General features: G+C 69.1%; 42 protein-coding genes. 15 read left to right on the forward strand and 27 right to left on the reverse strand.

From position 1 onward, the window contains the following. Positions 1-428 precede the first annotated feature (428 nt). The gene (locus tag NA8_RS17440) at positions 429-1151 is read left to right on the forward strand and encodes an HNH endonuclease family protein (RefSeq protein ID WP_040865213.1); all 723 of its coding nucleotides are present in this window, start codon (positions 429-431) and stop codon (positions 1149-1151) included. Position 1152: 1 nt separating this feature from the next. Here the strand turns inward: NA8_RS17440 and NA8_RS17445 are convergent, their stop codons facing one another. Continuing rightward, positions 1153-2172: a zinc-dependent alcohol dehydrogenase family protein gene (locus NA8_RS17445; protein WP_245663886.1), complete on the reverse strand. Its 1020-nt coding sequence runs from the start codon at positions 2170-2172 to the stop codon at positions 1153-1155. Then, positions 2169-2612, reverse strand: coding sequence for a hypothetical protein (locus NA8_RS17450; RefSeq protein ID WP_063051444.1), 444 nt, complete (start codon positions 2610-2612; stop codon positions 2169-2171). Before NA8_RS17450 ends, NA8_RS17445 begins: the two co-directional genes overlap by 4 nt. Positions 2613-2698: 86 nt before the next feature. Here NA8_RS17450 and NA8_RS17455 point away from each other — a divergent pair, with 86 nt between their 5' ends. Then, entirely contained in the window at positions 2699-3490 is a 792-nt protein-coding gene (locus NA8_RS17455) for a helix-turn-helix domain-containing protein (protein WP_063051445.1), read from the forward strand. Between the two features lie 169 nt (positions 3491-3659). On the opposite strand, the gene NA8_RS17460 is transcribed toward NA8_RS17455, so the two are convergent. The 4 genes from NA8_RS17460 to NA8_RS17475 form a co-directional block, all read right to left on the reverse strand. Then, a complete protein-coding gene (locus NA8_RS17460; RefSeq protein WP_063051446.1) occupies positions 3660-4862 on the reverse strand; it encodes an FAD-dependent oxidoreductase in 1203 nt (400 codons plus the stop codon). A 179-nt stretch (positions 4863-5041) separates the two neighbouring features. After that, positions 5042-5686 (reverse strand): PadR family transcriptional regulator, encoded by a 645-nt coding sequence (locus NA8_RS17465; protein ID WP_063051447.1) that lies wholly within the window; start codon positions 5684-5686, stop codon positions 5042-5044. Between the two features lie 62 nt (positions 5687-5748). Beyond that, entirely contained in the window at positions 5749-5988 is a 240-nt protein-coding gene (locus NA8_RS35175) for a hypothetical protein (protein WP_063051448.1), read from the reverse strand. Between the two features lie 331 nt (positions 5989-6319). After that, complete coding sequence (locus tag NA8_RS17475; RefSeq protein WP_063051449.1) at positions 6320-6982, reverse strand: TetR/AcrR family transcriptional regulator; 663 nt, start codon at positions 6980-6982, stop codon at positions 6320-6322. A 212-nt stretch (positions 6983-7194) separates the two neighbouring features. Between NA8_RS17475 and NA8_RS17480 the strand changes: the two genes are divergently transcribed. The 4 genes from NA8_RS17480 to NA8_RS17495 all read left to right on the forward strand — a co-directional run bounded on the left by NA8_RS17480 (position 7195) and on the right by NA8_RS17495 (position 10624). Then, positions 7195-8556, forward strand: coding sequence for a lipase family protein (locus NA8_RS17480; protein ID WP_084466889.1), 1362 nt, complete (start codon positions 7195-7197; stop codon positions 8554-8556). Between the two features lie 114 nt (positions 8557-8670). Further along, the gene (locus NA8_RS17485) at positions 8671-9546 is read left to right on the forward strand and encodes an oxidoreductase (RefSeq protein ID WP_062971698.1); all 876 of its coding nucleotides are present in this window, start codon (positions 8671-8673) and stop codon (positions 9544-9546) included. A 248-nt stretch (positions 9547-9794) separates the two neighbouring features. Then, complete coding sequence (locus NA8_RS17490) at positions 9795-10262, forward strand: hypothetical protein (RefSeq protein ID WP_063051451.1); 468 nt, start codon at positions 9795-9797, stop codon at positions 10260-10262. After that, complete coding sequence (locus NA8_RS17495; protein ID WP_063051452.1) at positions 10259-10624, forward strand: DUF3817 domain-containing protein; 366 nt, start codon at positions 10259-10261, stop codon at positions 10622-10624. The genes NA8_RS17490 and NA8_RS17495 overlap by 4 nt, the downstream gene beginning before the upstream one ends. Positions 10625-10645: 21 nt before the next feature. Here the strand turns inward: NA8_RS17495 and rdgB are convergent, their stop codons facing one another. The 10 genes from rdgB to clpS all read right to left on the reverse strand — a co-directional run bounded on the left by rdgB (position 10646) and on the right by clpS (position 17735). Further along, complete coding sequence (rdgB, locus tag NA8_RS17500; RefSeq protein WP_063051453.1) at positions 10646-11257, reverse strand: RdgB/HAM1 family non-canonical purine NTP pyrophosphatase; 612 nt, start codon at positions 11255-11257, stop codon at positions 10646-10648. Further along, entirely contained in the window at positions 11257-12027 is a 771-nt protein-coding gene (gene rph / locus NA8_RS17505; protein WP_063051491.1) for a ribonuclease PH, read from the reverse strand. The genes rdgB and rph overlap by 1 nt, the downstream gene beginning before the upstream one ends. Positions 12028-12245: 218 nt before the next feature. Beyond that, complete coding sequence (locus NA8_RS17510; protein WP_063051454.1) at positions 12246-13010, reverse strand: cyclic nucleotide-degrading phosphodiesterase; 765 nt, start codon at positions 13008-13010, stop codon at positions 12246-12248. Positions 13011-13079: 69 nt separating this feature from the next. Further along, positions 13080-13802, reverse strand: coding sequence for a rhomboid family intramembrane serine protease (locus NA8_RS17515; protein WP_084466890.1), 723 nt, complete (start codon positions 13800-13802; stop codon positions 13080-13082). A gap of 58 nt (positions 13803-13860) precedes the next feature. Further along, positions 13861-14823, reverse strand: a complete 963-nt coding sequence (locus tag NA8_RS17520; RefSeq protein ID WP_063051455.1) for a cysteine synthase — start codon at positions 14821-14823, stop codon at positions 13861-13863. Between the two features lie 8 nt (positions 14824-14831). Next, on the reverse strand, positions 14832-15104 hold the full coding sequence (locus tag NA8_RS17525; protein ID WP_063051456.1) for a MoaD/ThiS family protein: 273 nt from the start codon (positions 15102-15104) through the stop codon (positions 14832-14834). 33 nt (positions 15105-15137) lie between these two features. Beyond that, positions 15138-15557, reverse strand: a complete 420-nt coding sequence (locus tag NA8_RS17530; RefSeq protein ID WP_062971793.1) for a M67 family metallopeptidase — start codon at positions 15555-15557, stop codon at positions 15138-15140. 109 nt (positions 15558-15666) lie between these two features. Next, a complete protein-coding gene (locus tag NA8_RS17535) occupies positions 15667-16731 on the reverse strand; it encodes a P1 family peptidase (protein WP_063051457.1) in 1065 nt (354 codons plus the stop codon). Between the two features lie 61 nt (positions 16732-16792). After that, a complete protein-coding gene (gene aosR / locus NA8_RS17540; protein WP_062971711.1) occupies positions 16793-17362 on the reverse strand; it encodes an oxidative stress transcriptional regulator AosR in 570 nt (189 codons plus the stop codon). A 22-nt stretch (positions 17363-17384) separates the two neighbouring features. Continuing rightward, entirely contained in the window at positions 17385-17735 is a 351-nt protein-coding gene (gene clpS, locus NA8_RS17545; RefSeq protein ID WP_039796380.1) for an ATP-dependent Clp protease adapter ClpS, read from the reverse strand. Positions 17736-17858: 123 nt separating this feature from the next. Between clpS and NA8_RS17550 the strand changes: the two genes are divergently transcribed. After that, positions 17859-19169 (forward strand): nicotinate phosphoribosyltransferase, encoded by a 1311-nt coding sequence (locus NA8_RS17550; RefSeq protein WP_063051458.1) that lies wholly within the window; start codon positions 17859-17861, stop codon positions 19167-19169. Positions 19170-19171: 2 nt separating this feature from the next. On the opposite strand, the gene NA8_RS17555 is transcribed toward NA8_RS17550, so the two are convergent. Further along, on the reverse strand, positions 19172-19363 hold the full coding sequence (locus tag NA8_RS17555) for a hypothetical protein (RefSeq protein WP_063051459.1): 192 nt from the start codon (positions 19361-19363) through the stop codon (positions 19172-19174). Positions 19364-19546: 183 nt separating this feature from the next. Here NA8_RS17555 and NA8_RS17560 point away from each other — a divergent pair, with 183 nt between their 5' ends. Together NA8_RS17560 and NA8_RS17565 are read left to right on the forward strand one after the other, a co-directional pair. Beyond that, positions 19547-20113: an isochorismatase family protein gene (locus NA8_RS17560; protein WP_063051460.1), complete on the forward strand. Its 567-nt coding sequence runs from the start codon at positions 19547-19549 to the stop codon at positions 20111-20113. A 57-nt stretch (positions 20114-20170) separates the two neighbouring features. After that, positions 20171-22219, forward strand: coding sequence for an ATP-dependent DNA helicase (locus tag NA8_RS17565; RefSeq protein ID WP_063051461.1), 2049 nt, complete (start codon positions 20171-20173; stop codon positions 22217-22219). A gap of 74 nt (positions 22220-22293) precedes the next feature. On the opposite strand, the gene NA8_RS17570 is transcribed toward NA8_RS17565, so the two are convergent. From NA8_RS17570 to glgP, 4 genes are all read right to left on the reverse strand, one after another. Continuing rightward, entirely contained in the window at positions 22294-22686 is a 393-nt protein-coding gene (locus tag NA8_RS17570) for a RidA family protein (protein WP_063051462.1), read from the reverse strand. A gap of 132 nt (positions 22687-22818) precedes the next feature. Beyond that, complete coding sequence (locus tag NA8_RS17575; protein WP_084466884.1) at positions 22819-23352, reverse strand: DoxX family protein; 534 nt, start codon at positions 23350-23352, stop codon at positions 22819-22821. 161 nt (positions 23353-23513) lie between these two features. Then, the gene (locus NA8_RS17580) at positions 23514-24875 is read right to left on the reverse strand and encodes an NCS2 family permease (RefSeq protein ID WP_063051463.1); all 1362 of its coding nucleotides are present in this window, start codon (positions 24873-24875) and stop codon (positions 23514-23516) included. Between the two features lie 109 nt (positions 24876-24984). Further along, positions 24985-27558 carry an alpha-glucan family phosphorylase gene (gene glgP / locus NA8_RS17585; RefSeq protein WP_063051464.1) on the reverse strand — a complete coding sequence of 858 codons (2574 nt, stop codon included), beginning with the start codon at positions 27556-27558 and terminating at the stop codon, positions 24985-24987. Between the two features lie 292 nt (positions 27559-27850). On the opposite strand from glgP, the gene NA8_RS17590 reads away from it, so the two are divergent. From NA8_RS17590 to glgB, 4 genes are all read left to right on the forward strand, one after another. Next, a complete protein-coding gene (locus tag NA8_RS17590; protein ID WP_157106755.1) occupies positions 27851-28294 on the forward strand; it encodes a hypothetical protein in 444 nt (147 codons plus the stop codon). Positions 28295-28447: 153 nt separating this feature from the next. Then, a complete protein-coding gene (locus NA8_RS17595; protein ID WP_063051466.1) occupies positions 28448-29089 on the forward strand; it encodes a LysE family translocator in 642 nt (213 codons plus the stop codon). Positions 29090-29188: 99 nt separating this feature from the next. Then, on the forward strand, positions 29189-31192 hold the full coding sequence (locus tag NA8_RS17600; RefSeq protein ID WP_063051467.1) for an alpha-1,4-glucan--maltose-1-phosphate maltosyltransferase: 2004 nt from the start codon (positions 29189-29191) through the stop codon (positions 31190-31192). Then, complete coding sequence (gene glgB, locus NA8_RS17605; protein ID WP_063051468.1) at positions 31189-33342, forward strand: 1,4-alpha-glucan branching protein GlgB; 2154 nt, start codon at positions 31189-31191, stop codon at positions 33340-33342. The genes NA8_RS17600 and glgB overlap by 4 nt, the downstream gene beginning before the upstream one ends. 211 nt (positions 33343-33553) lie before the next feature. Here the strand turns inward: glgB and NA8_RS17610 are convergent, their stop codons facing one another. The 3 genes from NA8_RS17610 to NA8_RS17620 all read right to left on the reverse strand — a co-directional run bounded on the left by NA8_RS17610 (position 33554) and on the right by NA8_RS17620 (position 36441). Further along, positions 33554-34402, reverse strand: a complete 849-nt coding sequence (locus NA8_RS17610) for a tetratricopeptide repeat protein (RefSeq protein WP_063051469.1) — start codon at positions 34400-34402, stop codon at positions 33554-33556. Between the two features lie 61 nt (positions 34403-34463). Continuing rightward, on the reverse strand, positions 34464-34832 hold the full coding sequence (locus NA8_RS17615) for a DUF3817 domain-containing protein (RefSeq protein WP_063051470.1): 369 nt from the start codon (positions 34830-34832) through the stop codon (positions 34464-34466). A gap of 430 nt (positions 34833-35262) precedes the next feature. Continuing rightward, entirely contained in the window at positions 35263-36441 is a 1179-nt protein-coding gene (locus tag NA8_RS17620) for an acetyl-CoA C-acetyltransferase (RefSeq protein WP_063051471.1), read from the reverse strand. Between the two features lie 128 nt (positions 36442-36569). Between NA8_RS17620 and mce the strand changes: the two genes are divergently transcribed. Beyond that, positions 36570-37043 (forward strand): methylmalonyl-CoA epimerase, encoded by a 474-nt coding sequence (mce, locus tag NA8_RS17625; protein ID WP_439957392.1) that lies wholly within the window; start codon positions 36570-36572, stop codon positions 37041-37043. A gap of 86 nt (positions 37044-37129) precedes the next feature. Then, positions 37130-38131, forward strand: a complete 1002-nt coding sequence (locus NA8_RS17630) for a coiled-coil domain-containing protein (RefSeq protein WP_062971743.1) — start codon at positions 37130-37132, stop codon at positions 38129-38131. A 401-nt stretch (positions 38132-38532) separates the two neighbouring features. Here the strand turns inward: NA8_RS17630 and NA8_RS32935 are convergent, their stop codons facing one another. Genes NA8_RS32935 through NA8_RS17640 form a run of 3 tightly spaced genes read right to left on the reverse strand, consistent with a single transcriptional unit; the run spans position 38533 to position 40347 of the window. Beyond that, positions 38533-38841 (reverse strand): Rv1322 family protein, encoded by a 309-nt coding sequence (locus NA8_RS32935; protein ID WP_084466885.1) that lies wholly within the window; start codon positions 38839-38841, stop codon positions 38533-38535. A 47-nt stretch (positions 38842-38888) separates the two neighbouring features. Continuing rightward, positions 38889-39578: an endonuclease NucS gene (nucS, locus tag NA8_RS17635; RefSeq protein ID WP_063051473.1), complete on the reverse strand. Its 690-nt coding sequence runs from the start codon at positions 39576-39578 to the stop codon at positions 38889-38891. A 37-nt stretch (positions 39579-39615) separates the two neighbouring features. After that, entirely contained in the window at positions 39616-40347 is a 732-nt protein-coding gene (locus NA8_RS17640; RefSeq protein WP_063051474.1) for a rhomboid-like protein, read from the reverse strand. Positions 40348-40458: the final 111 nt, after the last annotated feature.

Below are 40458 nucleotides of genomic sequence, written 5' to 3' on the forward strand. Positions count from 1 at the left end.
AGGACCAAGTGAGATCGAGATGGAGCGGATGCGTGCTGGCGCCCTACCCGGTAGGGACTTCCCTGGTCACCCCCCTGATCCCGATCACCCCTGATCGTCACGAGTGAGTCCGGAGCAGGCGCGGCTCGACACCTCGGGACCTCCCCCTCATCAGCCCCGTGGTGTCGTACCAGTGCGGTTTTCGGAGTGGACAACCATCCGCACAACCGCGCGGCTCCCCAGGTCTCCTCGTGATAGACCGCCCCCGAATCGGCGCCGGCACGGCGATTCGGGGGCGGGCCCACTCTCCTGTCCGAGCGCTCTGGCGCATCGCCCGTTAACGGCCTGCTGTGCCGAATCTCATACGCGCCGTTGGGTTACGCGAACCCCGCCACTGGATACCTTGTCGCCGGTTACAGTTTCAAGTGGGTTCGGCGTTAGGAAGTTCGATGAAGTCCACAACGCGGCGGCTGGCTCTGATCGGCATCATGGTGGCGACTTCCATCGGACTGATCTCCTGCTCCTCGGTTCACCCCAGCCAGTCGACGGCGGCGGGATGCGGTTCGGGCGGCCGGGCGTGCGCCGATGCCGCCGCCCCGATTCCCGGCCGCGACGCACTCGCTCTGCTGAACTCCCTGCGCGTGGCGGAGCGCGCGCCCAAAACCGGCTACAGCCGGGACGAATTCGGGCCGCCCTGGTCCGACAACGTCTCGGTGCCCGGCGGCGGCAACGGCTGCGACACCCGCAACGACATCCTCCAGCGCGACATGACCGACGTGACCTTCAAGTCGGGCAAGTGCATCGTCGCCACCGGAACGCTCGCCGACCCTTACACCGGTAAGACCATCGCCTTCAAGCGCGGCACGAAGTCCTCCGACGACGTGCAGATCGATCACGTCGTCGCGCTCTCGGACGCCTGGCAGAAAGGCGCACAGCAGCTTTCCGCCGAACGCCGCCGCGACCTCGCCAACGACCCGCTGAACCTGCAGGCCGTCGACGGCCCGACCAATCAGTCCAAGAGCGACTCCGACGCGGCCGAATGGCTGCCGCCGAGCAAGGGCTACCACTGTGCCTACCTGACCAGGCAGATCCAGGTGAAGGCGGCCTACCAGCTCTGGGTCACCCCGGCCGAGAAGGACGCCATGGTGCGGATCCTGACCGCCTGCCCCTGAGTTAGGGAAACTCGATCACCACCTTTCCGAACGGGTCACCGGTGCGGAGATACCGGTAGGCCGCTTCGGCTTCCTCGAACGCGAACACCCGGTCGATGACGGGACGCATCCGATGGACGGCGATCGCTCGGTTCATAGCCTCGAAATCCGTTCGGCTGCCCACCGCGATGCGGCGAATCGACAGATACGACGCCCCGAATGGATTGTCCGCGGGCGGGTCGGTGGCGGGCATCGCGCCGATCATCGTGATCCGCGCGTTGTACGCGCCCGACCGCACGGATTTCGCCAGTGTCGGCATGCCCACCGCGTCGAGGACGTGATCCGCGCCGTCGCCGCCGGTGCGATCCAGCACGGCGAGCTCCCAATCGGGGGTCCGGCTGCGATCGATCACCTCGTCGGCTCCCAGTGCGCGTAACCGCTCCGCTTTGCGATCGTTCGAGGTGATCGAGATGATCCGGGCGCCGTGCATTTTCGCGTGCTGTACGCCGAAAAGCGCCACCGACCCACTGCCGACGGTCAATACGGTCTCGCCCGGCCGCACCGGCAACGGCGTGCTCAGCGCGGTCCACGCCACCACCCCGGCGCAGGTCAACGTCGCGGCTTCCGCGTCCGTGAGGTGACCGGGCACGTGCACCACCGAATCCTCCTCCAGCAGGGCATAAGTGGCGAGCATGCCGGGATAGGTGGCGCCGTACTGCTCGACGACGTGCGACCGACGCTGCGGACCGCCGACCCAGCGGACGAAATAGGTGGCGGTCACCCGGTCGCCCATCGCGGCGCGGGTTACGTCGTCACCCACCGCGATCACCTCGCCGACACCGTCGCTGAGCGGGACGACGCCAGGGGTGGCGGGCAGTGGGTACGTACCGTCCATCAGCATCAGATCGCGACGATTCAGCGACGCCGCCCGCACCCGGATCACCACCTGCCGTGGGCCGGGCTCGGGCATCTCCTGCGGCGCGGCGGTCAGCGCGTCCGCGCCGCGGGAGGGGTCGAGACGGTAGGCGACGGCTTGCCTCACGCGACGCCGATGTACTGGTGATCCCACCGGATCCGGCCGTCGGCGTCGAGGGCGATGACGTCGTATCCGCCGCCGACGACGGCGCCGTCGGCCTTCGTCACCAACTGCCAGGTCAGGCCGATCAGGTTCACCGAGAGGCGCACCGCCTGTCCCTCGGGCACGAACACGTGCTCGCCGGGAGCGACGAACTCGTCGTACGCGCGGTCGACGCGGCGGTCCAGCGCTTCATAGCCGCGGATCTCCACGGTCGGGATCGGGAAGGACAGCGCGGCCAACGCTTCCCGCATACCCTGCGGCGGATCCACCAGGACCTGGGCGCCGTCCTCGGCCCACAGCTGCCTGATCCGCTTGCGCCTGGCTTCGGCATCGGGCTCGTTCCACAACGCGATGTACCGTTCGGCGAATCGCGAAAGTTCCTGCTCATCGAATCTGTTGCTCATGCGGCAGAGTTTTGCCGCCGCTGGAAGTCGGTGCGATTCCCCGCAGGGTATGGCGAGCCGACTGCCCGCCCGCCGATACTGCTGCTATGACGACGGCGATCGAGTCCACCGGGTTCGCCCGGCAGCTCATGCATTGGCGGACGCTGCGCCGGGTCAGCCAGCTCGACCTCGCGATCCGCGCCGACACCACGCAGCGTCATCTGAGCTTCCTGGAGCAGGGCCGCTCGCGCCCCGGCCGGACCATGGTGGTGCGGCTGGCCGAATCACTGGAGCTGTCGCTGCGTGAACGCAACGGACTGCTGCTGGCCGCGGGATACGCGCCGATCTTCCCCGAATCGGAACTCGACACCGTGGAATTGGCGCCGGTGCTGGAGGCGTTACGCGCCATTCTGGACGGCCATCTGCCCTACCCGGCGCTGGTCGTGCGGCCCTACGGCATCCTGCTCGCCGCCAACGCCGCCTTCGACGTGCTCACCGAGGGCGCCGCGCCGTGGCTGCTGGAACCACCGGTCAACGTGCTGCGGCTCGCGCTGCATCCGGACGGCTTGGCCGCCCGCGTGGTCAACCTGCCCGAATGGGGAAGGCACGTCACCGAAGCGCTGCGCAACCGGATGGCCCGCAGCCCCGATCCCGTCCTGGACGAGCTGATCGACGAGCTGGAGACCTATCTGCCCCTCACCGAGCCGGGGCCGGGGCATCTGGGTTTCGCGGTGCCATTGCGGCTGCGCTGCGCCGAAGGGGAATTGCGTTTGATCACCACGCTCACCTCGTTCGCCACCGCGGTGGACGTCACGCTCGCCGAGCTGCAACTGGAGGCGTTTCTGCCCGGCGACGAGCAGACCGCGCGAATTCTGCGTGACCGCGCGGCACGACGCTGATCGGGCTCCCGCCCCGCCACAACCAGCCGATGCTGGACCGGTTCGACATCCGGCGGCGCCCAGGAACTGTGTCGATCCAGCGGCTCGCCGGGTTCCGATTCGCGCCGCCGGATGCCACTCACCCGAGGATCAGTCCCGCAGGTCGGCCCTGCGGGACGTCACCGTCGACTCACACCGCCGCGAGTTCGCGCTCGGCCGGTGCTTCCCAATCGATCCGGTAGCGCTGTTCGGGTCCCATGGTCTTCTCCGGTTTCATCACGGTCTTGGCCATCAGCGGCATGAGCAGCTGCATGAACTTGCGTCCCACCGGTCCCGGCGTCTTGCTGTGGTTGATCTTCGCCGCGCGGGCCGCGACGCCTTCCACACGCTCGCGCCGCAGCCGCTCGTAGACCGCGAACGCCTCCGGAGCGGGCAGATCGCGCAGGCACCTGGCCAGCTGCACACCGCTCTCGATCGCCAGCGACGCGCCCTGGCCGGAACTGTTGGACGGGGCGTGCACGGCATCGCCCACCAGCACCATTCGCCCGCGATGCCAGTGCGGCACCGGCGGCATGATGTGCAGCGCACCCACCACCTCCAGCTGGTCCTCGGTGGTGCGGCGAGCGAGTTCGCCGCCGGGGCTGTCGTCGCGGTAGGTCTCGCGCAGGATCTCCAACCAGTGCGCGTTCGGTACCGCCCGCGCCGCGGTGAGCGACAGATACTCCTTGTGCGGGAGGTTCGCACCCCAGGCCACCCGCCCGTCGCCGAGCGGCCAGTACAGGTAGTACGCCCGCTTGCCGAACGCGAAGGTCATGGTGTCGGCCGGGATCTCGGCGTCGCACTCGGTGGTCGCGCCGAAGCCGAGCATGCCGGTGTAGCCGGGGCCGGGCGCGTCCGGGTCGATCAGCGTGCGCACCCGCGAGCGGATGCCGTCCGCGCCGATCAGCACGTCGGCGGTGGCCGTGCTGCCGTCGGCGAAGCGGGCGGTGATGCCGGATTCGTCGTCGTGCACGTCGACCAGGCGCTTGTCGTACTCGAACGGCACCCCCGCCGCGGTCGCGTGCCGGTGCAGCGCTCGATGCAACTCGCTGCGGTCGACCAATTGCAGCGGCGGCACATCGGAGAGGCCGGGCAGGGCCAGCACCTTGTCTCCGACGGCCATGTTCATCTTGGTGACCGGCAGCGCGATCTCGCGGACCGGATCGCCCGCTCCGACGATGTCGAGGGCGGCGATGCCGTTGGGCGCCAGCGCGAGTCCGCTGCCGATGCCGTAGGAAGGCCCCGGGTATGCCTCGTAGACGCGGGCTTCGATGCCCGCCTTGCGCAGGGCCGTCGCGACGACGGGGCCGGCGATGCCGCCACCGATCACCAGGGCGGTACGTGTTGTGGACATGGGTGTCTCCAGGATTCGTGCGATACGGGTCTCGGTTCCCGGACCGACCCACGCGCCACCCACCCGGTTATCCTGTGGTTGCCAGCCTTGTAGCCGGGTGCGCGTTCGCGGGCGCGGTTCGAGACTGTTCGATCGGGCCCGGCGGCGGTGTTGCCGCACCACGCCGGGTCCGGTTTCGGCTAGTTCTCGGCCATCCCCCTCTCCACCAGCTCGGCGACCTCCGACGGCAGCGCGCCGCGCTCGTGCCACTCACGCCATTGCGCCAGTCCCGGGAAGGTGCCCTCGGTCAGCTCGTCACGCAGCGAACGTGTCCACGCCGCCTCGGCTTCCAGCATCGCCAGCCCGAACTCGGACTCGATGATGAACAGCCGCGGCAGCGCCCCCGCGAGTTCGCCGAGTTCGCGGCGAACCGTCCCGATGGTCCGTTCCAGCGCTTCGAGCCGGGTACCGAGCAGTTCGACCACCTCGGCGGGCGGAAGCACCGCGAGAATGGACAGACCCGCGACGAACCGGTGATGTTCCGGTTCCGGAGTCGACAGCAGCTCCCTGGTCCAATCGGCCATCTCGGCGCGGCCCGCGTCGGTGATCCGGTAGATCACCCGCTCCGGTCGCGCGCCCGCCCGCTCACTGCCGACCACCTCGAGGAAGCCGACCTTGGCCATGTTCTGCACGACCGTGTAGAGCGAACCCCACTTGATCGCCATGTCGTGGTCTTTGCCCCGGTCGCGCAGGGTCTGCGCGATCTCGTACCGGTGCATCGGGCGTTCGATGATCACGGACAGCACCGCGAGCGCCAGCAGGTTGTCGACCTTGCGTTTCTTCATCGCGGCACCTCCTCATTACTCGTGTACGAATATACGTCTACGAGTAGTAAGCCGCAAGTGGTTCAGGCGGCCACCGTCCGCTGCTCCCGCGCCTTCTCTTCGAGCAACTTCGTGGCGATGTTCGTCAGCGCCTGGTCCAGCAGCGCGCGTGAGGTCGCTGTCCGCGTCGGCGAGGATGCGCGGGCCATCCCCTCGCCGACATCGCCCGCGCCCGCCCGCGCGCTGTGCCGCAGCGGCACCTCGGGCAAGAACCACGCGATGACGAATCCGGCCAGCGCGACCGGCACCACCCAGAAGAACACGTGGTCGATGGAGTCCGCGTACGCGTCGATGATGGGCGCCGATGTTCGGCGGGCAGCGCGCGCAGCGACTGCGGGTCCGCCGCCACCACACCCACGCGGGCCGGCGCGGCGGTGAGGTTGGGGCAGATCTCGTTGCCGTAGAGCGTGCCGAAGATCGCTGTACCGAAGGCGCTGCCGAGCGTGCGGAAGAATGTGACGCCGGAGGTCGCCGTGCCCAGCCGCGCGTAGGGCACGGTGTTCTGCACGACGATGGTGAGCACCTGCATGGCCGGCCCGATGCCAGGGATGGGACTTCGCCGCTTCGATGGAAATCCGGCGACACGGCAGCGAATCAGCCGGGCAGGTCCTCGGACGCCGTCTCGTCCGCCCGCTCGATCAGCGACATCGCGATCGGGACCAGCAGATCGACGAGTTCGGCCACCGTCGGACGCGGGTCGGCGAGCACCCACTCGTGCGCGAGCCCGTTGATCGCGCCGATCAATGCGCTCGCACCCCACCCCGGCGCGCCACGCACGCGCGAACCCGGAGCGACCACCGGCACCACGTGCGACTCCAGCATGGACGCCCACACGTGTCGTCGTTCGCGACGGTGCCGCTCCATCCGGTCGCTCACCCCGACCACTTCGATGAACGCGACCTTCGCGCGGTAGGGATCGGAGCCGATCGAGGCGAGGTATGCCGTCACCACGGCGGTCATGGCGGCGGGCAGGTCGAAGCGGGGGTCGAGGTCCGCGAGCCGCCCCAGCACGGCGGCGGCGGCCTCGTCCTGGATCCGGTCGTAGGCGGCGACCAGCACGTCCTCTCTGGCCTGGAACTCCTCGTAGAACTGCCGCTTGGACAAGCCCGCCGCGGCGCACACATCGGCCAGCGAGCAATCCGCGTAGCCGCGCTCGGCGAAGATCCGGGTGGCCGCGTCGAGGAACCGCTGACGCCGCTCGGCTTTCCGCTCCACGACGGCACGCCCGCCGTATTGCCTGCCCACTGTCGCCGTCACATCTCACACCGTAGCGAAATCGCGGCGACCGCGAACCGCGCTTTCCCACCGGGGCCGGAGATATCCGTTCTTGTGATCCGCGACATGACATCGCATACTCGTGCACAGTCTGAAACCGATGGGGCTCACATATGTGGCTCACCGAACGAAGAGGTTCTCGCGTGGTCCTTTCCCCCAAGCACGCACCGAAGCTGCTCGCGGCGCTCGCCGCGATGGCCGTGGGGCTACCCTTCCTGACGGCCGGGCCCGCGGCCGCGGAGCCGCCGCCCGACGACCAGGTGATCCAGCCCGCGCTGCCGTTTCCGGTTCCGCCGCTGCCCCCGGGTTTCGACCCGGGGTTCTATCGGCCGCCCGTGGAGACCTACGCCGATCTGGCTCCCGGTCGGATCATCGCCGCGCGCCAGGTCAATCTGGCCAACCTGTCGCTGATCCCGCTGAACGTGGACGCCTGGCAACTGTCCTACCGCTCCACCAACTCCCGCGGCGAGGCCATCCCCGCCGTGGCCACGGTGATCAAGCCGCGCGGCTACGTCGCCGACCGGCCGCTGTTGTCCTATCAGATCGCCGAGGACTCGACCGGCAACTACTGCATGCCGTCGTATCAGCTCCAGATGGGTTCCATCCCCGCGACCTTGACCGGATCCACCCTGGTGGCCGCGCAGTTCCTCGAGGTGCAGGCGGCGCTGGCCCAAGGCTGGGCCGCGGTGATCCCGGATCATCAGGGACCGGACTCGGCGTACGCCGCAGGGCCTTTGGCGGGCCGCATCACTCTCGACGGCATCCGCGCCGCGGAGAACTTCGCGCCGATGCAACTGTCCGGGACCCGAACCAGGGTCGGGATGATGGGCTACTCCGGCGGCGCGATCGCCACAGGCTGGGCCGCCGAGCTGAAGCGCGGCTACGCGCCCGAGCTGAACGTGGTGGGCGTCGCCGAGGGCGGCATCCCCGCCGACCTGTCGGCCGCACTGCGGATGGCCAACGGCAATCTCTCCTCGGGGCTGATCTTCGCGGGCGCGCTCGGCGTCTCGCGCGAGTATCCGCAGCTGCGGAAATTCCTCGACGACAACGCGAACGGCCTGGGCAGACTCATGATCGCGGGCAAGGACCAACTCTGCGCGAGCTACCAGGCCGCGCTGTTCCCGTTCGCGGACAACCTGGGGATGCTGGCGAAGAACCCGTTCACCGACCCCGCCGTCGCCGAAGTGTTGAACGAGACGAAGCTGGGCCGAGCCGTCCCGGACATGCCGATGCTGATGTACCAAGCCAACGCCGACTGGCTGATCCCGGTCGGGCCCGTCAACGAGCTGGTCGGAACCTACGCCCGGGACCCGGGCGCACGGGTCGAGTACATCCGCGACCATTTCAGTGAGCACCTCACCCTCGACCCGATCGCCGCGCCGCGCGCGCTGCTGTGGCTGAAGGACCGGTTTGCGGGTGCGCCGGTGGCCGAGGGGGTCACGATCACCGATGTGGGCTCGATGACGCTGGATCCCGCCACCTGGCAGGTGTGGGGCGATACGGTGGGCACCGTCCTCGCGGCCGCCTTCCAGCAGCCCATCGGCAGTGGCCGCTGAACGAACCGGGTGAGAGCTCGTGTCGCGGCTGCGTTCCGCGACATGAGCACCTGCGTCTGAGACGATCGATCGGAAACCCTTCCCCCGGAACTTACTCCAAAGTAAGGTTGACCCATGGCGTGGAAACCAACTGAGATCCCGGACCAGACGGGACGCACCTTTGTCATCACCGGCGCGAACGGCGGTCTCGGCGCCGTCGCCACGAAGGTCTTGGCGGCCAAGGGCGCGACCGTGATCATGGCCTGCCGCAACGCGGTCAAGGCGAAAGAGGTCGCCGGCGGCATCGACGGCGACGTCCGCGTGGCCGAACTCGACCTCGCCGATCTGGCCTCGGTGCGCAAGTTCGCCGACGCCGGTGGCGAGTTCGACGTCCTGGTCAACAACGCGGGCCTGATGAACATCCCGTTCTCGCGAACCAAGGACGGGTTCGAAACCCAGTGGGGCGTCAACCACCTCGGACACTTCGCGCTCACCGGCCTGCTGCTGGACCGGATCAAGGATCGGGTGGTCACCCTCTCCAGCATCGCGCACAAGCAGACCCCGAAGCTGTGGATCGACGACCTCGACTACGAGAACCGTCGCTACCAGCGCAATCTCGCCTACGCGCAGTCCAAGCTCTGCAATCTGATGTTCGCCCGCGAATTGCAGCGCAGGCTGCGGGAATCCGGCTCGGACAAGCGCTCCTACGGTGTGCACCCCGGTGTCTCGGCCACCGACCTCTTCGCCCACACCGAGACGCCGCTCGATTACGTCTCGAAGCCGTTCATCCGCTTGATCGGGCACTCACCCGCCAAGGCCGCGCACTCGACTCTGTTCGCCGCGACCATGCCCGACGCCGATCCCGAGATCTACTGGGGACCGACCCGGCTCTTCGGTAGCCAGGGACCGGTGCGCCCCTCCTCGTCCACCCGTTTGTCGCAGAACCGGGAGCTGTGGCAGCGGCTGTGGGCCGAGTCCGAGCGCAAGACCGGCGTCATCTACCCGTTCTGAGCCGGGCCCGGTCCGGGCACCTGTGACGCGCGAGGCGGGCGGCTCATCCCGGGGGCACCGGCGGACCGCTCGCTCGCGACGGATCATCGGTGAGCGCCCGTGCATGCCCAAGAGCCGCCCGCTCGGGTGAGCGGTCCCCGCACCCGGCCGACAGCCGCCCCAGCGTTGGACCAGAGCACGTCCCAGCCTGCGCAGGACGGCGCACCTGGGTCTACGGCCCGCGTAGTAGAACGGGTACCGTAGAAGCCGTGTCCGCCTCTCCCCGCCGCTCGGCACACAACCGCCCGGCCCTGATCGCGCTGGTGATCGTCGCCGCGCTGGGCTGCCTGGCGCTGGCCTGGTGGCAGTGGGAGCGGTACGAGTCCGCGAGCGGCACCGCCCAGAATCTCGGATACGCGCTGCAGTGGCCCCTGTTCGCGGGGTTCGCCGTCTTCGCCTACTTCCGGTTCGTCCGGCTCGAGCGCGAGGCCGGCGCGGAGAAGGACGAGTCCACGAGTCCGCCGCAGCGCGCTTCCACCGCAGCAGGACGCGCCGCGAAACCGGTCGCGCCCACGGAGCTGCCGGCCGGTCTGCTACCCGAGCGCCCGAAGGCCGTCCGGGACGAGGACCCGGTGCTCGCCGAGTACAACCGGTACCTCGCCGCGCTGCACGCCCACGACATCGATGAACAGGTCCGCGCGGCAGGCCTGCACACCCGCGAGAGGAGCGCCGGTTGACCACCAGCGAGAATTCCACCGAGACCACCACCGCCCCGGCCCCGGCCGACAACACCGCCAAGGTCCGTCCGGCGCTGCTGCGCTACCGGGCGCTGGCCTGGATCACCGGTCTCTGGCTGCTGCTGCTCACCGGTGAGATGATCGCCAAGTACGGCTTCGACGTGCACACCCCCAGTTGGATCGCCGTCGTGCACGGCTGGGTGTACTTCGTCTACCTGCTGGTCACCGCCGACCTCGCGGTCAAGGTCCGCTGGCCGGTCCTGCGCACCGTCGGCACCCTGCTCGCAGGCACCATCCCGCTGCTGTCGTTCTTCGTCGAGCACGTCAACGCCAAGCAGGTCAAGCAGAACTTCGGCGTCTGAACCGACGGATCGCCGCTCGCGTCAGCCTTCGGCGAGCGCCGCCAAGGCGGGCGTCAACTGAGCCAGCGCCCGCCCGCGATGCGACACCGCGTCCTTTTGGGCGGGCGTCAACTGAGCGGCCGTGACATCGCCGCCCGTCGGGATGAACAGTGGGTCATAGCCGAAACCGCCGTCGCCGACCGGCTTGCGCCCGATCGAGCCGGGCCATTCGCCGCGCACCACAGTCTCCGCGCCGCCGGGCACCACCAGCGCGCAGGTCGACACGAACCGGCCGCCGCGACGCTCCTCCGGCACGTCCGACAGTTGCGCCAGCAACAGCGCGTTGTTGGCCGCGTCGTCACCGTGCGTGCCGGACCAGCGCGCCGACAGCACACCCGGCATCCCGTTCAACGCGTCCACCTCGATGCCCGAATCGTCGGCGACGCAGGCCAACCCGGTGGCAGCGGCGCCGTCGCGGGCCTTGGCCAGCGCGTTCTCCTCGAATGTCGCGCCGGTCTCGGGCGCCTCGTCGTACGGGGGAACGTCGTCCAATCCGAGGATCTCGATGCCGGCGATACCCGCCTCATCGAGGATGCGGCGCAGTTCGTTCAGCTTCTTTGCGTTGCGGCTGGCCACCAGCAGACGGCGGGTCATCACTTCTTCTTCGCCTCGGCGGGCTCCGGCAGCACGCCGGGATACGGCAGCGCCAGCGCCTCCTTCTGCACGACGAACAACTGCTCGCAGCCCGCCAGCGCGGCGTCCAGCAGCTTGTCCAGCGTCGAGCGGGGAAAAGTGGCGCCCTCGCCGGTGCCTTGGATCTCCACCAGCGTTCCGGTGTCGGTGGCCACGACGTTCATGTCCACCTCGGCGCGCGAATCCTCCTCGTACGGCAGATCCAGGCGCACCCGGCCGTCCACCACGCCGACGCTCACCGCGGCGATCGCGCACGAGATCGGCTGCGGGTCGGCCAGCGCGCCCGCCGCGCCGAGGTAGGTCACGGCATCCGACAGCGCCACATAGGCGCCGGTGATGGCGGCCGTCCTGGTACCGCCGTCGGCCTGGAGCACATCGCAGTCGATCGCGATGGTGTTCTCGCCGATCGCGGCCAGGTCGATGCAGGCGCGCAGCGACCGGCCGATCAAGCGGCTGATCTCCTGGGTCCGTCCGCCGACCCTGCCCTTCACCGATTCCCGCCCACTGCGGGTGTGCGTCGCGGCGGGCAGCATCGCGTATTCGGCGGTGAGCCAGCCCAATCCGGAGTCGCGTCGCCACGGCGGCACCCCCTCGGTGACGCTCGCGGTGCACATCACCCGCGTCTGCCCGAACTCCACCAGCACCGAACCAGCTGGGTGCGTGGTGAAACCACGGGTGATCCGGACCTCGCGGAGCTCATCGTCCGCCCTGCCATCGGCTCGTCTCGACACGGCCACAGCCTACTGTGTTCAATTTGCCGCGACTTCGTCGCGGCGTGTTCGCGGCCCCTTTGTGGCTGCTTGTTGTGTTCGTGGATGGTTTCGGGACTGCTACGGGCACACTCCGATGCGGGCTTATCATCCGCATAGCCGAGCGGATCTACGGCCTTCGGCGGCAGCTATGTGCGTCGAGGAGACCTGCTGGTCTGCCCCGCCTGACTCGGGTTCGGTCAGATATCGAAGGTTTCGCCGGGGGCGACCGCGTGTACGGGGCCGGTGAACTGGGCTTTCGCCTCGGCGATTACGTCCTCGCGGGAGGTCCACGGGGGAATGTGGGTGAGCAGGAGTTCCTTTACGCCTGCCTCGGCGGCGATCTGGCCTGCCTCGGTGCCCGAAAGGTGAATGCCGGGGGGCCGATTCGCCGGGTCGTGGGTCCAGGAGGCCTCCGCCATCAGAACGTCGGCGCCCTGCGCGAGTTCGTGGACCTGGGGGCACAGTGCGGTGTCGCCGGTGTAGACGAAGGTGCGTCCGCTCGCGGTGACGATCCGCAGGCCGTAGGACTCCGGAGGGTGGTACATGCGGCGCGCGGTCACGGTGTGGCCAGGCCCGAACGAGATCGGCTCGCCTTCAACCCAGGGCCGCATGTCGATCACATCGGACCAATCATCGCATTCGCCGCCGACCTCGGCGGAGGCGTTGCCGATGCGTACCGAGGTGTCCGACGGACCGCGCACGATCGCCTTCCCCTCCGGCGGGGTGGGATGGTAACGACGCCACACCAGCAAACCGGGCAGGTCCAGGCAGTGGTCGGCGTGCAGATGGGTCAGGAAGATGTCGACCTCACCGGGATCGGCGTGGCGCTGCAACGCGCCGAGCACTCCCGGACCGAAATCGATGACCGTCGGCGGCATGTCCGGGCCGGTCAGCAGGTAACCCGACGCAGGAGAGTCCGGGCCGGACACACTGCCCGAGCACCCGAGGACGGTAAGGCGCATTCCCCCATGCTGCCACGCGGAATTCTCACTCAAGAAAGGATCCCCCACATTCTCCGGCGGGCCACGCGCTCACCGCGGCGGCGCGCCGATTCCGGCTCGGGCTCCGCGGCGGCTTCGTCGTGCATCTCCAGAGAGTACCCAGCCGGCCAGCAATCCACTCAACGCGCCGAATAGATGCCCCTGCCAAGAGATTCCGGGCTGTCCGGGCAGCACGCCCCACAGCAGCGACCCGTAGAGGACCAGCACAACGAGACCGAGCACGATCTGCCCTACATTGCGGGCGAACCAGCCGCGCGAGATGAGGAAGGTCAACCAGCCGAATACCAGCGAGGACGCGCCGAGATGCACACTGCCGGAGGCTCCGGTGAGCCAGACGCCGAACCCGGCCGACAGCCAGATGATCGCGGTGGCGGCCAGCCCGCGCCCGAGGCCCGCGAGCAACACGAGGAAGCCGAGCACCAGCACCGGAAGCGTGTTGCCGATCAGGTGCGGCCAGCCATGGTGCAGCAACGGGGCGAACAGGACGCCGGTCAGCCCGTCGGCACGGCGCGGCTCGATACCCGCGGAGTCGAGCCGCCCACCGAGGGCGGTGTCGACGCCCTCGATCCCGTAGAGAACCCCCACGAATCCGGCGATCAGCACACCGGCCCGCAGCCACAACTGTTTGATCGCGCCGATGCCGCCGTTCGGCGGCGCGGACGGCCCCGGCGCACCGACGGGCTCACCCAGTCGCGCGCGGATCGCCGCGATCCGATCCGGGTCGAACGACGCCCCGAGTCCTGCGCCGGCCATGGCCACCTCCTCGCCGTAGCGGGGACGTGGCCCCGCCACATCGAGGGTACCGGGGGAATCAGGCCCAGAGCTGCCCGTCGAGCCGCTCTTCCGCCTCTTCGAGCGTGCCGTCGTACGCCCCGGTCGACAGGTACTTCCACCCGCCGTCGGCGACCACGAAGGCGATGTCGGCGCGGGCACCCGCCTTCGCCGCCTTACGGGCGACGCCGAGCGCCGCGTGCAGGATGGCGCCGGTGGAGATTCCGGCGAAGATGCCTTCTTCGAGCACCAGTTCGCGGGTGCGTTTCACCGCGTCGTACGGGCCGACCGAGAAACGGGTGGTCAGCACGCTCTCGTCGTACAACTCCGGAATGAATCCCTCATCGATGTTGCGCAGACCGTAGACCAGTTCGCCGTAACGCGGCTCGGCGGCCACGATCTCGATGCCCGGCACCCTTTCCCGCAGGAAGCGGCCGGTCCCCATCAGCGTGCCCGTGGTGCCGAGACCCGCGACGAAGTGGGTGATCTCGGGCAGGTCGGCCAGGATCTCCGGGCCGGTCGTCTCGTAGTGCGCCAACGCGTTGGCCGGATTGCCGTACTGGTAGAGCATCACCCAGTCCGGGTTCTCCGCCGCGATCTGCTTGGCCAGTGCCACGGCCTGGTTGGAGCCGCCCGCCGCGGGGGAATCGATGATCCGCGCCCCGAACATGGTGAGCAGCTGGCGCCGCTCCACCGAGGTGTTCTCCGGCATCACACAGATCAGCTGGTAGCCCTTGAGCTTCGCGGCCATGGCCAGCGAAATGCCGGTGTTGCCGCTGGTGGGCTCGAGAATCGTGCACCCGGGTCGCAGCAGACCGTCCGCCTCGGCCTGCTCGATCATCCGCAGGGCGGGCCGATCCTTGATCGAGCCGGTGGGGTTGCGATCCTCCAGCTTGGCCCACAGTCGCACATGGTTGTCACCATCCCATCGGGGAGACAGTGTGCGCAGGCCGACCAGCGGTGTGTTGCCGAGGGTCGCGATCAGCGATTCGTAACGCGCCACGGGACGGGTCAGCCTCCGGCCACGGCGGGCAGGATCGTGACGCTGGCGTCCTGCGGCACCTCCGCCGCGAGCCCGCCCGCGAAGCGCACGTCCTCGTCGTCGACGTAGATGTTGACGTAGCGGTTGAGCTTGCCGTCCTTGAGCAGGCGCTCGGCGAGGCCGGGGTGGTTGGCCTCGAGATCATCGATGAGCGCCGACAGCGTGGCGCCTTCGGCCTGCACGCGCTTCTCACCTCCGGTGAGGCCGCGCATGATGGTCGGAATGGACACGGTTACCGGCATGGGTACTCCTCGGTTTCGCGAACAGGCATCGGTCTAGTTCTCGTACGCGTCGACGATCCGCACCGGCTCCTCGGTGACCTCGCCGTCGACGATCCGGTAGCTGCGCAGCTCGTGCCGCTCGGGGTCGCGGGTGGAGATCAGCACGTAGTGCGCGAACGGCTCGGAGGCGTAGGACACGTCGGTCCGGCTCGGATAGGCCTCGGTGGCGGTGTGCGAGTGGTAGATGACCACCGGCGTCTCGTCGGCGTCGTCCATCGCGCGCCACACCTTCAACTGCTCGCCGGAGTCGAAGCGGTAGAACGTGGGCGAACGCTCGGCGTTGACCATGGCGATGAAGCGCTCGGGACGATCCGAACCCTCCGGCCCCGCGATGACACCGCAGGCCTCGTCCGGGTGATCGGCGCGCGCGTGCGCCACCATCGCCTCCACGAGGTCGGCCCTGATCACCAGCACGAGTCGCACACCTTTCCACCACGCCGACCCATCGCAGTCGACAACGAGCCAGGATATTCGGGTATTCCCCCGGCGACGTCGCCGGTCCCCGGTTCGAGGCATCGCCTGTTCAGACCCCTAACAGATCACGGTAGGCCGGGATGCCCGCCACCGAACGCGCCGAGCGGATCGCATCGACGACGGCGCGCTCGACGCAGACGGCGGCGGCCGTGCAGATCTCGTCCAGGACGAGCAGATCAGCGGGGAAGGCCGGCGGCAGCGGCAGGTCCGTGCCCTCCTCCGCGGTCCCGGTGGCGATCGCGAAGAGGGTGTCGCCGTCCAGCGGCGAGTGCGCCGGACGGATCGCCCTGGCCAGCCCGTCGTGCGCGGTGGCCGCGACCCGCTTGCATCCCGCTGGATCGAGCGGGGCGTCCGTGGCCACGACGCCGATCGTGGTGTTGAGCACGGTTCCCTTCACCGGCAGCGCGTTCGCCGCCGCCAACTGTTCCGCGCTCGGTGGCCGCAGCTCGAAGAAGTCGGGTCCGTCGGTGCCGCACCCCCACGGCAAGCCGGTACGTGGGTCGAACACCGAGCCGACGGGATTCGCCACGATCAGCGCGGCGACGGTGATTCCCGCGGCGGCGCCTTCGCCCAGCGCGACGCTCGCGGAGCCCACCCCGCCTTTGATCGATCCCGCGCGCGCCCCGACGCCCGCGCCGACCGAACCCCGGGCGAAGTCGATGCCCGCCGCAGCCGCCGCCCGATAGCCGAATTCTGGGGTCGGACGAATGTCCCACGCGCCGACCGGAAGATCGAAGATCACCGCGCCGGGGACGATCGGCACCACCCGGCTCGGGTCGGTCGGGTCCATCACGATGCCCGCGCCGTTCTCCTCCAGCCAGCGCATCACCCCGTCGGCCGCGGCGAGGCCGAAAGCGCTGCCGCCGGTGAGCAGGATCGCGTCGATCTGGCGAACGGTGTTCATCGGATCGAGCAGATCGGTCTCGCGGGTGCCCGGCCCGCCGCCGCGCACGTCGACCGACGCCACCGCGCCGCCCGGCACCCGCACGACCGTGCAGCCCGTCGCCGCACCGGAGCCGAGCGTCGCGTCCGGGTCGAGGACGTGGTAGTGCCCGACCAGAACTCCGGGCACGTCGGTGATCGAATTACGTTCTCCCGGTGCGGCGTTCACCATCTCTACTCCTCACGGCGCGGGACTTCCGGTCGCCTCGCGCCGATCTTCGCAGCACAGCCGGTCAGGGAGCCAGCGCTTGCAGCAGCGAGTCCTGCATCCAGGTCAGCCAGTGGTACACGTCCAGATGCGGCGCGCGCGGATCGTCGGGGTCGAGATGGTCGGGCGTGTCGGCGTCGATGTCCAGCACCGTGCCGAGCGCCAGCCGGACGTCGGTGAGCGCGGTCAACCACGCGTCGGCCTGCTCGGGGGTGAGGACGATCTTGCCGCCCGCGCTCGGCACGGTGTCCAGCACGACCGACCCGGCCGCCAGTTTGGCGTCGATGATGTCGGGCTCGTGCAATCCGCGCAGGGCGCTGTTGAGGTCGGCGCGTTCGGCGTCCGGCGAGCCGGGCTCGCTGCGATGGAAGTCGGGGAGGAGTCTGCGCAGCCGCGGATCCTCCGGCGGGATGGTGTTGCCGGATCGCAGTCCGGTGAGGGCGGCCAAGTCGTCGTCGGGCGCGGACTCGGCGCGCTCGTTCAGCAGCCCGGAGACCGCACCGACCAGCGACCGAAGCACATCGGCCTCACGTGCGTCCATCTCGGATCGCAGTTTGAGACCGCTCAGCGAGTTCTTCCTGCTCCACTTGCGCACGGCGTCAGGGTAGTCGTCCAGGTCAGTCGTCCCGTTGCATGGTGGCCCAGAGCCCCGCGGCGTGCAGCCGCTGGACATCGTGCTCCATCTTGTCCCGGGAACCGGACGAGACCACCGCCTTGCCCTCGTTGTGGACCTTCAGCATCAATTCGGTCGCTTTCGCTTTGCTGTAGCCGAACAGCTTCTGGAAGATGTAGGTCACATAGTGCATGAGATTGACCGGGTCGTCCCAGACGACGGTCACCCAGGGGCGGTCCTCCGCCTCCAGGATCTCGGTGTATTCGACCGCTTCGGGTGTCGCCTGTGCCGCCGACAATGTCGCGTTCGCGGCGTCCACAACGACGTCACCCCGGACTGTGTTGCACAAGGCCATACGGTCAAGGGTACGACTCGACCCCTAATAAACAACACCCACGCAGCCCCGATTCACGTTTCCGCCGGTTCACCGAGCCGATGCCGGACACCGTGAGCCGACCGTTCTGTCTACAGTGACGGCGTGGACCTGCCTGACGGCGTCGCCAGCACGGCGCTGCTGACCGACCAGTACGAACTGACCATGCTCGCCGCCGCGCTCGCCGATGGTTCAGCGCATCGGCAGTGCACCTTCGAGGTGTTTGCTAGACGTTTGCCAAACGGTCGTCGCTATGGCGTCGTCGGTGGTACCGGCCGGGTGCTCGACGCGCTGCGGCAGTTCCGCTTCGGCGAGGCGGAGCTGGCCGTCGCCGCCTCGTTCTCCGACCGGCGGACGCTCGATTGGCTGCGCGACTACCGGTTCACCGGCGACATCGACGGTTACGCCGAGGGCGAGCTCTACTTCCCCGGCTCCCCGATCCTGTCGGTGCGCGGCAGCTTCGCCGAATGCGTCGTCCTGGAGACGCTGATCCTGGCGATTCTCAATCACGACAGCGCGATCGCGGCCGCGGGCGCGCGGATGGTCAGCGCCGCGGGCGGCCGCAGGATGATCGAAATGGGTTCCCGGCGCGCCCACGAGCTGGCCGCCCCGGACTGCGCGCGCGCCGCGTATCTGGCCGGGTTCGACGCCACCTCCAATCTGGAGGCGGTGCGTCGCTACGGGATTCCGGGCGCCGGCACCAGCGCGCACGCGTTCGTCCTGCTGCACAGCGGCCCCGACGGGGCGCACGAGGCCGAAGCGTTCCGCAGCCAGGTGCAGACGCTCGGGGTCGGGACGACACTGCTGGTGGACACCTTCGACATCACGCGGGGCGTCGCGACCGCCATCGAGGTCGCGGGCACCGAGCTGGGCGGCGTGCGGATCGACTCCGGCGACCTCGGCGTCCTGGCCAGGCAGGTGCGCGACCAACTCGACGCGCTCGGGGCCACCAAGACCCGCATCGTGGTCTCCGGCGACCTCGACGAATACGCCATCGCGGCGCTGCGCGCCGAGCCGGTCGACGTCTACGGCGTCGGCACCGCGCTGGTCACCGGCTCCGGCGCGCCGACCGCAGGCATGGTCTACAAGCTGGTCGAGGTCGAAGGTGTGCCGGTCGCCAAACGCAGCAGCCACAAGCAATCCCGCGGTGGCACCAAGAAGGTGATCCGCTTGGCCCGCGACACCGGAACGATCGTCGAGGAGATCGTCTACCCGGCGGCCGGACCGGTGCCACCTGCCAACGGCTTCGAAGCCAGGCAGCCGCTCGTCCCGCTGGTGCGCGGCGGTGAGCAGGTCGAGGACCTGCCCACCCTCGCCGAGAGCCGGGATCTGGTCGCGCGGGGCCTGATCAGCCTGCCGTGGGAGGGACTCAAGCTCTCGGCGGGCGAACCCGCCGTGGTGACCACCTTCGCCTGAGGTCAGCGCCTGCGCGGGTCGACGCGGGAGACCAGCAGCAGTCCGGCGGCGAAGAGCAGCGCGAACACCACGCCGGTGATCCCGAACCACACCCATGCCGACGGATCGGCGGGACGGGAGCCAAGCAAGAAGACGACCGCGAGAAAAACGGTGGTGCCGATGATCACGCTGCGGAACAGTTTGGCAGGACTCATGGGATGGTCTCCGAATAGAAAGGCGGCGAACCCCGCCGCCGACGAAAGGTGCACTCGGTAATCACCCCGGGCGGTGGTCGCGTTTACATCGCGAGCCGCAGAATTCCCGCGAGTCGGGCGAACGAGCGGGCGACCGCGCGGCAGAATCTGAAACAGCCATTCAGCACACCGCGGGAGGTCGCCATGACCCGGGCACTGATCATCGTCGACGTCCAGAACGATTTCTGCGAGGGCGGTTCACTCGCGGTCACCGGCGGAGCCGCCGTGGCCGCCCGGATCAGCGAGTACCTCACGGCGGCGAAGTACGGCGCGATCGTCGCGACCCGGGACTATCACGTCGATCCCGGCGCGCACTTCTCCGACGCGCCCGACTACATCGACACCTGGCCGCCGCACTGCCTGGTCGGCACGCCGGGCGCCGATTTCCACCCGGCGCTGGCCACCGGAGTCGTCCAGGCGATCTTCTCCAAGGGCGAGTACTCGGCGGCCTACTCCGGATTCGAGGGCACGACCGAGGACGGCACCGGGCTGGCCGACTGGCTGCGCGAGCGCGGCGTCGACGCCGTCGACGTGGTCGGCATCGCGACCGACCACTGCGTGCGCGCCACCGCGCTGGACGCGCGCATCGAGGGTTTCGACACCCGCGTCCTGCTCGACCTCACCGCCGGTGTCGCCCCCGATACGGTCGCCGTCGCGCTGGACCGCATGCGCGGGGCGGGCGTCGACCTGGAGGGGAGCGTCAACCGGTAGACCGCTCGGTCTCGGCGACCGTCCCGCCCTGTCGGAGGCGACGAGTAGGCTGCTCGCGTGCCCGAACTCCCGCCCGTTTCCGACCTTTTGGCCACCGCCGTACAGGCGCTCGGCGGCAAGGAGCGCGCCGGGCAGACGACGATGGCCGCGGCGGTCGACCACGCCATCGACACCAAGGAACACCTCGCGGTGCAGGCCGGGACGGGCACTGGCAAGTCGCTGGCGTATCTGGTGCCGAGCCTGCGCCACGCCGTGCGCACCGGCCGCACGGTGGTGGTCTCCACCGCGACGATCGCGCTGCAGCGTCAGCTGGTCGACCGCGACCTGCCCCGGCTGGCCGACGCGCTGAGCGCGCCGCTGGGGCGCACGCCGAAGTTCGCGATCCTCAAGGGGCGCAACAACTATCTGTGCTTGAACAAGATCAACAGCGCGATTCCGGACGAGCCCGCCGAGGCGGAGCTGTTCGACGCGTTCGCGATCTCCCGCCTCGGCCGCGAAGTGCAACGGCTCAACGAGTGGACCTCCGACACGGAAACCGGTGACCGCGACGAACTCGCCCCTGGAGTCAGCGATCGCGCTTGGCGGCAGGTCAGCGTGTCGTCGCGGGAGTGCCTCGGCAAGTCCCGCTGCTCCTTCGGCCAGGATTGCTTCGCCGAGCGCGCCAGGACCGAGTCGGCGCAGGCCGACGTGGTGGTGACCAACCACGCGCTGCTGGCCATCGACGCGATCAGCGGCATCCAGGTGCTGCCCGAGCACGATGTGGTGGTCATCGACGAGGCGCACGAGCTGGTCGACCGGGTCACCGGCGTGGCCACCGCCGAACTGGCCTCCGCCGCGATCAGCGCGGCGGCCCGGCGCTGCGCCAAGCTCATCGATGAGCAGGAGGTGGACCGCCTGGAGGGCGCCGCCGAGGCCTGGCACACCGTGCTGGACGAGCTACCCGCCGCCCGGTGGGACACCCTGCCCGACGGCGTCGCCCCGGTGCTGGCCCTGATCCGCGATGCCGCCTGGAACGCGCGCACCGCGCTCGCGCCACCGGGCAGCACCACCGCGCAGGGCGACCCGGAGACCTCCGCCGCCCGCACCATGGCGGTGGCCGCGCTGGACGAGGTGCACGACAGCGCGGTCCGCGCGCTGACGGCGTTCGACGAGCCCGATCCCGCCGCACGCCGGGACGTCATCTGGCTGGCCGCCGACGATATCCGCGGAGTGGTGCGCCGCTCGTTGCGGATGGCGCCGCTGTCGGTGGGCGGGCTGCTGCGCAGCAGGCTCTTCGGCACCGCGACCGTCGTGCTGACCTCCGCCACATTGCAGATCGGCGGTTCCTTCGACGGCCTGGCGGTGACCTGGGGCCTGCCCGCGCAGTCGGGCAATCGCACCGATCCGGCCACCGCGAACGGGGCGCAGCCGCCATCGGACGCCGAGACCGTGCGCTGGAGCTCGCTCGATGTCGGCTCACCGTTCGACCACGCCAAGTCCGGCATCCTCTACGTCGCCAAGCACCTGCCCGCGCCGGGCCGCGACGGGCTCGCACCGGCCTACCTGGACGAGATCGAGCGGCTCATCACCGCGGCGGGCGGGCGCACCCTCGGCTTGTTCTCCTCGATGCGCGCCGCCCGCGCGGCCACCGACGCGCTGCGCCCACGGTTGCAGACCCCCGTGTTGTGCCAGGGCGACGACTCGACGGGCGCGTTGGTCCGCAAATTCGCCGACGACCCGGAGACTTCCCTGTTCGGCACGCTGTCGCTGTGGCAGGGCGTCGACGTGCCCGGACCGTCGCTGAGCCTGGTGATCCTCGACCGCATCCCCTTCCCCCGGCCGGACGATCCGCTGCTGGCAGCCCGGCAGCGTGCCGTGGAGATGCGGGGCGGAAACGGGTTCATGACGGTAGCCGCCAGCCACGCGGCTCTGCTGCTCGCGCAGGGCACCGGACGCCTGCTGCGCAGCGTCGACGATCGCGGCGTGGTCGCCATCCTCGATTCCCGCCTCGCCACCGCCCGCTATGGCGGCTACCTGCGCGCGTCGCTGCCGCCGTACTGGGAGACGGCCGACCCGGAGGTCGTAGTCAAGGCCTTGCGCAGGCTGGCCGCCGCGGCGACGGTGTAGTAGCCGGCCCGTCCCGCGCCGAGCCCTGCACGCGGCGCGGGGACATCATCGGATCCCGTTCCGGCAGCGGCGTTTCAGCGCACGGCCACCGCGTCGACCTCGAACAGCATTCCCGGCAACGCCAGCGCCGCCACTCCGGTCAGCGTCTGCGCGGGCGGGCGATCACCCCAGATCGCGGCGATCTTCTTGCCCAGCACCGCCAGCTTCTCCCGGTCGTGGCCGACGATGTGCGTCCGCAACTGCGCGACGTCGGCGTAGTCCACTCCCGCGGAGCGCAAGGCGATTCCGAGGTTGGCGAACGCGTTGTCCACCTGCACCGCGAACTCGGCGCTCGTGGTGTGCCCTTCGGCGTCCGAGTCGTACTGCCCGGCGATGAACACCAACTCTCCGCGCGCCACCGCCACATGGCTGTAGCCGAATCCGGTCGGATCGTGCAGTTCACCGGGGTTGCTGATTTCCACGGTCATCGTTTCTCCTCGCTCGGTCGACAAGTGCTGCAACAACACAACGACGATCCGGCAGTCCGCGGTGTGACACGACAAACGACCGCGGCGCGGCGACCGAGGTCACCGCGCCGCTGACCCGGCTGTGCCGGAGATTCAGAGAGCCCACTTCAGGATCAGCGTGAGCGCGCCCGTCGCGACCGCGAGAATCAGCGCGCCGACTCCCCACACGAATCCGTGACGTCCCCACGGACGCCCGGCGTCCAACGAGAACTTGCCGGGCCCGGTGAAGGGCAGCGCAGCACCGACCACCGCGAACAGCAGGCCCATTTCGTAACCGCCCAGCAGACCACCGGCCCAGGTGGCGTTGATCGCGTTGATCATGGTGCCCACCACGATCGCACCGGCCAGCGGCGTCAGCAGACCGAGCAGCAGGAGCAGGCCACCACCGAGTTCGGTCAGGCCGGCCAGGGTGCCGAACACCTTGCCCGGGTTGTATCCCATCTGCTCGAAGCCGTCGGCGTTGGCCCGCAGGCCCGGGCCGCCCCACCAGCCGAAGAGTTTCTGCGCGCCGTGTGCCGCGAGCAAGCCGCCGAAGAAGACTCGCACGATCAGCAGGCCGATGTCGGTGGCGATGCCGTCCAGCTCGGTGCCGGTGCCGGTTCTGTCGAGTACGGATCTCATGGTCATGCTGGTCCTCATCCCTGTGCTGTCGTTCGAGGCACGATCGTTAGCTCGGCGAAAAAACGGACTACGGTCCGATTCTCGCACGAAGGAGCCAACGGCCCGACCTTTCGGTGTATTCCACGTTCGGGCGGGAAGGACGGTTCAGCGCGCAAGCGAGCGGAGGGTTACTCCGCGAGGAAGAAGAAGTAGCCGAGGAACACCAGCATCAACGCCCACATCGCCGGGTGCACGTCCTTGATCCGGCCCTTGGCCGCCATGACCACCGGATACAGCAGCATGCCCATGGCAAGGCCGTTGGCGATGGAATACGTCAGCGGCATCATCACGATCGTGACGAACGCGGGCACCGAGTACTCGAGACGGTTCCAGTCGATCTGGCCCAGCGCACGGGCCATGAGGATGCCGACCACGATGAGCGCGGGCGCGGTCACCTCACCCGAGCCCGCGACCACCGCGAAGATCGGATAGCAGAACATCGCGACGAGGAACCAGACCGCGGTGGTGACGGCGGTCAGCCCGGTCCGGCCGCCCGCCGAGACGCCCGCGGTCGATTCCACATAGGCGGTCGTGGTCGAGGTGCCGATGACCGCGCCTGCCATGGTGCCCACCGAGTCCGCCGCCAGCGCGCTCGCGGCGCGCGGCAGCTTGCCCTTCTCGTCCAGCAGGCCCGCCTGGTTCGCGACGCCGATCAGGGTGCCCGAGGCATCGAAGAAGTCGACGAACAGCATGGTCAGCACCACCACGGCCATCTGGCCGGTGAACGCGTCGGGCAGATGGACGATCGCCTGACCGAAGGTGTGCTCGAGCCCCTGTGGCGCGGCAAACACGCCCTTGGGCAGATCGACCAAGCCGCTCACGATGCCGACGATCGTGGTCAGCACGATGCCGTAGAGCACCGCGCCGTACCAGCCCCGCACCAGGAACACCACGGTCACCAGCAACCCGAACAGCGCGAGCAGCGTGGTGCCCTTGGTGAAGTCGCCCAGCGTGACCAGCGTCGCCTCGCTGTTCACCACGATCCCGGCGTTCTTCAGGCCGAGGAAGGCCACGAACAACCCGATACCTGCGCCGACGGCGAGCTTCAGCTGCATCGGGATCGCGTTGAGGATGCGTTCGCGCACCTTGGTCACGGCGAGGACGAAGAAGATGACACCGGACAGGAACGTGCCCGACAGCGCCACCTGCCACGGAATCCCCATCTCGAGCACCACCGTGTACGCGAAGAACGCGTTGAGTCCCATACCCGGTGCGAGCGCGATCGGATACCGGGCCCACAGCCCCATGACCAGCGTGCCGAACACCGCCGCGACGGCGGTGGCGGTGAACACCGCCTGCATCGGGATGCCCTTGTCGCCCAACGCGCCCTGGTCGCCGAGTACCGCGGGGTTCACCGCGAGGACATAGGACATGGCCAGGAACGTGACCGTGCCCGCCATGAGTTCGCGCTTGACGGTCGAGCCGTTCGAGCGGACGCCGAAGTACCCGTCGAGGCGTCCTCGAGTCCGGTGCAGAACGTCGGTGACCATGGGTGACTCCAGTCGAGGAACGAATCGGGGCATGCCAAGGGCACGGTAACCGACGGTTCACTACCTGGGGCAACCCGCGGTGGCGCCATCGTGACCGGCGCCACCGGGACTAGGCGCTCGGCGCGGAGACCAACCCGAGTTCGGCGTCGGAGGCCAGCAGCTCATTGTGCGGCAGCACGCGCACGGTGTAGCCGACCGCGCCGGACAGCGGCAGCGGAGTGTCGACGGTGAACAGCTCGGCGCCCGCGTCGGACCCGGTGTGCGTCATCGGGACCGTCGTGGTGTCGGAGAGGTCGTCGGTCGCCGACACCCGGCCGAGCACCGCCTGCACCACCACGTCGGGCACGCTCAATCCGCCGAGTTCGACCCGCGCGGTCAGCGACAGCCGCGCGCCGATGACCGGCGTGTCCGGCAGTCCCGCGCTGTCGACCTGGATCACCTTGACCGAGGGCCACGCGGACTCGACCCGGTGGCGGTACTCGGCGACGCCCCGCGCGACGGCGAAATCGTCGGCCGTCGCCCGCTGATGAGCCGCGGCGGCGGGAGCGTAGTACTCCACCGCGTAGTCGCGCACCATCCGGGAAGCCAGAACCTTCGGTCCCAAGGTCTGCAAGGTGTGGCGAACCATCTCGACCCAGCGCACCGGCATCCCGGACGCGTCGCGGTCGTAGAAGCGCGGCGCCACCGCCCGCTCGAACAGGTCGTAGAGCGCGGCGGCCTCCAGATCGTCGCGGCGGTGCTCGTCCCGGACGCCCTCCGCGGTCGGAATGGACCATCCGTTCTCGCCGTCGTACATCTCGTCCCACCAGCCGTCCCGGATGGACAGATTGAGCCCGCCGTTCAACGCCGATTTCATGCCGGAGGTGCCACACGCCTCCAGCGGGCGCAGGGGGTTGTTCAGCCAGACGTCGCAACCCCAGTACAGGTAGCGGGCCATCGACATGTCGTAGTCCGGCAGGAAGACGATCCGGTGCCGCACCTCGGGGTCGTCGGCGAAGCGGACCACCTGCTGGATGAGCGCCTTGCCGCCGTCATCGGCCGGGTGGCTCTTGCCCGCGACGACCAGCTGCATCGGCCGCCGCGGGTCCAGCAGCAGGGCACGCAGCCGCTGCGGGTCGCGCAGCATGAGAGTCAGGCGCTTGTAGGTCGGCACCCGGCGGGCGAATCCGACGGTCAGCACATTCGGGTCGAAGACCCCGTTCACCCAGCCGAGTTCGGCCTCCGCGGCGCCGCGTTCCAACCAGGACGCGCGCACCCTGCGGCGCACCTCGTCGACGAGGATGCCGCGCAGGGTGTTACGGGTGGACCACAGCTCGGTGAGATCGACGTCGCGCAGCCGTTCCCAGCCGCGGCCCTCCTCGAGCAGTTCCGCGCCGATGTGCTCGCGCGCCTTGTCCACCCATTCGCGCGCGGCCCACGTGGTGGCGTGCACGCCGTTGGTGACCGAACCGATCGGCACCTCCGCCGGGTCGAAACCCGGCCACAGCGAGGCGAACATCGACCGGCTCACCGCGCCGTGCAGCTTCGAGACACCGTTGGCGCGCTGCGCCAGTCGCAGACCCATGTGCGCCATATTGAAGACGGAGGGGTCGGCTTCCCGGCCGAGCGCCACGATCCGGTCCACGGAAAGACCTGGCAGCAGCGCGGATTCGGATTCTCCGTGCGCGCCGCCGAAGTAGCGCCGCACCATCGGCATAGGGAATCGATCGATGCCCGCCGGGACCGGTGTATGCGTGGTGAACACCGTGCCCGCCCGCACAGCGGCGAGTGCGGAATCGAAATCCTGCCCCGCCGCGACGAATTCGCGGATGCGCTCCACGCCGAGGAAACCCGCGTGGCCTTCGTTCATGTGGAACACGTCGGGGTCGGGCAGCCCCGCGGACGCGGTGTAGGCGCGCACCGCGCGAACACCGCCGATGCCCGCGAGGATCTCCTGGCGGATGCGATGCTCCTGATCGCCGCCGTAGAGTCGGTCGGTGACCGCGCGCAACTCCGGGTCGTTCTCGGCGATGTCGGAGTCCAGCAGCAACAGCGGAACCCGGCCCACCTGGGCGATCCACACCCGCGCACGCAGCACCCTGCGGTCGGGCATCGCCACGTGGATGAGCACCGGCGAGCCGTCGGAGGTGAGCGCCCGCAGCGGCAGGCCCTGCGGGTCCAGCGCCGGATAGTGCTCGGCCTGCCAGCCGTCGGTCGTCAGCGACTGCCGGAAGTAGCCCGAGCGGTACAGCAATCCCACCCCGATCAGCGGCAGGCCGAGGTCGGAGGCGCCCTTCAAATGGTCGCCGGCCAGAATCCCCAGGCCGCCCGAGTAGTTCGGCAGCACCTCGGTGACGCCGAACTCCATCGAGAAGTAGGCGATGCCCCGCACCCCCTCCTCCCCCGCCCGGCGCTGGAACCAGCCCGGCGCCGCCAGATACTCGCGCAGCTCCGCCGCCGCGGCGTCGACACGCGCGACATAGCCGGCATCGGCGGCCAGCTCGTCCAGCCGCGCCGCGGGTACCTCGCCCAGCATCCGGACCGGATCGTGCCCCATCTCCTGCCACCGCCGCGGGTCGAGCGCGGCGAACAGATCCTGCGTCGGCGGGTGCCACGACCAGCGCAGGTTTGTGGCGAGCTCACCAAGGGCCGCCAGGCGCTCGGGCAGATGGGCACGGACGGTGAAACGACGCAATGCCTTCATTCGGTAGAAACTACACGGCGCCCAGAGCGGCCGCCCCGCGTGACCACGCCCCGGAAAACCTTTCGACCAGCATGTTTTCCGGTGGGCCGCGACGAGATCAGCCCACTCGATCGTGCGTAACGCGCTCTACCGTCACAGAACGGCCACACGACGCGCACCGGCGCGCCCGCTCCCGCTACCCGATCGAGACCCGCACTCGCTTGTGAACCCGAGAACGCCGGGCAAACCCACAAGCTGTGCGGACCAACCGGCCGCACCAACCGAAATCAGTACGGGAGTGATCGAGATGTGGATGACAGCACACCCAAATCGCGCCCGCGATCGGCGCTGGTCGCGCACTGGAGCAGCGCTCACAGGGTTCGGAGTTCTCGCGGCGGCATTCGTTCTCGTCGCGCCCACCGCCGGAGCGGCGGTCACGACGGCGACGGCGAGCCCGGCCCAAGGAATGACTTTCGGTTTCGGGAACTACGGGACCAACTGCCAGTACCGGGTCACGGCCACGGTGGACAACACTGCTTCGTCCGAGCCCGTCCAGTTCACCGACAACGCCGCGGGTACGTTCTCCCCGAATCCCGCGCCGGTGGTCGGCAACCAGGCGACCACCGTCTGGATGCCCGACGCGACCGGGCAACACACGATCTCCGCGATGCAGGGCACCGGTCCCGCTTGGACCTCACCGGTGATGACAGTGGGCAACGGGATGAACCTCGGCTTCGCGTGCATGGTCATGCCGTAGGCAGCGACTCCCGGCAGTCGGGTGAGCGCCCGGGCGGCAACCAGCGCGGTGCACTCCGGCCGCGGCCACCCGGGCACCTCGCAGCGGCTGGACTGTACGCGCGGTTGCGGAAAATCCGTGGCCCGAGTCATGCCGAGGTGACAGCATCGGCTGATGCCGCACTGGGTCGACGTTCTTCCGCAATTCCTCACGGCCTGCCTGCTCCTCGCCGCGCTGCCGGGCCCGGCGACCGCCTTGTTCCTCCAGCGCGCGGTGCGTGACGGTCGCACCGCGGGCCTGGCGGCGGTGGCCGGAAACGAGATCGGCGTGCTCGGCTGGACGCTGGCGGGTGGGGCGGGGCTGTCGGTGCTGCTCGTCGCGAACCGAGCCGTGAACACGACGGTGCACGTGGTCGGCGCGCTCGTGCTGATCTGGCTCGGCGTGCAGGCGTGGCGAGGTGCGCGCGGTGGCGACGAATTCGGCAGTGCGATGACGAAGATGCTCCCCGCCGGTCGCACGCCCGCCGCCGCCTTCCGCGCCTCGCTGGTGTCGATCGCGGCCAATCCCAAGGCGGCGGTCTTCGGATTGACGATCCTTCCGCAATTCCTTCCGTCCGACGGTCCGGTGCTGCCGACCGTGGTGATCCTGGCGCTGATCCAGTTGGTGCTCGACACCGCGTGGTGCGTCGGCGTGGTCCTGGCCGCCGACCGCGCGGGCGCCTGGCTGCGCCGCACCGGCATCCGGCAGCGGGTCGAACGCGCGCTCGGCGCGGTCCTGGTCGCGCTCGGCCTCGGCCTCGCCGCCGACGCGCGCTGACCGCGACAGCCGATCAGCCGCCGCCGCGGCGGCCGGGGACGGGGCACGAAAAGATCGCCGATCCGGTCCGGAGGGCCGGCTACCGGTAGGTTGGGTCCCGTGACCGGCCGCATCGCTATCGATGACACTGCACCGTCCATCCCAGGCGGCCGGCCCGCCAAGGCGGTGGTCGGCGAAGTATTCCCGGTGCGCACCGTGGTGTGGCGAGAAGGGCACGACGCCGTCGCCGCCACCCTCGTCGTCCGCGGCCCCGGCGCCTCGCGGCCCACCCGGATCCGCATGACGCCGGACTACGAACCCGACGTCTTCAACGCGACCTTCACCCCCAACACCCCGGGTGTGTGGACCTATCGGATCGAAGGCTGGAGCGATCCGATCGCGACCTGGCGCTCGGCGATCGAGGCGAAGCTGGCGGTCGGGCAGAGCGCCGCCGATCTGGCCAACGACCTCGAACTGGGCGCCCGCTTGTTCGATCGCGCTGCCCAGGCCGTGCCGAAGAAGCAGTTCCAGCGCTTACGCGCGGTGGCGGCGGCGCTTCGCGGCGACGACCAACTGCCCGCGCGGGTGGCCCCGGCCTTCACCGAGGAGGTCGCCGAGATCCTGCGTGCAACGCCGCTGCGCGACCTGGTCACCCGGGGTCCGCAGCACGCCGTCCAGGTCGAGCGGCACCGTGCGCTCTACGGCTCCTGGTACGAATTCTTCCCACGCTCGACCGGCGGTCGCGACGCCACCGGCAAACCGGTCCACGGCACCTTCGCCACGGCGGCGAAGGAGCTCCCGCGCATCGCCGCCATGGGTTTCGACGTGGTGTACCTGCCACCCATCCACCCCATCGGCGAAATCAACCGCAAAGGCCGCAACAACGCGCTCACCGCCGAGCCGGGCGACGTCGGCTCGCCGTGGGCCATCGGTTCGAAGCACGGCGGCCACGATGCCGTGCATCCGGATCTGGGCACCGACGACGATTTCGCCGAATTCGTCGCGGCCGCCCGCGAACTCGGCCTCGAGGTGGCGCTCGACCTCGCCTTGCAGTGCGCACCCGATCATCCCTGGGTGCGGGCGCACCCGGAGTGGTTCACCACGCTTCCCGACGGAACCATCGCCTACGCGGAGAACCCGCCGAAGAAGTACCAGGACATCTACCCGGTCAATTTCGACAACGATCCCGACGGCCTCTACGCCGAAGTGCTGCGGGTGGTCCGGCACTGGATCGATTCGGGCGTCAGGATCTTCCGCGTCGACAACCCGCACACCAAGCCCGCCGATTTCTGGGAGTGGCTGATCGGCAACGTGTGGCGCACCGACCCGGAGGTCATTTTCCTGTCCGAGGCGTTCACCCGCCCCGCCCGGCTCTACGGGCTGGCCCGACGCGGATTCAGCCAGTCCTACACGTATTTCACTTGGCGGGTGGCCAAGTGGGAACTCACCGAGTTCGGCAACGAATTGGCCGCGAAGGCCGACGAGGCCCGCCCGAACCTCTTCGTGAACACCCCGGACATCCTGCACGAGAGCCTCCAGCGCGGCGGACCGGGGATGTTCGCCATCCGCGCCGTCCTGGCCGCCACCCTCGCCCCCACCTGGGGCGTCTACTCCGGCTTCGAGCTGTTCGAGCATCAGGCGCTGCGCCCGGACAGCGAGGAGTACCTCGACTCGGAGAAGTACGAACTGCGCCCGCGCCCGTTCGCCGAGGCGCTCGCGCGCGGAGAATCGCTGGAGCCGTGGCTCACCCGGCTCAACGAGATCCGCCGGGCGCACCCCGCCTTACAACAGCTGCGCTGCCTGCACTTTCATCACGTGGACAACGACGCGCTGCTCGCCTTCTCCAAGATCGACCCCGTCGGCGGCGACGCGGTGCTGGTCGTGGTGAATCTCAACCCCTACGGCGCCGAGTGGGGGATGCTCTCGCTCGATCTGCCCGCGATCGGCCGGGAGTGGCATGACCATCCGGTGGTGTACGACGAGGTCAGCGGCGAGGAATACCACTGGGCCCAGACCAATTACGTGCGGTTGGACCCCGCGCATACCGTCGCGCACATCATCGCGTTGCCCCCGGTGTCCCAGCAGGCTCGCACCGAGCTGGCCTACCGCAGGACCTTGCGATGAAACGGCGCGATCTCATGCTGCTCGCGGCTGGCACCCATCCCGACCCGCACACCGTGCTCGGCGCGCATACCCATCCCGAGGGCACGGCGGTGCGGGTGCTGCGCCCGCACGCGCAGACCGTGTCGGTGCGGGTCGGCGGCGTAGACCATGCGCTGGAGTCCCTGGACCACGGCGTATTCGCCGCGGTGCTGCCGTACCAGGAGATCATGGACTATCGCGTCGTGACGACCTACCCCGGCGGGCAGACGCTCATCAGCGCCGACGGCTACCGCTTCCTGCCCACGCTCGGCGAACTCGACCTGCACCTGATCGGCGAAGGACGTCACGAACGCCTGTGGGAGGTGCTCGGCGCGCACCCGCGCCGCTACACCACCCTCGACGGTGAGGTGACCGGCACGTCGTTCGCGGTGTGGGCGCCGAACGCGCGCGGCGTCACCGTGTTCGGCGACTTCGACGGCTGGAGCGGCACCACCGCGCCGATGCGCGCGCTGGGCTCGTCCGGGATCTGGGAAGTCTTCGTCCCGGGTGTCGAGCCGGGCACCAAGTACAAATACCGCGTGCACGGCGCCGACGGGCGGACCGTCGATCACGCCGACCCGCTCGCCTTCGCCACCGAACAACCTCCGGCGACCGCGTCGGTGGTCACCGAAAGCCACCACGCGTGGCACGACCGCGCGTGGCTCGAGCGGCGCGCCGCCACCGACCCCACCCGCGCCCCGATGAGCGTCTACGAGGTGCATCTCGGTTCGTGGCGACCGGGCCTCGGTTACCGCGAACTGGCCGAGCAGCTCGCCGAGTACGTGCGATCCACCGGATACACCCATATCGAGTTGCTCCCCATCGCCGAGCATCCCTTCGGCGGCTCCTGGGGATATCAGGTCACCTCCTACTACGCGCCGACGGCGCGCTTCGGCTCCCCGGACGAGTTCCGCGCGTTCGTCGACCGCATGCACGCGGCGGATATCGGCGTCCTGCTGGACTGGGTGCCGGCGCACTTCCCGCGCGACGAATGGGCGCTGGCCCGCTTCGACGGCACACCGCTCTACGAGCACGCCGACCCGCGCCGAGGCGAGCAACTCGACTGGGGCACCTTTGTGTTCGATTTCGGCAGGCGTGAGGTGCGCAACTTCCTCATCGCCAACGCGCGCTACTGGATCGAGGAATTCCACATCGACGGCCTGCGCGTCGACGCGGTCGCCTCCATGCTCTACCTCGACTATTCTCGCGCCGAAGGCCAGTGGGAGCCCAACGTGCACGGCGGCCGGGAGAACCTGGAGGCCGTCGACTTCCTGCAGGACCTCAACGAAACCCTGCATCGGCACCACCCCGGCGTCGTGACGATCGCCGAGGAGTCCACCACCTGGCCCGGCGTCACCCGCGGGATCGACGTCGGCGGTCTCGGCTTCACCATGAAATGGAACATGGGCTGGATGCACGACACCCTCGGGTTCCTCGGCCGCGACCCGGTGCACCGCTCCTGGCACCACAGCGAGATCACCTTCTCGCTGGTCTACGCCTGGAGCGAGAACTACGTGCTGCCGATCAGCCATGACGAGGTGGTGCACGGCAAAGGCACGCTCTGGACCAGAATGCCCGGCGACGATTTCGCCAAGGCCGCGGGAGTGCGATCGCTGCTGGCCTACATGTGGGCCCACCCCGGTAAACAACTGTTGTTCATGGGCCAGGACTTCGGCCAGGTCCAGGAGTGGTCGCACGATCGCGGCCTGGACTGGCACGAACGGGACAACCCGCTGCACCAGGGCATCACCGCGCTGGTGTGCGACCTGAACGCGGTCTACCGCGCCCACCCCGCGCTGTGGAGCCAGGACACCGCCCCGGGCGGCTACGCCTGGATCGAGGCGAACGACCCGGCGAACAACGTGCTGGCGTTCCTGCGCTACGGCTCCGACGGCTCCGTTTTGGCCTGCGTCTACAACTTCTCCGGGTCGACGCACGACGCGTACCGGGTCGGCCTGCCCCACCGGGGCCGCTGGCTGGAGATCCTCAACACCGACGCGGAGGGCTACGGCGGCTCCGGCCTCGGCAACCTGGGCGAGGTGCTGGCGACCGACGAGCCGTGGCACGACCGTCCCGCCTCGGCCGCCGTGACGCTCGCGCCGCACAGCGCGGTCTGGCTGCGTCCGGCTTAGGCTCTCGAAGACCGCTCCGTCCCCCGCCCACCGTGCCCGGACTGCGCGGCATCATGTCCGAGCGCTGCGGCCGATCCACGGTGCGGTGCGCACGCCAGGCACGGGCAGTCGCGCGGTGCACGAGCCGCGAATCGTCCGAGAGTGCGCCGACAGCCAGGCCGGACCGCAGGCTGCGCGGAGATCCGGTTCGCGACCACACCGCGCGGCGAACTCAGTACAGCGCTGCGGCCAGCTTGCGGCGCGCGGCCACGACGAACGGCTCGGCCTGGTCGAACAGCTCGAACAGCTCGAGCAGGCGGGTCCGGGCCTTGGTGCGCTCGTCGCCGGAAGTGCGCTTGACGACGGCGATCAACCTATCGAAAGCCGCCTCGGGCCGCTGCTGGAACAACTCGAGATCGGCGGCTTGGATCGCGGCATCGACATTCGACGGGTCGGCATCGGCATCCGCGATGGCCGACTCCGGCAGTTCCTGTGCCCGGGCGAGGAAGCGGAGCTGGCGCAGCGCGCCCTTGGCCTCCTCGTTCGCGGGCTCGGCGTCGACAATCGCTTGGTAGGCGGCCTCGGCGCCGGCCAGGTCACCCTGCTCCAGCGCCGCCTCGGCCGCCGCGAAACGCGGGTCCTCGGCGGGCTGCTGTGGCTGCTCGCCACCTTCCAGCTTGCCCGCGACGGCGTCGACCACCGCGTTCAGCCACTGCCGCACCTGCGGCTCCGGTTGTGCGCCCTCGAAATCGGCCAGCGGCTGCCCGGCCGCGATCGCGATGACTGTCGGGATGCCCTGCACCCGCAGCGCCTGCGCGATCCGCATATTGGCCTCGGCTTCGACCGTGGCCAGGTCCCAGGTGCCGCCGTCGGCGGCCACCAGATGCTCCAGCGTCCGCACCAGTTCGACACTGCCCGGGCTGCGCTGCGAATACAGCACGACCACCACGGGCACCTGCATGGAACGGCGCAGGACCTTGGTCTCGAAATCGGCCTCCGACACCGCGTGGTCGCCGCCGGCCGCACCGCCCGCGCTTGCCGCGGGCTGCTTCAGGCTGGACAGATCGACCGCGCCGGACATGGCGGCGGCGACAGCGGGCGAAGGACGGCGTGCGGCTGGTCGATTCACGACTTCCAGTTTGTCACGACGTGGCGGATGCGGGTGCCCCGGACTCGGCCGAACCGACGTTGCTCAGCTCACCCAACTGCCCCGAGCGCACCGCCCACACCTCGAACAGCACCGTGCAGAACGGCGGGAGGCTCGACAGCAGCGCGAGAACGGTCGTCTTGGCACTCCAGCCCAGCTCGCGCGCGGCAACGATCGCGGTGATCACGAACAGCACGAACACGATGCCGTGCGTCATGCCGAACACCTTGACCGGCCACAGCACCGGCTCGGGAATCCGCTTGAACACCATGCCGATGATCAGCAGAAACCAGGAGATCGCCTCCAGCACCGCGACGAATCGAAACCGCTTGGCCACCGTGCTCAGGTCGAAGACATTGCCCATGCGCCCATTGTGCCGGATGCACTACACACTGTCGTAGTGAGCTGTGTCTAATTTGCAGCGCCCTGCGGCGCCGCGTGTTCCGGCCCCCGGCTGCTTGCTCCTTCATCCCTATGCAGCGTCAGCGCGAATGCGAGCCGGGCCGCGAACGCAGCGTGCTCGCCGCTTCGCGAGAAAACCTTGTTCGCTGGGCCTATCGGGGCGTCGAGCGAGGGCCCTCGGAACAGCGGGCCAATGCCTATGAGATGGGGCAACCACCGCCGCCGGCTCGGTCGCCAATCGGCACGAGCCAGGCCGCGAACCGATCCGCCACAGCTGCGCTCTCGCACCGCTCGCGAATCTCGCCGTATTCGAATCGGCGCAACGACCGATGGCCGCCCACTCGGGACGGCCATCGGTGGATTCCTCCGCGTGGGGTGTCACCCCACGAGCATCAGACGCGGACGATCAGTGCGTCGCCCTGCCCGCCGCCGCCGCAGAGCGCGGCCGCGCCCACGCCACCGCCGCGGCGCTTCAGTTCGAGCACCAGGTGCAGCAGGATGCGGGCGCCGGACATGCCCAGCGGGTGGCCGATGGCGATCGCGCCGCCGTTGACGTTCACCTTGTCCGGGTCGATGCCCAGCTTGCGGGTGGACGCGACGCCGACTGCGGCGAACGCCTCGTTGATCTCCACCAGGTCCAGGTCGGCGGGCGAGATGCCCTCGCGAGCGCAGGCTTTGGCGATCGCGTTGGCGGGCTGGTCCTGCAGGGTGGAGTCCGGACCGGCGACCACGCCGGCGGCGCCGATCTCGGCGATCCAGCTCAGCCCCAGCGACTGCGCCTTCTGCTTGCTCATCACCACGACCGCGGCGGCGCCGTCGGAGATCTGCGACGCGGTGCCCGCGGTGATGGTGCCGTCCTTGCGGAACGCCGGGCGCAGCTTGGCCAGCGACTCCACCGTGGTGTCGGCGCGAACGCCCTCGTCCGTGGTCACCAGCACCGGATCGCCCTTGCGCTGCGGCACCTCGATCGGGACCACCTCGTCGTCGAAGACGCCGTTCTTCCACGCCGCCGCCGCCCGCTGGTGCGAAGCCGCCGCGAACGCGTCCTGATCCTCCCTGCTGATCCGATCGGTCTCGTTGCGCTGCTCGGTGAGCGCGCCCATGGCCTGATCGGTGAAGATGTCGTGCAGGCCGTCGTAGGCCATGTGGTCGCGCAGGGTCACATCGCCGTACTTGAAGCCCTCCCTGCTCTTCTCCAGCAGGTGCGGCGCCTGGCTCATGGACTCCTGGCCGCCCGCGACGACGATCTCGTATTCCCCCGCCCGGATCAGCTGGTCGGCGAGAGCTATCGCGTTGATGCCGGACAGGCAGACCTTGTTCAGCGTCAGGGCGGGCACGTCCATCGGGATACCCGCGGCCACCGCCGCCTGCCGGGCCGGGATCTGCCCCGCGCCCGCGGTGAGCACCTGGCCCATGATGACGTAGTCGACCTGGTCGGGCGCGACACCGCCCTTCTCCAGCGCCGCCTTGATCGCGAACCCGCCCAGGTCGGAACCGCTGAAGTCCTTCAGACCTCCGAGCAGCTTGCCGACCGGGGTACGCGCACCGGAGACGATCACGGAAGTGGTCACGACGAGCCTCGCATTCGTAGATCGGACCTGCTCGCGCCCGCACCGGGGTGCCACGAGAGCAGGTGTTCTACTCAACGGTAGCGGGTGCGCCCCGCGCGCCCCGTGCCAGGTCGCGCTACTTTCGAATGGTGAGCAACGCTATCGAACAGTCGTCTTTCATCCCCGCGGACTACGTCACGGCGGTCGACCACGTCGGCATCGCGGTTCCGGACCTGGACACCGCGGTCGCCTGGTACGCCGAGAACCTCGGCATGATCGAGACCCACCGCGAGGTCAACGAGGCCCAGGGCGTGCACGAGGCGATGCTGTCGCTGCCGGGCGCACCGGACCGTGCCACTGCCCTGCAGTTGCTGGCTCCGCTCGACGCGGAATCGACCATCGCGAAGTTCATCGACCGTAACGGTCCCGGCTTGCAGCAACTGGCGTACCGGGTGACCGACATCGAGGCCGTCTCCGCGCACCTGCGCGCCAAGGGTCTGCGTTTGCTGTACGAGGCGCCACGGCACGGAACGGCCGATTCCCGCATCAATTTCATCCACCCGAAGGATGCTGGAGGTGTGCTGATCGAGTTGGTCGAACCGAACGCGAATGTTACGCACTAGTATCGGCGTCAGGTCGGGAAAACTCGTTGGAATGACATTCGCAGTCGAGTCACCATCGGCTGTCTTCAGGCTGTAGTTTGTGTGCCATGTCGTCACCCGAGTCCGATCGCAATCGCTTCGTTGCACTGCCCTTCACCGTTGTGCGCAAGGGTTATGCGCAAGACGAGGTGCGTAATTACTTCGACCGCTTCGACGCGGAACTGAGAGTCACCGCCACCGACCGCGATGCGGCTGCGGCACAAGCACGTAACCTCGCCAGCCAGCTGGAAGACGCGCGCGACGAGATCGACGAACTCCGTAAGGAGGTCGACCGACTCTCGGTGCCGCCGACCACCGCGGAAGGTATGTCCGACCGCATCTCCCGAATGCTGCGGCTCGCCTCCGACGAGGCGTCCGAGGTCCGTGCGCTGGCCCAGGCCGAGGCCGCGGAGATGGTGTCGATCGCCGAGCAGCAGGCCACCGAGATGCGTGGCAAGTACGAGTCACTGCTCGCGGAGACCAAGGAGAAGCGCGAGGCGCTCGAAATCGAGTTCGAGCAGACCCTCGCGAACGCACGCACCGAGTCCGCCAAGATCATCGAGGCCGCCCAGGCCGAGGCCGACCGCATCGCGAAGGAAGCCGACGCGAAGCGCAAGGCTACCCAGCAGGACTTCGAGGCCACCATGGCCGAGCGCCGCACCAAGCTCACTCGCGCCATGGAGGAGCTGGAAGCCACCAGCCGCGCCGAGGCCGCCCAGCGGATCAAGGACGCGACCGACGAGGCCAACCGCCTCATCACCTCCGCCACTCAGACCTCCGAGCGCAAGATCGCGCACGCGAAGGAACTGGCCGAGGAGATGCGCGTGCTGCGCGGCCGCGTGCTCGCCCAGCTGCTCGGCATCCGCGGTCAGCTCGACTCGGTGCCCGCGATGCTCGCCGCGGTCAACCGGGAAAGCGAACTGCTGGACGGTGTTCCGGATCAGCGCAAGTCGATCGGCGGCAACACCAAGTCGGTCACCGGTTCCCGCCAGAAGGCGATCCCCGAGGTCGCGACCGAGGACGAGGACATCGACTCGGACGAGCGCGAGAGCGCCGACATCAGCAACTGACGTCGGAGCAAACGGCGACAGCAGCAAATCTCAACCGAAATCACCGAAGGCCGCTCCTCACCGGGGCGGCCTTCCCTAATTCCGCACCCAGCGGCTCCACGCCGCAAGCACATCGACGAACGCGCGCCATATCGTCGGATCGAGGATTCGATCTCGCCCGGAAACGTCCGCTCGCTCCCCGGCGACCGAGGAGAAGCGCGAGGCGCTCGAAGACGACGAGTCGCGGCGAGAAATTGCCCACCTGCCGTCGCAATCGTCGCCAGGTGATCACCGTCCAGCTTTCCGGACACCTCTGGTGGTCGGGCCACGCGCAGGTCCTTCCGCGATTGGCTGGCCTCGTCCATCCGATGCCGACCTACTCGACCGCACGTCGCCCGCGACGATGCCTCCGCTACGCGGCTTCAGGACCACCGCCGAGTGATCCGGCGCGTCTGTCGCCCGTTCCAGCACCCACTGTGCCAATGCCTGCGGTCGTCTTCACCGCCGTAGGCGGGCCACGCGACAATGTGGGCGACCCCGGGTGGGATCTCGTGGTCACAGCCGGGGCAGCGGTAGGTCTTGATCGCGCGGGCGCCAGGAATGGCGCGCACCACATATGTCTCCGCACCGTCCGGACCCGCCTCGGTCCGTCCGAAGACGTCTCCCAGTGGTGCGCCACCGGCCCGCGAGCGCTCGGCGTAGCGATCCGAACGCGGTTTCCGGCGAGGCATGCGACAAGGGTATTACTCCCCCGTGCGCACCCGGCACTGCCCTGAGTTCAGAACAAGCGGAATTCGCTGCTCTCCGTGCCACGCAGGGCGTCGTAATCGAGTGTGAGGCAGCGGATGCCGCGATCCTCGGCGAGTGTGCGCGCTTGCGGCTTGATCTGCTGCGCGGCGAAGACGCCCGCGACCGGCGCCAGCAACGGATCCCGGTTCAGCAGCTCCAGGTAACGGGTGAGCTGCTCGACGCCGTCGATCTCTCCGCGCCGTTTGATCTCCACTGCCACCGTGCCGCCATCGGCATCCCGGCACAGCAGATCCACCGGGCCTATCGCGGTCATGTACTCGCGGCGGATGAGCGTGAACCCGGCGCCGAGCGTGTGCACGTGCTCGGCCAGCAGCTCTTGGAGGTGGGCTTCCACCCCGTCCTTCACCAAGCCCGGGTCGACGCCGAGTTCGTGGGAAGAGTCGTGCTCGATGTCCTCGATGGTGATGCGAAGTTCCTCGCCGGCCTTGTTGGTGACGACCCACAGCGCCTTCGCATCGTCCGGTAGCTGCGCGTCACCGTTGCGTTCTTCCAGCCGGCAGGGCGGGCTCATCCAGTTCAGCGGCTTGTATGAGCCGCCGTCGGAGTGCACGAGCACCGAGCCGTCCGCTTTCATCAGCAGTAGCCTTCGGGCCATCGGAAGATGGGCGGTGAGTCGCCCCACGTAGTCGACCTGACAGCGAGCAATCACTAGGCGCACCCAAGCACTGTAGGCGAGCGCCCTACCGCGGCTGCCGTCAGCCCATGAGCAGAATCGCCGCCAGGACAGCACTCGCGGCGAGCAAGGCGCCCTCGATCCGGGTGAGCCGTCGCCGGGTGGTCGTCCTGGACCAGATCATGAAGAATCCGACCGCTGTGCCGATCGTGAGCGCCACCAGATGCCCGGCTTGGGTGAAGGTCTGTCCGATCAGCACACCCTCGACCGCGACGATGAACCACACCGTCGACCAGGCGATGCGCCATCGGTACGGCATCGCGGCCACGAGCGCGCCGATAAGCGCCATGGCCCCGTAGCTGACACCGACGTCTTCGGCCCAGCGGATGCTCGCGGGCACCCACCCGGCTCGCACGCCCACCCACAGCCCCGCCGCGACGAGCAAGGTGGCGCCGACGTGGCCGACCAGGAAGACCCGTACCAGTCTCAGCGCGCCGAAGCGCAGCTCGGCGAGGGCGAGCAGACAGGCGAGCAAGGGGATGATGACCCACGACCCGACAGCGTCACCGATCACGAACGCACTCGCCAGCAGCGTTCCTACCCGGCCGCTCAACAGATTGTGCAGATTCGTACTCGCGTGCAGCACCATCCTGGTCTGCGCGGAGTCGCTCAGAGCCGAGAAGATCGCCGAGACGATGATCAGCCCTGCCAAGTAGGCCGCCGTCGCGGGCAGCCTCGCCGGCCACCAACGCGCTTGCGCCGGCATGGTGGGCTCGACCGGCGCCGGACGATCCGGCGTCGTCGCGACGACCATACATACCTCCGTTGCTCGCGTGGGACGGCTTCCCACCATCCATGATCCCGACCGCACGCTGCGTACGCTTGTATTTCCCCGCGATCGTGCTGCGAAACACACGGTTCGCTC

Origin of the sequence: Nocardia arthritidis NBRC 100137 (genome assembly GCF_001612765.1) — a bacterium.
In the GTDB taxonomy this organism is placed as follows: domain Bacteria; phylum Actinomycetota; class Actinomycetes; order Mycobacteriales; family Mycobacteriaceae; genus Nocardia; species Nocardia arthritidis.

What these genes read in the sequence shown, in the direction of transcription:
- NA8_RS17640 (WP_063051474.1), bottom strand. Translation starts at nt 40,347, where the DNA reads ATGGTCGTCGCGACGACGCCGGATCGTCCGGCGCCGGTCGAGCCCACC.
- NA8_RS17595 (WP_063051466.1), top strand. Translation starts at nt 28,448, where the DNA reads ATGCCGCACTGGGTCGACGTTCTTCCGCAATTCCTCACGGCCTGCCTG.
- clpS (WP_039796380.1), bottom strand. Translation starts at nt 17,735, where the DNA reads ATGGCCTTGTGCAACACAGTCCGGGGTGACGTCGTTGTGGACGCCGCG.
- NA8_RS17610 (WP_063051469.1), bottom strand. Translation starts at nt 34,402, where the DNA reads ATGTCCGGCGCGGTCGATCTGTCCAGCCTGAAGCAGCCCGCGGCAAGC.
- NA8_RS17630 (WP_062971743.1), top strand. Translation starts at nt 37,130, where the DNA reads ATGTCGTCACCCGAGTCCGATCGCAATCGCTTCGTTGCACTGCCCTTC.
- rdgB (WP_063051453.1), bottom strand. Translation starts at nt 11,257, where the DNA reads ATGACCCGCCGTCTGCTGGTGGCCAGCCGCAACGCAAAGAAGCTGAAC.
- NA8_RS17525 (WP_063051456.1), bottom strand. Translation starts at nt 15,104, where the DNA reads ATGCCGGTAACCGTGTCCATTCCGACCATCATGCGCGGCCTCACCGGA.
- NA8_RS17555 (WP_063051459.1), bottom strand. Translation starts at nt 19,363, where the DNA reads ATGAGTCCTGCCAAACTGTTCCGCAGCGTGATCATCGGCACCACCGTT.
- NA8_RS17580 (WP_063051463.1), bottom strand. Translation starts at nt 24,875, where the DNA reads ATGGTCACCGACGTTCTGCACCGGACTCGAGGACGCCTCGACGGGTAC.
- NA8_RS17590 (WP_157106755.1), top strand. Translation starts at nt 27,851, where the DNA reads ATGACAGCACACCCAAATCGCGCCCGCGATCGGCGCTGGTCGCGCACT.
- NA8_RS17485 (WP_062971698.1), top strand. Translation starts at nt 8,671, where the DNA reads ATGGCGTGGAAACCAACTGAGATCCCGGACCAGACGGGACGCACCTTT.
- NA8_RS17465 (WP_063051447.1), bottom strand. Translation starts at nt 5,686, where the DNA reads ATGAAGAAACGCAAGGTCGACAACCTGCTGGCGCTCGCGGTGCTGTCC.
- NA8_RS17615 (WP_063051470.1), bottom strand. Translation starts at nt 34,832, where the DNA reads ATGGGCAATGTCTTCGACCTGAGCACGGTGGCCAAGCGGTTTCGATTC.
- NA8_RS17440 (WP_040865213.1), top strand. Translation starts at nt 429, where the DNA reads ATGAAGTCCACAACGCGGCGGCTGGCTCTGATCGGCATCATGGTGGCG.
- NA8_RS17515 (WP_084466890.1), bottom strand. Translation starts at nt 13,802, where the DNA reads ATGGCCGGCGCAGGACTCGGGGCGTCGTTCGACCCGGATCGGATCGCG.
- NA8_RS17480 (WP_084466889.1), top strand. Translation starts at nt 7,195, where the DNA reads ATGGCCGTGGGGCTACCCTTCCTGACGGCCGGGCCCGCGGCCGCGGAG.
- NA8_RS17450 (WP_063051444.1), bottom strand. Translation starts at nt 2,612, where the DNA reads ATGAGCAACAGATTCGATGAGCAGGAACTTTCGCGATTCGCCGAACGG.
- glgP (WP_063051464.1), bottom strand. Translation starts at nt 27,558, where the DNA reads ATGAAGGCATTGCGTCGTTTCACCGTCCGTGCCCATCTGCCCGAGCGC.
- glgB (WP_063051468.1), top strand. Translation starts at nt 31,189, where the DNA reads ATGAAACGGCGCGATCTCATGCTGCTCGCGGCTGGCACCCATCCCGAC.
- NA8_RS17575 (WP_084466884.1), bottom strand. Translation starts at nt 23,352, where the DNA reads ATGACCATGAGATCCGTACTCGACAGAACCGGCACCGGCACCGAGCTG.
- NA8_RS17510 (WP_063051454.1), bottom strand. Translation starts at nt 13,010, where the DNA reads ATGCGCCTTACCGTCCTCGGGTGCTCGGGCAGTGTGTCCGGCCCGGAC.
- NA8_RS17570 (WP_063051462.1), bottom strand. Translation starts at nt 22,686, where the DNA reads ATGACCGTGGAAATCAGCAACCCCGGTGAACTGCACGATCCGACCGGA.
- NA8_RS17560 (WP_063051460.1), top strand. Translation starts at nt 19,547, where the DNA reads ATGACCCGGGCACTGATCATCGTCGACGTCCAGAACGATTTCTGCGAG.
- NA8_RS17535 (WP_063051457.1), bottom strand. Translation starts at nt 16,731, where the DNA reads ATGGTGAACGCCGCACCGGGAGAACGTAATTCGATCACCGACGTGCCC.
- NA8_RS17460 (WP_063051446.1), bottom strand. Translation starts at nt 4,862, where the DNA reads ATGTCCACAACACGTACCGCCCTGGTGATCGGTGGCGGCATCGCCGGC.
- NA8_RS32935 (WP_084466885.1), bottom strand. Translation starts at nt 38,841, where the DNA reads ATGCCTCGCCGGAAACCGCGTTCGGATCGCTACGCCGAGCGCTCGCGG.
- NA8_RS17455 (WP_063051445.1), top strand. Translation starts at nt 2,699, where the DNA reads ATGACGACGGCGATCGAGTCCACCGGGTTCGCCCGGCAGCTCATGCAT.